The sequence below is a fragment of the Arthrobacter sp. 2762 genome (assembly GCF_040548745.1).
In the GTDB taxonomy this organism is placed as follows: domain Bacteria; phylum Actinomycetota; class Actinomycetes; order Actinomycetales; family Micrococcaceae; genus Arthrobacter.
In genome coordinates this window covers 1-56,231 of record NZ_JBEPSI010000012.1, presented here as the reverse complement: position 1 = coordinate 56,231, position 56,231 = coordinate 1, and the positions used below count along the sequence as shown (strand labels likewise).

At 61.9% G+C, this 56,231-nt stretch carries 57 protein-coding genes, 8 tRNA genes, 1 pseudogene and 1 riboswitch (1 of these 67 running past the window's edge); of the genes and pseudogenes, 39 read left to right on the top strand and 27 right to left on the bottom strand.

The window, feature by feature from the left end:
• The 7 genes from ABIE18_RS19575 to ABIE18_RS19545 form a co-directional block, all read right to left on the bottom strand.
• Positions 1-142: the 5' end (the start) of an HRDC domain-containing protein gene (locus tag ABIE18_RS19575; RefSeq protein ID WP_499724225.1), read on the bottom strand. The gene continues 1,202 nt to the left of window position 1, outside the view; 142 of the gene's 1,344 nt are visible here — the first part of the coding sequence; it begins with the start codon at positions 140-142; its stop codon lies off the left edge, out of view.
• A gap of 59 nt (positions 143-201) precedes the next feature.
• Positions 202-861, bottom strand: a complete 660-nt coding sequence (locus tag ABIE18_RS19570; protein ID WP_431119776.1) for a DUF3000 domain-containing protein — start codon at positions 859-861, stop codon at positions 202-204.
• A gap of 69 nt (positions 862-930) precedes the next feature.
• Positions 931-2,043, bottom strand: a complete 1,113-nt coding sequence (locus ABIE18_RS19565) for a threonine aldolase family protein (RefSeq protein ID WP_499724268.1) — start codon at positions 2,041-2,043, stop codon at positions 931-933.
• A gap of 22 nt (positions 2,044-2,065) precedes the next feature.
• Positions 2,066-2,794 carry an SDR family NAD(P)-dependent oxidoreductase gene (locus ABIE18_RS19560; protein WP_499724224.1) on the bottom strand — a complete coding sequence of 243 codons (729 nt, stop codon included), beginning with the start codon at positions 2,792-2,794 and terminating at the stop codon, positions 2,066-2,068.
• Complete coding sequence (locus ABIE18_RS19555) at positions 2,794-4,161, bottom strand: DUF6421 family protein (RefSeq protein WP_499724223.1); 1,368 nt, start codon at positions 4,159-4,161, stop codon at positions 2,794-2,796. Before ABIE18_RS19555 ends, ABIE18_RS19560 begins: the two co-directional genes overlap by 1 nt.
• 185 nt (positions 4,162-4,346) lie before the next feature.
• Positions 4,347-4,841, bottom strand: coding sequence for a peptide-methionine (R)-S-oxide reductase MsrB (msrB, locus tag ABIE18_RS19550; RefSeq protein ID WP_499724222.1), 495 nt, complete (start codon positions 4,839-4,841; stop codon positions 4,347-4,349).
• A 14-nt stretch (positions 4,842-4,855) separates the two neighbouring features.
• Entirely contained in the window at positions 4,856-5,347 is a 492-nt protein-coding gene (locus ABIE18_RS19545; protein ID WP_477516264.1) for a hypothetical protein, read from the bottom strand.
• Positions 5,348-5,484: 137 nt separating this feature from the next.
• Here ABIE18_RS19545 and ABIE18_RS19540 point away from each other — a divergent pair, with 137 nt between their 5' ends.
• A complete protein-coding gene (locus tag ABIE18_RS19540; RefSeq protein ID WP_499724221.1) occupies positions 5,485-6,786 on the top strand; it encodes an alpha/beta hydrolase family protein in 1,302 nt (433 codons plus the stop codon).
• A gap of 2 nt (positions 6,787-6,788) precedes the next feature.
• On the opposite strand, the gene ybaK is transcribed toward ABIE18_RS19540, so the two are convergent.
• The 3 genes from ybaK to ABIE18_RS19525 all read right to left on the bottom strand — a co-directional run bounded on the left by ybaK (position 6,789) and on the right by ABIE18_RS19525 (position 8,796).
• Positions 6,789-7,283, bottom strand: a complete 495-nt coding sequence (ybaK, locus tag ABIE18_RS19535; protein ID WP_499724220.1) for a Cys-tRNA(Pro) deacylase — start codon at positions 7,281-7,283, stop codon at positions 6,789-6,791.
• 81 nt (positions 7,284-7,364) lie between these two features.
• Complete coding sequence (locus ABIE18_RS19530) at positions 7,365-7,832, bottom strand: SufE family protein (protein WP_442006526.1); 468 nt, start codon at positions 7,830-7,832, stop codon at positions 7,365-7,367.
• Positions 7,833-7,869: 37 nt separating this feature from the next.
• The gene (locus tag ABIE18_RS19525; protein WP_477516268.1) at positions 7,870-8,796 is read right to left on the bottom strand and encodes a sulfurtransferase; all 927 of its coding nucleotides are present in this window, start codon (positions 8,794-8,796) and stop codon (positions 7,870-7,872) included.
• A 211-nt stretch (positions 8,797-9,007) separates the two neighbouring features.
• On the opposite strand from ABIE18_RS19525, the gene zapE reads away from it, so the two are divergent.
• Positions 9,008-10,048 (top strand): cell division protein ZapE, encoded by a 1,041-nt coding sequence (gene zapE / locus ABIE18_RS19520; RefSeq protein WP_499724219.1) that lies wholly within the window; start codon positions 9,008-9,010, stop codon positions 10,046-10,048.
• A 13-nt stretch (positions 10,049-10,061) separates the two neighbouring features.
• On the opposite strand, the gene ABIE18_RS19515 is transcribed toward zapE, so the two are convergent.
• From ABIE18_RS19515 to ABIE18_RS19475, 9 genes are all read right to left on the bottom strand, one after another.
• Entirely contained in the window at positions 10,062-11,282 is a 1,221-nt protein-coding gene (locus tag ABIE18_RS19515; protein ID WP_499724218.1) for a benzoate/H(+) symporter BenE family transporter, read from the bottom strand.
• A 116-nt stretch (positions 11,283-11,398) separates the two neighbouring features.
• Positions 11,399-11,632: an antitoxin gene (locus ABIE18_RS19510; RefSeq protein ID WP_499724217.1), complete on the bottom strand. Its 234-nt coding sequence runs from the start codon at positions 11,630-11,632 to the stop codon at positions 11,399-11,401.
• An 83-nt stretch (positions 11,633-11,715) separates the two neighbouring features.
• Positions 11,716-13,170 carry an amino acid permease gene (locus ABIE18_RS19505; protein WP_499724216.1) on the bottom strand — a complete coding sequence of 485 codons (1,455 nt, stop codon included), beginning with the start codon at positions 13,168-13,170 and terminating at the stop codon, positions 11,716-11,718.
• 177 nt (positions 13,171-13,347) lie between these two features.
• A tRNA-Gly gene (locus ABIE18_RS19500) sits at positions 13,348-13,423 on the bottom strand.
• A 57-nt stretch (positions 13,424-13,480) separates the two neighbouring features.
• A tRNA-Val gene (locus ABIE18_RS19495) sits at positions 13,481-13,555 on the bottom strand.
• A gap of 24 nt (positions 13,556-13,579) precedes the next feature.
• Positions 13,580-13,652, bottom strand: a tRNA-Gly gene (locus ABIE18_RS19490).
• A gap of 57 nt (positions 13,653-13,709) precedes the next feature.
• A tRNA-Val gene (locus ABIE18_RS19485) sits at positions 13,710-13,784 on the bottom strand.
• A 38-nt stretch (positions 13,785-13,822) separates the two neighbouring features.
• Positions 13,823-13,893: transfer RNA gene (locus ABIE18_RS19480), tRNA-Cys, on the bottom strand.
• A 45-nt stretch (positions 13,894-13,938) separates the two neighbouring features.
• A tRNA-Gly gene (locus ABIE18_RS19475) sits at positions 13,939-14,011 on the bottom strand.
• 272 nt (positions 14,012-14,283) lie between these two features.
• Here ABIE18_RS19475 and ABIE18_RS19470 point away from each other — a divergent pair.
• Positions 14,284-14,358 (top strand) — tRNA-Val (locus ABIE18_RS19470).
• Positions 14,359-14,542: 184 nt separating this feature from the next.
• Positions 14,543-15,028, top strand: a complete 486-nt coding sequence (locus tag ABIE18_RS19465) for a hypothetical protein (protein WP_499724215.1) — start codon at positions 14,543-14,545, stop codon at positions 15,026-15,028.
• Positions 15,029-15,335: 307 nt separating this feature from the next.
• On the opposite strand, the gene ABIE18_RS19460 is transcribed toward ABIE18_RS19465, so the two are convergent.
• Entirely contained in the window at positions 15,336-15,731 is a 396-nt protein-coding gene (locus tag ABIE18_RS19460; RefSeq protein WP_499724214.1) for a response regulator transcription factor, read from the bottom strand.
• A gap of 337 nt (positions 15,732-16,068) precedes the next feature.
• Here ABIE18_RS19460 and ABIE18_RS19455 point away from each other — a divergent pair, with 337 nt between their 5' ends.
• Positions 16,069-16,302, top strand: a complete 234-nt coding sequence (locus tag ABIE18_RS19455) for a hypothetical protein (protein WP_499724213.1) — start codon at positions 16,069-16,071, stop codon at positions 16,300-16,302.
• A gap of 135 nt (positions 16,303-16,437) precedes the next feature.
• Positions 16,438-16,572 carry a hypothetical protein gene (locus tag ABIE18_RS19450; RefSeq protein WP_499724212.1) on the top strand — a complete coding sequence of 45 codons (135 nt, stop codon included), beginning with the start codon at positions 16,438-16,440 and terminating at the stop codon, positions 16,570-16,572.
• A 44-nt stretch (positions 16,573-16,616) separates the two neighbouring features.
• Here the strand turns inward: ABIE18_RS19450 and ABIE18_RS19445 are convergent, their stop codons facing one another.
• Entirely contained in the window at positions 16,617-17,009 is a 393-nt protein-coding gene (locus ABIE18_RS19445; protein WP_499724211.1) for a nuclear transport factor 2 family protein, read from the bottom strand.
• Between the two features lie 369 nt (positions 17,010-17,378).
• On the opposite strand from ABIE18_RS19445, the gene ABIE18_RS19440 reads away from it, so the two are divergent.
• Entirely contained in the window at positions 17,379-17,759 is a 381-nt protein-coding gene (locus tag ABIE18_RS19440) for a DUF7793 family protein (RefSeq protein ID WP_431119850.1), read from the top strand.
• 160 nt (positions 17,760-17,919) lie between these two features.
• Positions 17,920-18,300, top strand: a complete 381-nt coding sequence (locus tag ABIE18_RS19435; RefSeq protein ID WP_499724210.1) for a DUF7793 family protein — start codon at positions 17,920-17,922, stop codon at positions 18,298-18,300.
• A gap of 319 nt (positions 18,301-18,619) precedes the next feature.
• Here ABIE18_RS19435 and ABIE18_RS19430 read toward each other — a convergent pair whose 3' ends face one another.
• The 4 genes from ABIE18_RS19430 to ABIE18_RS19415 all read right to left on the bottom strand — a co-directional run bounded on the left by ABIE18_RS19430 (position 18,620) and on the right by ABIE18_RS19415 (position 20,677).
• The gene (locus ABIE18_RS19430) at positions 18,620-19,495 is read right to left on the bottom strand and encodes an NmrA/HSCARG family protein (RefSeq protein ID WP_499724209.1); all 876 of its coding nucleotides are present in this window, start codon (positions 19,493-19,495) and stop codon (positions 18,620-18,622) included.
• Positions 19,496-19,579: 84 nt separating this feature from the next.
• Complete coding sequence (locus ABIE18_RS19425) at positions 19,580-19,777, bottom strand: FAD-dependent oxidoreductase (RefSeq protein WP_499724267.1); 198 nt, start codon at positions 19,775-19,777, stop codon at positions 19,580-19,582.
• Entirely contained in the window at positions 19,764-20,084 is a 321-nt protein-coding gene (locus tag ABIE18_RS19420) for a hypothetical protein (protein WP_431119853.1), read from the bottom strand. Before ABIE18_RS19420 ends, ABIE18_RS19425 begins: the two co-directional genes overlap by 14 nt.
• Positions 20,081-20,677, bottom strand: coding sequence for a hypothetical protein (locus tag ABIE18_RS19415; protein ID WP_499724208.1), 597 nt, complete (start codon positions 20,675-20,677; stop codon positions 20,081-20,083). The genes ABIE18_RS19420 and ABIE18_RS19415 overlap by 4 nt, the downstream gene beginning before the upstream one ends.
• 314 nt (positions 20,678-20,991) lie before the next feature.
• On the opposite strand from ABIE18_RS19415, the gene ABIE18_RS19410 reads away from it, so the two are divergent.
• The 18 genes from ABIE18_RS19410 (at position 20,992) to hisF (ending at position 38,187) form a co-directional block, all read left to right on the top strand.
• Complete coding sequence (locus ABIE18_RS19410; protein ID WP_499724207.1) at positions 20,992-21,348, top strand: DUF4259 domain-containing protein; 357 nt, start codon at positions 20,992-20,994, stop codon at positions 21,346-21,348.
• Between the two features lie 858 nt (positions 21,349-22,206).
• Positions 22,207-24,447, top strand: coding sequence for a CLIPPER-2 domain-containing protein (locus tag ABIE18_RS19405; protein WP_499724206.1), 2,241 nt, complete (start codon positions 22,207-22,209; stop codon positions 24,445-24,447).
• A gap of 106 nt (positions 24,448-24,553) precedes the next feature.
• The gene (locus ABIE18_RS19400; protein WP_499724205.1) at positions 24,554-26,035 is read left to right on the top strand and encodes a SpaH/EbpB family LPXTG-anchored major pilin; all 1,482 of its coding nucleotides are present in this window, start codon (positions 24,554-24,556) and stop codon (positions 26,033-26,035) included.
• A gap of 285 nt (positions 26,036-26,320) precedes the next feature.
• On the top strand, positions 26,321-26,491 hold the full coding sequence (locus tag ABIE18_RS19395; RefSeq protein ID WP_499724204.1) for a hypothetical protein: 171 nt from the start codon (positions 26,321-26,323) through the stop codon (positions 26,489-26,491).
• A 37-nt stretch (positions 26,492-26,528) separates the two neighbouring features.
• On the top strand, positions 26,529-27,440 hold the full coding sequence (locus ABIE18_RS19390; RefSeq protein ID WP_499724203.1) for a cytochrome: 912 nt from the start codon (positions 26,529-26,531) through the stop codon (positions 27,438-27,440).
• Positions 27,441-27,490: 50 nt separating this feature from the next.
• Positions 27,491-28,063 (top strand): peptide deformylase, encoded by a 573-nt coding sequence (def, locus tag ABIE18_RS19385; RefSeq protein WP_499724202.1) that lies wholly within the window; start codon positions 27,491-27,493, stop codon positions 28,061-28,063.
• Positions 28,060-28,980 carry a methionyl-tRNA formyltransferase gene (gene fmt / locus ABIE18_RS19380; protein WP_499724201.1) on the top strand — a complete coding sequence of 307 codons (921 nt, stop codon included), beginning with the start codon at positions 28,060-28,062 and terminating at the stop codon, positions 28,978-28,980. The genes def and fmt overlap by 4 nt, the downstream gene beginning before the upstream one ends.
• On the top strand, positions 28,977-30,545 hold the full coding sequence (locus ABIE18_RS19375) for an RsmB/NOP family class I SAM-dependent RNA methyltransferase (protein WP_499724200.1): 1,569 nt from the start codon (positions 28,977-28,979) through the stop codon (positions 30,543-30,545). The genes fmt and ABIE18_RS19375 overlap by 4 nt, the downstream gene beginning before the upstream one ends.
• A 58-nt stretch (positions 30,546-30,603) precedes the next feature.
• Entirely contained in the window at positions 30,604-31,290 is a 687-nt protein-coding gene (gene rpe / locus ABIE18_RS19370; RefSeq protein ID WP_477516459.1) for a ribulose-phosphate 3-epimerase, read from the top strand.
• Between the two features lie 77 nt (positions 31,291-31,367).
• Positions 31,368-31,521, top strand: a riboswitch (FMN riboswitch).
• A gap of 87 nt (positions 31,522-31,608) precedes the next feature.
• Positions 31,609-32,301: a nicotinamide riboside transporter PnuC gene (pnuC, locus tag ABIE18_RS19365; RefSeq protein ID WP_499724199.1), complete on the top strand. Its 693-nt coding sequence runs from the start codon at positions 31,609-31,611 to the stop codon at positions 32,299-32,301.
• Between the two features lie 41 nt (positions 32,302-32,342).
• Positions 32,343-33,434 (top strand): bifunctional diaminohydroxyphosphoribosylaminopyrimidine deaminase/5-amino-6-(5-phosphoribosylamino)uracil reductase RibD, encoded by a 1,092-nt coding sequence (gene ribD, locus ABIE18_RS19360; RefSeq protein ID WP_499724198.1) that lies wholly within the window; start codon positions 32,343-32,345, stop codon positions 33,432-33,434.
• Positions 33,434-34,132, top strand: coding sequence for a riboflavin synthase (locus ABIE18_RS19355; protein WP_499724197.1), 699 nt, complete (start codon positions 33,434-33,436; stop codon positions 34,130-34,132). Before ribD ends, ABIE18_RS19355 begins: the two co-directional genes overlap by 1 nt.
• Positions 34,129-34,824 carry a 3,4-dihydroxy-2-butanone-4-phosphate synthase gene (gene ribB / locus ABIE18_RS19350; RefSeq protein ID WP_499724196.1) on the top strand — a complete coding sequence of 232 codons (696 nt, stop codon included), beginning with the start codon at positions 34,129-34,131 and terminating at the stop codon, positions 34,822-34,824. The genes ABIE18_RS19355 and ribB overlap by 4 nt, the downstream gene beginning before the upstream one ends.
• Positions 34,821-35,525 (top strand): GTP cyclohydrolase II, encoded by a 705-nt coding sequence (gene ribA, locus ABIE18_RS19345; protein WP_499724195.1) that lies wholly within the window; start codon positions 34,821-34,823, stop codon positions 35,523-35,525. The genes ribB and ribA overlap by 4 nt, the downstream gene beginning before the upstream one ends.
• A gap of 17 nt (positions 35,526-35,542) precedes the next feature.
• Positions 35,543-36,028: a 6,7-dimethyl-8-ribityllumazine synthase gene (ribH, locus tag ABIE18_RS19340; protein ID WP_223948696.1), complete on the top strand. Its 486-nt coding sequence runs from the start codon at positions 35,543-35,545 to the stop codon at positions 36,026-36,028.
• 132 nt (positions 36,029-36,160) lie between these two features.
• Positions 36,161-36,424 (top strand): phosphoribosyl-ATP diphosphatase, encoded by a 264-nt coding sequence (locus ABIE18_RS19335; RefSeq protein ID WP_018778638.1) that lies wholly within the window; start codon positions 36,161-36,163, stop codon positions 36,422-36,424.
• Positions 36,425-36,507: 83 nt separating this feature from the next.
• Positions 36,508-37,368 carry an ATP phosphoribosyltransferase gene (hisG, locus tag ABIE18_RS19330; RefSeq protein ID WP_224089667.1) on the top strand — a complete coding sequence of 287 codons (861 nt, stop codon included), beginning with the start codon at positions 36,508-36,510 and terminating at the stop codon, positions 37,366-37,368.
• Between the two features lie 42 nt (positions 37,369-37,410).
• Positions 37,411-38,187, top strand: coding sequence for an imidazole glycerol phosphate synthase subunit HisF (gene hisF / locus ABIE18_RS19325; RefSeq protein ID WP_216923206.1), 777 nt, complete (start codon positions 37,411-37,413; stop codon positions 38,185-38,187).
• Positions 38,188-38,272: 85 nt separating this feature from the next.
• Here hisF and ABIE18_RS19320 read toward each other — a convergent pair whose 3' ends face one another.
• Complete coding sequence (locus ABIE18_RS19320) at positions 38,273-38,917, bottom strand: TIGR03085 family metal-binding protein (RefSeq protein WP_216923805.1); 645 nt, start codon at positions 38,915-38,917, stop codon at positions 38,273-38,275.
• A gap of 89 nt (positions 38,918-39,006) precedes the next feature.
• Here ABIE18_RS19320 and hisI point away from each other — a divergent pair, with 89 nt between their 5' ends.
• The 11 genes from hisI (at position 39,007) to pyk (ending at position 54,238) form a co-directional block, all read left to right on the top strand.
• Positions 39,007-39,423 (top strand): phosphoribosyl-AMP cyclohydrolase, encoded by a 417-nt coding sequence (hisI, locus tag ABIE18_RS19315; RefSeq protein WP_224089670.1) that lies wholly within the window; start codon positions 39,007-39,009, stop codon positions 39,421-39,423.
• A gap of 57 nt (positions 39,424-39,480) precedes the next feature.
• Positions 39,481-41,064 (top strand): anthranilate synthase component I, encoded by a 1,584-nt coding sequence (locus tag ABIE18_RS19310; RefSeq protein ID WP_499724194.1) that lies wholly within the window; start codon positions 39,481-39,483, stop codon positions 41,062-41,064.
• Entirely contained in the window at positions 41,061-41,663 is a 603-nt protein-coding gene (locus ABIE18_RS19305; protein WP_499724193.1) for a Trp biosynthesis-associated membrane protein, read from the top strand. The genes ABIE18_RS19310 and ABIE18_RS19305 overlap by 4 nt, the downstream gene beginning before the upstream one ends.
• A gap of 131 nt (positions 41,664-41,794) precedes the next feature.
• A complete protein-coding gene (locus ABIE18_RS19300; protein WP_216923214.1) occupies positions 41,795-42,067 on the top strand; it encodes an HGxxPAAW family protein in 273 nt (90 codons plus the stop codon).
• 2 nt (positions 42,068-42,069) lie between these two features.
• A complete protein-coding gene (trpC, locus tag ABIE18_RS19295) occupies positions 42,070-42,888 on the top strand; it encodes an indole-3-glycerol phosphate synthase TrpC (protein WP_499724192.1) in 819 nt (272 codons plus the stop codon).
• A 113-nt stretch (positions 42,889-43,001) separates the two neighbouring features.
• Positions 43,002-44,378: a tryptophan synthase subunit beta gene (trpB, locus tag ABIE18_RS19290; RefSeq protein WP_499724191.1), complete on the top strand. Its 1,377-nt coding sequence runs from the start codon at positions 43,002-43,004 to the stop codon at positions 44,376-44,378.
• Positions 44,378-45,190, top strand: a complete 813-nt coding sequence (gene trpA, locus ABIE18_RS19285; protein WP_499724190.1) for a tryptophan synthase subunit alpha — start codon at positions 44,378-44,380, stop codon at positions 45,188-45,190. The genes trpB and trpA overlap by 1 nt, the downstream gene beginning before the upstream one ends.
• Before the next feature lie 23 nt (positions 45,191-45,213).
• Positions 45,214-46,368: a prolipoprotein diacylglyceryl transferase gene (gene lgt / locus ABIE18_RS19280; protein WP_499724189.1), complete on the top strand. Its 1,155-nt coding sequence runs from the start codon at positions 45,214-45,216 to the stop codon at positions 46,366-46,368.
• A 260-nt stretch (positions 46,369-46,628) separates the two neighbouring features.
• Complete coding sequence (gltB, locus tag ABIE18_RS19275; protein ID WP_499724188.1) at positions 46,629-51,242, top strand: glutamate synthase large subunit; 4,614 nt, start codon at positions 46,629-46,631, stop codon at positions 51,240-51,242.
• Positions 51,235-52,692, top strand: a complete 1,458-nt coding sequence (locus ABIE18_RS19270; protein WP_499724187.1) for a glutamate synthase subunit beta — start codon at positions 51,235-51,237, stop codon at positions 52,690-52,692. Before gltB ends, ABIE18_RS19270 begins: the two co-directional genes overlap by 8 nt.
• 55 nt (positions 52,693-52,747) lie before the next feature.
• Positions 52,748-54,238, top strand: coding sequence for a pyruvate kinase (gene pyk / locus ABIE18_RS19265; RefSeq protein WP_499724186.1), 1,491 nt, complete (start codon positions 52,748-52,750; stop codon positions 54,236-54,238).
• A 168-nt stretch (positions 54,239-54,406) separates the two neighbouring features.
• Here the strand turns inward: pyk and ABIE18_RS19260 are convergent, their stop codons facing one another.
• Complete coding sequence (locus tag ABIE18_RS19260) at positions 54,407-55,012, bottom strand: ANTAR domain-containing response regulator (protein ID WP_431119893.1); 606 nt, start codon at positions 55,010-55,012, stop codon at positions 54,407-54,409.
• 198 nt (positions 55,013-55,210) lie between these two features.
• Here ABIE18_RS19260 and ABIE18_RS19255 point away from each other — a divergent pair.
• A tRNA-Leu gene (locus tag ABIE18_RS19255) sits at positions 55,211-55,292 on the top strand.
• Between the two features lie 785 nt (positions 55,293-56,077).
• Positions 56,078-56,209 (top strand): annotated as a pseudogene (locus tag ABIE18_RS19250) (recombinase family protein); the annotation flags it as partial.
• Between the last annotated feature and the right edge of the window lie 22 nt (positions 56,210-56,231).

Sequence of the window (56,231 nt, the reverse complement as noted above, 5' to 3'; positions counted from 1 at the left end):
TGACCAGGGGCACACCTTCGCGCGGGGTATCGAGATCGATGACTTCAGGGACGTGGCTGTCGAAGCCTTCAACTTTGATGTGGGTCGTGGGATCAGCAACCGGATCGCCGGCTGTGGTTTTATCCAGGTTTTCAGGGGTCATGGTGGCTTAAGCTTACCGATTCCTGCTGCTGCAGGCCCTTGCGGACGAATTCAGGGCAATCAATTGAGCCTCCTGTTGGGTAGTCCAGTGACGCCTGGCGGAAGGGGCGGCAGTCCGGCGAACGTACAAACCATGTCAGACCAGGCCTCCAGGTGCGCTTGGACATTGGCCGTGGCAGGTGTCCAGGACGCGCGCAGTTCGATGTCTATGGTGTCGGGGCGATCGGACAGGGTGCCGAAGCTCTCCGAGAGAATCCTCGTTGCAGTCCCTCCGGCGGCGCGGTACTGGGCAGCATGGTTTTCAAGGGCTTCCACCAGCCAGGTCCAGGCGACGGAACCCAGCATGGTGTCGTTTCCCATTTCGGCATCCATCTGGGCACGGATGTAGGTGACAATCCTGAATTCGCCTTCCCATACGGCTGATCCATCGGGATCGTACAGCAGGATGAAACGGCCCGTGGCCAGTTCCTCATCCTCTTCATCCGGAGGGCCGGCTTTCTGCTTTTCGGCGAAGGCTTTGGCTGCAGGACCGTGGACCGGTACTTGCCGGGTAGCTGCCGTGGGGCTGAAGACTTCCGCTCCAAGGGCCACGGCATATGGTGCCAGACGGGCGGGCGCGGGGATTTCGTCCAACCGCAATTCGCTGCGGCATTGTGCTTTTCGTAGCGTTCCCAAGGCGAAAAGAAATTCCGAGGGAACCTGGGCGAGGGCGTTCACCATCGCAGATTATGCGTCCGGGGTGGCGAATCCCTGTAGGCTCGCCGCCCCGGACAATTCCTTGTTCACTTGTTAGCTGGCCGCCAAATCGGTGGCCAGCTCCCGCTTAATGGCGGCGACGAAGGCGTCGATATCTTCCTCCGTGGTATCGAAGGAACACATCCACCTGACTTCACCGCGGGCAGCGTCCCAATCGTAAAAGGCGAAGGATGAGCGCAGGCGATCGGCGACACCGGCGGGCAGAATCGCAAAGACGCCGTTCGACTGTGTGGCCTGGGTGGGCTCCACGCCGTCGATACCCTCGATGGCCGAGCGCAGGCGTGCCGCCATGGCGTTGGCGTGGGCAGCTGACCGCAGCCACAGGCCGTCCTCCAGCAAAGCTATGAACTGCGCCGAAATGAAGCGCATCTTCGAAGCCAGCTGCATGTTCATTTTGCGAAGGAATTTCAGGCCGTCGGCGGCTTCAGGGTTGAGGGCAACCACGACTTCACCAAAAAGCAGTCCATTCTTGGTACCGCCGAACGACAGGATGTCCACACCGGCGTCGCGCGTGAACGTACGCAGGGGGACGTCAAGGTGTGCTGCAGCGTTTGCCAGCCGCGCTCCGTCCATGTGCAATTTCATGCCCTTGGCATGGGCGTGGTCGGCGATGGCGCGCACTTCTTCAGGCGTGTAGCACGTGCCCAACTCCGTGGTCTGGGTGATGGAGACAACCAGGGGCTGTGCGCGGTGCTCATCCCCCCAGCCCCACGCTTCGCGGTCGATCAACGCAGGCGTGAGCTTTCCGTCTTCGGTGGGAACCTGCAGGAGCTTGATTCCGCCAACCCGCTCGGGCGCACCATTCTCGTCCATGTTGATGTGCGCGGTTGAAGCGCAAATGACGGCACCCCAGCGGGGGAGGAGCGATTGCAGGGACAGGACGTTGGCGCCTGTGCCATTGAAGACCGGGAAGGTTTCGATGCCGCTGCCGAACTGCTGTTCCAGGACCTCCTGGAGCCGGGCGGTGTAAACGTCCTCACCGTAGGAGACCTGGTGGCCTCCGTTGGCGGTAGCCAGAGCAGCGAGGACCTCAGGGTGGACTCCGGAATAATTGTCCGATGCAAAGCCTCGAACCGAGGGGTCGTGGAGTTGGCCGTGGCCGGCTGTGGCGGGGGCGCTATGGAGCGCCTCTGTTGTGCTCGTCACTTGTTCATTCACGCTTTCAAGTCTATTTGGCCAGCAGGATGCGTTGGCCGTTGAGGGTGTCCGCCGGTTCGCTAAAGAGTTCGACGACGGCAGCGGCCAGTTCTTCGACGTCCGTGTAGCCGGGGAACTGCCGCTCCGGGTGCTCGCGCCGCATGGCGGCGTCGACGAGAGATTTGACGATGAAAATCACGGCGGCGCTGTGTTGCGGTACGTGGGCTTGCTTGTTTGCCGACTGACTTTCCCGGAAGCCGTCTGCGACCGCGAGTGTCCAGGCTTCCGCAGCGGCCTTGGCTGCGGCGTAGCTGGCTGTCGCGGCGGTCGGAGCAGAGGCGGTAGTGGATGAGACCATGGCAAAGCGGCCATGGGGTGATTCTTCCAACTGGCGATAAAAAACGCGCGAGACGTTGCGCAAGGTGGTAATCGCGCCCTCTTCAAGGGAGGCCCAGTCGTCATCGGACTGGTCCTCGATGCCGGACGCGCTGCGCCAGCCGCCCACAAGATGGACGACGCCGTCTACCCGCTCGCTGCCGAGCTGACGAATCGTCTCTGCAAGTTCGCGGACAGCTTCAAGGCTTGCGAGGTCGCAAACCAGCGGAGTCACGCCATCGCCCGCCTCCAAGGCTGCGGTCTTGATGCGGACATCGTCTGAACCGATGGTGAAAACCCTGTGACCGGCGGCCGCCAAAGCGCGCGCTGCGGCGACGCCGGACGCGCTGCTGCCGCCGGTCACGAGGACTGTCAGTGGGCTCATCAGGCCGCCGTCGCGCCAGTGATGCCGGTGGTGGATTCGATAACAGGGCGCATTTTCTTCTCCAATGCTTCGTAGAACATGGACAGCGGGAACTCATCGTCAAGGACTTGATCGGTAAGGCCGCGGGGGGCACCGTTCAAAGGCAGGGCTTCACGGCCCTTGGCCCAGATCGACGCCGGGTGTGGAGTTACTGTACCGGAAATGAGCTCATAGGCAGCAAGCCAGTGGGCGGCCTTCGGGCGGTCGATGGAACGCCAGTACAGCTCTTCGATCCTGGCACCAAGCTCCACAACTACCTCTGCTGCTTCATCCCAGTCGATGCTGAGCTTGCTGTCCGTCCAGTGCAGCACGTGGTGTTGGTGCATCCACGCGAACAGGAGCTGGCCACCAAGGCCGTCGTAATTGCGGATGCGGCTGCCTGTGATGGCGAACCGGAAGATCCGGTCAAAAATCACCGCGTACTGCACGAGCTTGGCGTGCTTGCGGGCATCAGGATCGGCGTTCTCGTCCTTTTCGATGCGCACGGACTCGCGGAAGGCCGTCAGATCGCATCGGAGCTCTTCCAGGGAGTAGAGGAAGAAGGGCATGCGCTGCTTGATCATGAACGGATCAAAGGGAAGGTCGCCACGCATGTGTGTGCGGTCGTGGATCAAATCCCACATGACGAAGGTGCGCTGGGTGAGTTCCTGGTCTTCAAGGAGCTCCGCGGCGTCCGCAGGGAGCTCAAGTGACGTGGTGGCAGCCGCAGCTTTGAGTACGCGGCGGAAGCGGGCCGCTTCGCGGTCTGCAAAGATGGCGCCCCACGTGAACGTCGGCGTCTCGCGGACAGCCACTGTCTCCGGGAAGAGGACTGCCGAGTTGGTGTCGTAGCCCGGTGTGAAATCCACAAAACGGATCGGAACAAACAGCTTGTTGGAGTACTCGCCGGCTTCAAGTCCGCCAATGAACTCCGGCCAAATGACCTCGATCAAGACAGCTTCGACCAGCCGGTTGGTGCTGCCGTTCTGGGTGTACATCGGGAAGACCACCAGATGCTGGAGTCCATCCACCCGCTGTTCCTGCGGCTGGAAGGCCTGGAGGGAGTCCAGGAAATCCGGAACTCCAAAGCCGCCCTGGACCCAGCGGCTGAAGTCTTCCACCAACAGTTCAAGGTATCGGGCGTCATGCGGGAAGTGGGGGGCCAGCGTGTTGATGGCGTCCGAAATCGTTGCTACCAGGTGGGCGGCTTCACCGTGGGCAGCCGGATCCGTAATGGAACCGTCCTGCTCCTGGTATGCCTGGAGTGCGGTGGCAGCGGCCTTGAGCGCAGTCCACTCCGGGTTGTTGGCAGTGACACGCGGGAGGGCGGCGGTGGCGGTGATGGTCATTGATGCTCGTCCTTTCAGAAGTCGTTCATGCTTCTGATGTGAGCGTAGCAACCGAAAAGTTTAGCTAATCCAAAAAAGGGTTGAGCATAAGAAACTCTGGTGCAAAGCGTTGTTTCGTAGTGTCCGAGATGCAGCAGCTGCGCTTTCCGGGACAGGCACCGCATGCGCGCCCGCCCCGGAAGGGCCTACTTCCTTTCGGATTCAGCGGGCTCCTGGAACCCGGCTGGTTCCTTGGACCCAACTGGCTCTTTCGATTCCATAAGCCGCAGCGAGATCGAGTTAATGCAGAACCGCTGGTCCGTGGGAGTGCCGTAGCCCTCGCCTTCAAACACGTGGCCCAAATGCGAGTCGCAGTTCGCACACCGGACTTCCACCCGGTCCATCCCCATCGTGCGGTCATGGAGATAACGCACAGTGCCCTCAGCCAACGGAGCCCAGAAGGTCGGCCAACCGCAATGGGAATCAAACTTTTCGTGGCTGGTGAACAACTGGCTGCCACAAGCGCGGCACTGATAAACGCCTTCCGTATGAGTGTCCCAGTACTCGCCGGTGTAAGGCCGCTCAGTACCGGCCTGGCGCAGCACGCGGTACTCATCCGGAGTCAACTCTTCACGCCACTGGGCATCGGACTTCTCCACGGGCACGCCCGTGGTCTTGCTGATGTTCTCAGGAGTGTTCATGTCTTATGCAACGCTCACGAGTCGCCGATAAATCCCGAACCCGCGTACAAGTGAAGAACGGGAAGCCCCAACTGGTCCTGCGCCTTATTGGCCCAATCCGTGTGGAAAGTATCCGCGATTGCGTGCGGACGCGTTACCACCACAGCTTGCGCGGCATCCAAGGCCCGGACCTTCGCTACCAAGCCGGCCACGGCACCGCCGTCGACGATCTCGCCTGTGACACCGCCGCCCAAACCTTCCAGCGCTGCCAACGACGTGGCCAGGGTTTCCGACGCCTCCGCCCGCTCAACATCCGGGTTGGGGGACTGGCCACCAAGTTCCCGGAACGCTTTGGCAATATCGAGCATGGAAAGGTTCTCCAGGAAATCAACCAGGAGATGTCGCTCGGTATTGGCCGGGACCAGGACAACCAAGGGTGCGTCGCCGCCGTCGACCAATTTGGCGATGTTGACGCGGTCGTCGGGACCAAGGGGCTCTTCTGTCAGGATGACGATGGGATCGCTCATGGCTACAGCGTAGTCCCGCCGAACAAGACGACGCAGATTTTCAGCACTCAATTCCTGCCAGGCCATTCCCGGCAACCAATCCGCCGCGCGCCCTCCACGTGCATGGACCACGGCCACTGAACGGCGACAATGGAGCCATGGCATTGAATACCCGGTCAGCGAGCGACGCTGCAGAGAAGAAAATGTCCCTGCGCACAAAATGGGCCATCGCCGGAATCCTCACCGGAGGGACACTCGCAGGACTCGTCGGTGCCGGATCTTCCGCGCTCGCAGTGTATTTTGCCCGCCGCGTCATTACACCCGCTGCCCGTCATGAGGACCAGGAGGTCCTCGCCGTCATCCGCAGCGACAAGGGACTGCAGGTCATCCTTGCGGCCACCCCTGACACCACCATCGACGGCGTGTTCAGCCTCTTCTTCGAGGGCGGTAAAGGCCATGCCAGGATTGGCAGGATCGTGTCCTACTCACCAGCTGAACAAACGGTGCTGCGCGAGGTCGAAGAGGTTTACAGCGGCAATCTGGCTGAAGCCCGCCGGGGATGGTGGAGCGGCGCAACGTACCCGGATCCCGCGGCCATCGGCCTGGCCGCTGAGGATGTGGAGATTGACCTCGACGTCGGAAAGGCGCCAGCGTGGCTTGTCCGGGCCGATCCAGCTACCCACGCACCCATCTGGGCGATCATGGTGCACGGACGCGGTGCCACCAGGCTTGAAGGCCTCAGGGCTGTTCGGACCGCGCGGGAATTGGGACTGGACAGCCTGTTGATTTCGTACCGCAATGACGGGCTTGCGCCCTCGGCACTTGATGGGCGGTACGGCCTGGGCTCCACGGAGTGGCGGGACGTGGAAGCCGCGATCGAATACGCGATGGCACATGGTGCCCGGGAAGTAGTCCTGTTTGGCTGGTCCATGGGTGGCGCGATCAGCCTCCAAACAGCCGATCTGTCCAAGCACAGGCACCTGATCCGTGCTTTGGTGCTGGACGCGCCAGTGATCAATTGGGTTAACGTGATGGCCCACCATGCAGAGATGAACAGGATCCCCTACAACGTAGGCCGATATGGACAGCTGATGCTCGGACATCCACTGGGCCGCAGGCTCACCGGACTTTCAGCTCCCGTGGATTTCAAAGCGATGGACTGGGAAGCACGAGCCGTTGAGTTACGAACCCCAACCCTGCTGATCCACAGTGTCGACGACGACTACGTCCCCTTTGAGCCTTCTGCGAGCCTTGCGGAGAAGAACCCGGACATGGTGACGTTCGAACCGTTCCACGGTGCGCGGCACACGAAGGAATGGAACGTTGATCCGTTGAAATGGGAACGGCTGGTTCGCTCATGGCTGCAGCGTCAGTTGGCTCCCCGGAACAATCCCGGACAATCAGAGGGTGCTGGGCAATTAGAGGTAACGCGCAGGCTGGGTGACGTTACCCCGGGGTGACGCTAGCCCTTGGTGCCGATTGGCGCCGTCACGGCCTTGGTCAGCCGGACCAGGTCTTCCGGGGCAATTTCAATGTCGAGCCCGCGGCGGCCACCGGACACCAGGATGGTGTCAAAGGACAAAGCGGACTCGTCCAGGACGGTAGGAGAGGGTTGGCGCTGGCCCAAGGGGGAGATTCCGCCCAAGACGTAGCCTGTCCTGCGCTCGGCCGCCTTGGGGTCGGCCATGGCTGCCTTCTTCGAACCGAGGGCTGCCGCCACGGACTTGAGGTCCAGGTTTCCTGAAACGGGGACGATGCCCACGGCGAGTTTGCCTTCGACTTCCACCATTAATGTCTTGAAAACCCGCTGCGGATCGACGCCCAGGACTTCGGCAGCTTCCAACCCATAACTTGCGGCCGACGGATCGTGGGAATACGGGTGCAGCACGAAGGGAACGCCGGCCGCAGCGAGTGCTGCAGTGGCCGGCGTTCCCTGTGATGCCATCTTCTTGGCCATGTGCCAGGACGCCTCTCAGCTTTGCCGTGCAGAAAGTGGCTTTTCCTTGCGGAAAAGTGCGCTTTGCCTTGCCGAAACGGCTTAGCGTTCCAAGCGGCTTGCGGCCGCCACTTTCCGCTTAATACGGCCCAGCATGGCGGTCATGCCGCGCATACGCAGGGGAGTGATGGCCCTGGTCAATCCCAGCAACTCCGGCATGTCATCCGGAACGTCCAGAATTTCCTGGGCCGTCAACCCATCGAGTCCTTCGTGCAGTACCCCGGCGAATCCACGTGTGGTGGGAGCCTCCGGAGGAGCTTTGAAGAACAACCGGTAGGCGCGGGGGCCTTCGGCGTCGTCCTTGTTTTTCTCGGATTCGATCGTGAGGAACAAAGGTGACTGGCACTCCACAACCTGCTCCAGCAGCTCCGGGTGGTCCTTGAGGCGCTCCGGAAGTTCCGGCAGCCCCCGGGAGAATTCGAGCAGCAGTTGCAGGCGGTCAGGCTCCGTCAGTGCCTGGAAGTCATCGACGATCTCCGCCAGTGCGGCGGGCAAAGTGTTGGTACTCATCACTTCCAGCTTACGCACAACGGCGCTGATTGCATTGCTAGTTACGGACCAAGGCTGCCGGCACGGAACCGCGCTCAGCGCCCTTGACGATGGGTACGCGGACCGCGTTGCCCCACTCGGTCCAGGAACCGTCGTAGTTGCGGACGGTCTCAAAGCCCAGCAGGTACTTCAGCGCGAACCAGGTGTGGCTGGACCGCTCGCCAATGCGGCAGTAGGCCACGACGTCGTCGCCCGCCGTCAGGCCGGCTTCGCCCAGGTAGAGGGCTTCCAGTTCCTCACGGGAACGGTAGGTGCCATCCTCAGCAGCAGCGCGGGCCCACGGAATCGAAGCGGCCGTGGGGATGTGACCGCCACGCAGTGCGCCTTCTTCCGGGTAGGCGGGCATGTGAGTGCGCTGGCCCGTGTACTCCTCGGGGGAGCGGACATCGATCAGGGGGTTGCCCAGGTGAGCAAGGACGTCCTCCTTGAAGGCCCGGATGGGGGCGTCGTTGCGCTCTACTTCGGGGTAGGTGCCCGGGGCCGGCGTCGGTACGTCGGTGGTCAATTCGCGGCCTTCAGCGATCCACTTGTCGCGGCCACCGTCCAGCAGGCGGACATCTTCGTGTCCGAACAGGGTGAACACCCAGAGGGCGTAGGCAGCCCACCAGTTGGACTTGTCGCCGTAGATCACCACGGTGGTGTCGCGGGAGATTCCCTTGGACGCTGCAAGGGCGGCGAATGCGGCGCCGTCCACGTAGTCGCGGGTCACTTCATCGTTCAGGTCCGTGTGCCAGTCGATCTTTACGGCACCCGGAATGTGGCCGGTTTCGTACAGGAGGACGTCCTCATCGGACTCCACAACCACCAGCTTGCCGTCGGCGATGGCGCCTTCGGCAAGTGCTGCGGCAAGCCACTGCGTGGATACGAGTCGTTCAGGGTTCGCGTAGGACGCGAACTTTTCGTTTTGTTCAACGGGGTAGGACATGATGATGGCCTTTCACTGACAACGGGCGGAGCCAGGCCCTGGAAGCTGCATCAGTTGCCGGCCCGGCGTGCTCCAACACTAACCACGGGCCGCGAGGAATGCTTCCCCGCTGGTCATATGGTGAAACATGGCCTTGGTCACGTCGCCGTTTTCGGGACGCCGGATGCCGGTATTCTTGCTGGGGACCCAAATACTCTAAGAACGGACCACCGTGGTACAGATCGAACAACTGGCTGCCCGCACACCGGCAGTCTCCGTGGAGGAACTCCTCAAGGGTTTCTACCCGTCTCCGCGATTCGGAGAGGTATCGTTCGATAGCTACCGCCCGGACCCTGCCCAGCCCAGCCAGGCCAATGCGGTCAAGCTGCTGTCGGCTTTCGCTGACGGTGTTGGAGCCGATGACGGCGGTGGCCTGTTCAAGAAGTTGTTCGCCAAGAAGGCTCCCGCCACCCGGGCCGGCATTTACCTTGACGGTGGCTTCGGCGTCGGAAAGACCCACCTTCTGGCGTCCCTTTGGCACCGGTCTCCGGGTCCCAAGGCCTTCGGTACGTTCGTTGAATACACCAACCTCGTAGGCGCGCTCTCGTTCCGCAAGACCGTGGAAGCCCTCAGCAACTACAAGCTTGTCTGCATTGACGAATTCGAACTCGACGATCCCGGCGATACCGTGTTGATGTCCCGCCTGATGCGCGAACTGGCTGACGCCGGCGTAAAGCTGGCTGCAACTTCGAACACGTTGCCGGGTTCCTTGGGCGAAGGACGCTTCGCAGCGGTGGACTTCCAACGGGAAATCCAGGTCCTTGCCGACCAGTTTGATGTGGTCAGGATTGACGGCGAAGACTTCCGCCACCGTGGCCTGCCCGCAGCTCCGTCGCCGTTGAAGACCGAAGATCTCAAGCACCGCATGCACGCCGAGTTCGACGGACAAACAGTTGCCGTGGATGACTTCGGCACTCTCGTGCACCACCTCGCCGGCGTTCACCCCAGCCGCTACCGCCAGCTGATCTCAGGCATCGAAGCCGTGGTGTGGCGCGACGTCGAGACGATTACGGAGCAGGCAGTAGCGCTGCGCTTCGTGGTCCTCGCCGACCGTCTCTATGACAAAGATGTGCCGATTCTTGCCAGCGGCGTCCCCTTCGACAAAATCTTCACTGAAGAGATGATGACGGGCGGGTACATGAAGAAGTACTTCCGTGCCGTATCCAGGCTTACGGCTCTTGCCCGTGAGGGACAGAACCACGAACCTGCCTGAACCGGGGCCGGCGCTACTTGGGTGAAGGCGTCAGCGGTTCCCGGTCTTTCAGTAACCAGCGGACCAGGATGCCTCCCGCCAAAGCCCAGAAGGCGGCACCCACTCCTGCGAAGCTGATCCCTGAGGCGGCCAGCAGGAAAGTGATGCACGCCGGTACGCGCTCTTCGGCGACTGCCAATGCGGAGGAGATGGCTGAGGCCAAGGTGCCTAGCAAGGCCAGACCTGCCACCGCTTCAAGCAAACCCGCCGGTGCAGCAGCGACGACCGTGACAAGGGCCGCGGAGAACGCTGCCAGTATCAGGTAGGCCAAGCCAGCTACGAATGCCGCGATCCAGCGCCTGCCGTGGTCTTTCCCGGCTTCCTCGCCCGCGGCCAACGCCGCACTCAAAGCAGCAAGGTTGATGGCGTGGCCTCCGAACGGAGCGCCCGCGATGGTTCCGGCTCCCGTGACCACCATCGATGCCCGCCAGGGCGCTGTGTAGCCAAAGGATTTGAGCACGGCGACGCCGGGAATGTTCTGCGATGCCATCGTGACAATGAACAGGGGCAGGGCAAGCCCCACCGCTGCCTCCACAGTAAATGTTGGAGTAGTCCATTCGAGCCGGGGCAACAGGTCGTCGCCGGGAATCTGAACGCCGTTAGTCACGATATGGATGCCGATGACGGCGAGGGCGACCACGAGTGACGCCGGGACCGCCCAGCGGGCCGCGAACTTCATCATCACCAACCAGCAAAGGGCCACCGGGCCAAGCAGCAAGGGCACTTCTCCCAGGGATTGGAAAGGTGCCAGACACAGGGGGAGCAGCACCCCCGCCAGCATCGCCTGCGCAAGCGCTGTGGGTATCTTCGCCATGAGCCTGCCAAGGCTGGGCAGTAACCCCGTCAGGACGATCAGCACCCCGACGACGACGAACGCACCCACCGCTGCCGGCCAGCCGCCGTCGACCATTCCTGCCGAGGCGAGGAGAGCCGCACCCGGGGTGGACCAGGCCAAGGTGACGGGCATTTTCGACTTCCACGCCAGCCACAAGATGCCCAGTCCGAACGTCAGTGTGAGGGCCAGGAGACCGCTGGAGGCTTGCGCCTGGTTGGCTCCCACAGCCCGCAGTCCGGCGAGGACAACAGCGAAGGAGGACGTGAAACCGACGAGGGCAGTGACGATGCCTGCCGTGATGGGTGGCCCCAACGTGTCCTGGCGGGAGGGGCGCTGGACTGTGGAAGAGGCTGATGGCATAAGGACCAAAATACCGGACGGGAAGCCGGTTACAGGTTAAACGCCAAAGGCACCGGTGGCGCCTCTCGGCGGGACCGGTGCCCCCTTGACGTATCTGGTACGGCGGGCTCAGGCAGCTACAGCTGCTTAGGCTCATCCGCGACGTGAGCCTGTGCGGCGTCCCCGTCTGTTGTAGCCACGAAGTCGGAAGCGGCATTCTGAACCGCGTCAACCTGACCTGCGAACTTGCCGCCTGTCTTCTGGTCGACGAAGTCTCCGGCCTTTTCGATGCCATTCTGGATGGCTTCTTCGTTGCCCTGAATGAGACCCTGAGCCTTACCCTTCAGGTCGTCAATTAAACCCACGGGCACCTCCCTTCCTTCGCGGAGCCAGTTCGCTCCTCCGCGTCCGACCCTAACACCAGATTCAGGGTGTGCCAAGGATTCCAGATGCGCTACGCCAAGGGCTTACTGAGCTCAAGGTGACGCGGGCTGTCCGGATTCATGAGCGAGTGCTTACGGCCGTAGGAGAAGTAGATGATCAAGCCAACAATGAGCCAGACGACAAATCGCAGCCAGGTTTCCCAATGCAGCTGGGACATCAGGAACCCCGAAGCCAGCACGCCGAAGGCGGGAACTACGGGCATCCACGGCAAACGGAAGGTGCGGGGAGCGTCAGGCCTCTTGTAGCGGAAGACGATGACGGAAATGCAGACCACAACGAATGCTGCCAGGATGCCGATGTTGGTGAGGTCTGCCACTTCCTTGATCGGGAAAACGCCGGCCAGGAACGCAGAGGCGATGCCCGCGATCCACGTCACCCGCTGCGGTGTGCCGTGACGGTCGGTACGGGCGAACCAGCCCGGCAGCAGGCCGTCGCGGCTCATGGAGAACCATACGCGGGTAACGCCCAGAAGGAACGTGAGCATAACCGTCAGGATGGACAGGACAGCGAAAACCGAAATGATGGTGGCGATGACAGGCAGGCCCACCCCGGTGAACGCCGATGCGAAGCCAGCCTTGGGATCGATGTCCTTGTAGTTCTGCATGCCGGTCAGGACGAGAGTAGCTGCCACATACAGCAGCATGGCGATGATCAGGGACAGGACGATCGCCTTGGGCATGTGCTTCTTGCCGTCCTTGGCTTCTTCCGCTGCTGTACTCATGGCGTCGTAGCCAAAGACAGCGAAGAACACCGTGGCTGCACCGGCGAAGACCGGGCCGAAGCCGCTGGGCATGAACGGATTGAAGTTCTCGGTGTTGACGTAGAAAATGCCCAACCCGATGATGAACAGGATCAGCACCACCTTGATGGCGACAGCCACCAACTCGAAGCGGCCGAAAGCTTTGGTTCCCCTGCTCAGGATCCAGGTCACCAGGAGGCACACCAGGATCGCCGGAAGGTTGATGATGCCGCCCTTTCCTTCATCCGCTGTGGACGTCATCCAGGTGGGCATGTGGATTCCGATGCCGGACAAGAAGGCATCGAAGTAGCCGGAAATGCCGATTGCCACAACAGCAACAATGGCGATGTATTCAAGCAGGAGATCCCAGCCAATAAACCAGCCGATGATCTCGCCCAAAGCCACATAGCCATAGGTGTAGGCCGAGCCTGCCCTGGGGATCATGCCGGCAAATTCGGCATAGGACAGAGCAGCGGCGCCGGAAGCAAGTCCGGCAATAAGGAACGAGACGAGCACTGCAGGGCCTACGCCCGGATTGTTTGCGTCGCCATGCGCTACAAGGCCGGCCAGCGAGAAAATGCCGACGCCGATAATGCCGCCGACGCCGATGGCCGTCAGTTGCCAGAGGCCAAGACTCTTGAAGAGTCCACTGTGCTTGCTTTCTTCCTCTATGTCGTCGATGGGCTTGCGCCTCATGACGGATTGGGAAGCCGTCTGTTGATTCATGGGGTACTCCTGCCAGTTGGCGTGGAACGGTGATGAGCTCGCATTACATTGTGCGAGACGAATCACATTAGATAAAGCGACTTTTTCTTAGGTGTATCAGTTACTGCAAATAATGAATGGCATTTGGCTCCGCGTGTGGGCATAAAAAAAGCAGCTCCGAGGAGCTGCCTTTTTCATTGGAGCGGACGACGAGATTCGAACTCGCGACATCCACCTTGGCAAGGTGGTGCTCTACCAGCTGAGCTACGTCCGCACATGTTGTCTGCCCGGCGGATGCCTGGCCTTCAACAACAAACAAGTTGCCTTGTTCTGGTGGGCGATACTGGGATCGAACCAGTGACCTCTTCCGTGTCAGGGAAGCGCGCTACCGCTGCGCCAATCGCCCGTTTCCGGGTCCTTATGAAAGGAGAGCGGACGACGAGATTCGAACTCGCGACATCCACCTTGGCAAGGTGGTGCTCTACCAGCTGAGCTACGTCCGCACATGTTGTTTGCCCGGCGGATGCCTGGCCTTCAACAACAAACAAGTTGCCTTGTTCTGGTGGGCGATACTGGGATCGAACCAGTGACCTCTTCCGTGTCAGGGAAGCGCGCTACCGCTGCGCCAATCGCCCATGCATCCAGCCGTGACTGGAAGACATGGTTTTCACCGAGGTGGGTACGGGATTCGAACCCGTGTATACGGCTTTGCAGGCCGCTGCCTCGCCTCTCGGCCAACCCACCGTGTAAGCAGATTCCGAGGAATTCTTGCCTTGACAGTGCCTTGCGAGCGGACGACGAGATTCGAACTCGCGACATCCACCTTGGCAAGGTGGTGCTCTACCAGCTGAGCTACGTCCGCAGTGCCGTTGCGCCGGCCTGCCCAGTAGGCATTCCGTCGCTTTCCGACGAGTAAAAACTCTATAGGAGGTTGCTTCAAACTCCAAATCGGTTGGTTGCTTTGGCTTCTCAAGGGGCTTGGATCCTTGAATTTACGCGGCTCTTCGGGAGTTTCATGGCTGTAATTCCAGGCTTGTCATTCAGCGGTGGAAAGGTGGGCTGAGCGCGTTTTGCAATCCAGCCACGGTGGGCTAGTCTTCTGTATGCATCAGCGAGTTGATGCAGGTTGCACCCGGGCGATTGGCGCAGTGGTAGCGCGCTTCGTTCACACCGAAGAGGTCACTGGTTCGAACCCAGTATCGCCCACCAAAAGAAACCCCCGGATTTTCCGGGGGTTTCTTCGTTTTGCGCCCAGAGCGTCGCATCGATCGCTATCGCACGTGGATCATGAACCCGGAGTGGGCGAGAAGCTCCCTATGTGACTGCGCTCACTGCTACATTGTTTCCGATGGGGGTGCAAAGGGTGCTTCCTGCACGCCCGAGGAGTTCCCGTATGAGCCTTCAGATTCCGCGCCCTGGCGAGCTACCCACAGCGACGGCTGACGAGGACCCGAAGAAAAACCGCAAAGCCCGTACTTCCATTGGCATCGGCCTCATCGCTGTCGCCGTGATCAGCGCGGCGGCAATGATTTGGCTGTATTCGTTGTATGGGGCTGGGCTAGCCAACCTCACCGAGAGCGACAGGTCTGAACAAGCAGTCTTCGTGACCCTCAACATCTTCTACTTCATGGCGTTGGCTGCGGTTGGTATTTGGAACATCGCTGCCAGGCGCAGCACAGACAAGCTGCCGCTCATTGCTGCGCTTGTCTTGTCGTGCCTCGCGCTGACGTTCACTGTTATCAACATCCTTGACTTCGCGGCGACCAGCGGCAGGATTCCGAGTCTGTTTATGTTGTTCCTGAATGTGGGTATCTGCGTTCAGACAATCAGGCTCTTGCTCGTGAAGCCGCAGCGGGACAGGTCCTCCGTTCCCCATTAAATGCCGCATCAAGTAAGCAAATAGACAGCGCGCCGCGGAGGGCGGTACCCATTTGGGCACCGCCGGCGCTCTACGTCGGACGGACGCCTGGTGAAAATCAACCAGCACCGTTTGCTGACTGTCGAACAGGTCCCTGAGGAATCAATGTCTTGTTCCAGCAGCACGGTTTCCATGGCATCAGCCTATGGAGCGAACAGTTGCATCGCTGCTACGTCGTCGAAGTACTGCGCGACGTCGTAAATACGTGCAGTCTGCCATCCGGGAACGGTGACGGAGGGCGACTCGCAGGTCTGCCACAGGCGTCCCTTCAGGTGCTGCAGGGATCCGGGGATGTGAGTTCCTGGGGGCTCAGTTTCAGCGCGAGCTCACGCAGTTGGCGGGGCCGGAACGGTTTGATCAGGTACGCAGTGGCGCCGGAGGCAATGCCATGGAGTTCATCGTCCCGTTCAGCGAAGGCTGTGATCATCAATATCGGGGCCTGGGAAACGGCGGTAATCAGGCGGGCGGCTTCGCGACCGTCCATGTCGGGCAGGCCCAGATCAAGGGTGATCAGTACCGGGTTCAGCCGTTCGGCTGCGGTCACGCCTTCATTTGCTGTTTCGCAGGCATGGACTTCGAAGCCGGCACCGCTGAGGATCAGTGCGATGAGGTCGCGGATGTCAGCATCGTCTTCGATGACGACGCAGATTCTCTGTGAATTCACGTGAGCCCCTTTCGGGACAAGCTTACGGGCGGGATCGGTGGTCTCACTCGGGATCTGTAGGACTTCTTTTGTGCCGCGGCGCGGCATCCTCGCAGGGGACTTCGCTTCCAGGATGGCTTCTCGGGCCGGTTTCGGGCGCCAGTACTGAGGAACCTGAAGTCGAGATCCCGGCGGGGGATTTCTGCCCGGGGTTCGCCGTTTTGGGCCTTGTCACTGTAAAAGGTTCGGAAAAACCCTCCCGGGTGACCGATTCTGGAGCCACAATGTCGCGAACGGCGTATGGACAAATGCAGAGTCCGGGCAGACGTATACGCAACGCTCCCGATACGCTGCCGTTGTGAGCTACGACGAAGCAAACAACGACTTCCTCGTCACCATCATTGGTCGCTACATGAAAGGGTTCGCCGCTGGCGACGTCGGCCTCTCGGGACCGGTTACAGAGACCCAGACCTACAGCGTCGCTGGCCACCGGACGTTTACGTTCGACGTTGACACCAACAAGTTCTCCACGTATTCCCTCGATGGTGTGGTCTTGGCGGACGTGTGCGCCGTTCTGGCCGGTGGGAGCTAGGGGTTCTCCGCTAAGGGTGCGGGCAAAGCGCCGCGTCTGGCGTTCTGACAGAAACCCGACACCCTCACCTGCGAAGATGCCGGCCTATCCAATCCCAATTTCAGGCGAATCATGCACAAGATAGGGTGTGGGGCTGTGACTGTCGGGGTCGTTACCCGCTGGAGTGTCATCGAAGAAGTTGTAGTCGACGTCAATCTCTCCAAGCTCGCCCATGAACTGAAACTAGGAGGAGCGGCCGACGTCGCGTCAGAGAAGTCTCTGCTGACTTAATCAATAGTTTCTTCTCAACTCTCCGGTCTGGACAATCCCGGAACTCAGGTCCAGAATTCGTCCGCCCTGGCGGTGTCCTCGAAGAACTCCCGGCCCTCGACAACCTTTCCGTCGCGGAGCACGAACACGATGGCCGACGCCACGTCCAAAGTCTTCCCATTGTTTTCCGCGTGGCTTTGCTGGATCCCCACAGTGTGGTTTTCCCCGCCGACGATGTCCTGGACATTCGCCTGGAACGACCCCTGGGAGCGTGCGCCCAGCTCACCAAAGTAAGCCAGGATGGCTTCGCGTCCTTCTTTCTTGCCTGACAGCACGCCGCTTCCAGCCGCGTACCAGACTGCGTCCTCCGCGAACAGGTCGCCAAGGGTCGCCAAATCCCCGGTGTTGAAGGCCTCGTACCCGCGCCGAACGAGTTCAGCGTTTTCTGCAGCTCCCATATCGAACACCCCGTCATCCTTGTCGGTCTTTTTGCAACGGCCTAAGCCCGCTGACCCAACCAGTATCCGCTTCGACATCCGGACGCTCAAGAGGAGGCGCTCGGCGAGGTCACGTCATAGGAGCTTCCCGGCGCCCTACTCGTTGACACGCGAGAATGACATGAATTTGCACGTGTCCAAAAGAGGTCACCGGAGCGTGGACTACGCGTGCGGCTGGCTGGTATAGACACCCCGCATCGGCGAGGAGTGTCCCACGGATGTCCGGGTTCCAAGGAAATGGGACGCCCGCCAACTTTGACTGGTCGTTTGGGTGCGCATGTTTAAACAGGCAGTTAGTCTTGGCTCTACAAGACTCTGGGGGAGCAAGAGATGAAACCAATCACCGTCGACGGCGGCAAGGGCACAGTGGAACTCGACGCCCAAGGAATTCTCTACCTGGTGTGGCAACCGGGGACTGTTCTGGAGGCCGATGACGTACATGCAGCGATGGCAAAGGTCAATGAGGTTGCCGACGGTGCCGAGTACCCGATGCTGATCGACATAGCCAACACTCAAGCGGTGACCCTTCAGGCCAAGTCCGTTTTCAGCGTCAAGTGCGCCGCTTCACGAATTGCCCTGCTTGGCTCAAGCCCACTCAATCGGGTCATTGCCAACTTCGCCATGGCACGGCGGAAACTCCCGTGTCCCACTCGGTATTTCACCTCCCGCGATGAGGCGATGTCCTGGCTTCTCCAGGCACCCGTTTCCTGACACCACCGTGCCCATATCCAACGAAATCGGACAAGACTGACCGTCTGGGTCCGTTCAGAAGCAGCATTTGCGACGAATTGCACGCCTTTGTCTGTTCATTCCGGTGCGCATATTCAAGCAGGCAGTTAGTCTTAGCTCCACAAGACTCTTGGGGGAGAAAATGAAGCCAATCACCGTTGATGGCGGCAAGGGCACAGTGGAACTCGATGCCGAAGAGGTTATCCACCTGGTGTGGCAACCGGGGACTGTTCTGGAGGCCGATGACGTACATGCGGCGATGGCAACGGTCAATGAGCTTGCCGCCGGTGCCGAGTACCCGATGTTGATCGACATAGCGAACACCCAAGCCGTGACCCGCCAAGCCAGATCCGTTTTCAGCGTCAAGTGCGCCGCTTCACGAATTGCCCTGCTTGGCTCAAACCCAGTCAGTCGTGTGATTGCCAACTTTGCCATGGCACGGCGGACACTCCCTTGTCCCACTCGGTTCTTCACCTCCCGCGATGAGGCCATGTCCTGGCTACTCCAGACGACCGTTCCGTAACGCCGGCCACGGCCTCTTCAGGGCCGGGGGTCGCGAGATCGACCATCCCTAGCTGGTGCGGATGGCGATGGCTTGCAGCCCTCAGGGATCAGCGCTTCGGCGGCTTGGCTATCTTGTACGTCTCACCTTCGGCGTCGACGTGGCGTGCGATCTTCATGAAAGACAGTTGCCGGCATGTGGCGCAAATGGACCGCGGCACGCAAGCAATATACGGACTGCGAGCTGACGCTCTGGCAAGAGCAGTTCGAGTCCCGACCTCCAGCAGGTAGGGCAAGCGGCAGCCCCGCAGTCTCCGCGGTCCGGCGCTGCTCAACACCGCTCACTTTGGCCGTTGTCTCAGCCATTCCTTAATGGTCCGGGCCTCCGGCAGGACCTCGCGGGTTGCCTGCGTACTCATGTCGAACTGCCCGGTCCGCAGCCATCGCCACATGGTGGTGAGGTCCTTCCCCACGAACCGTTCAAACAGCTTTTCCGGCATCGGCAATCCACGGGGCTTTCGTCCGGTCCGTTCCTGCCATAAGGTGCGGCACTCGTCTATCGACCGCACGTCGGATGCCAGTCCCAGCACCGCGCCGCTCCACCGTTCGGGGTCGGCGAACATCCGGGCGGCGATGGCACCCAGATCGTCAACGCACAGCCAGCCCACCGGCCGGGTCGGGCCCATCAGCTTTGGCATCAGGTGCCAGGTGGAAAACTGCGGGTAGTAACCTTTGTCCGTCATCAGTTCCATGAACGCCATGGGCCGGAGCACGGTGAGCGGCAGTCCGAGTACGCGAAAGCGCCGGGCGATGACCAGCTTCGAGTCCCAGGAGCCGACGCCTGTCGGCTGGTCGCTGACTCCTGCCGCCCCGTACACCACGTGGCGTATGCCCGCTTCAGCTGCGGCCTCCGCCACGTTGCTGCCTTGTCGGACTTCGGCGTCGATTCCACTGGTCATGGGATTCTGGACGTTGAAAAGCCCATAGGCCCCTTGGAACGGCGTCCGAAGAGAGCCGGGATCCTCGGTGTTCGCCTGCTGAACCTCGGCGCCGAGCGCGCGCAGGACCTGTGAAGCGTCGCTGGACGGATTTCGGGTCAGGGCGCGCACCTGCCACCCGTCTTTGAGGAGGTGACGGACCACGGCCGATCCCTGCCGGCCGGTCGCACCGACCACTGCCACCACCCCCGGAGTGTCCCTGCCCGAGGAAAAAGCCATAGCTTAGTATCCCATTTGGGCCGAGGATTTGACTTGGGACGGAAGGACCAGCCCACGCCCCGTCCGGACGGCTAAGAGCGCCGGCTACGAGAGTTTCTCGAGGATTTCATCGGCGGCTCGGCGGCCGGAGCGGATGGCGCCGTCCATGTAACCGTTCCAGACCGTGGAGGTTTTTGCGCCGCCTGCCCAGTGCCATCGGCCGGGCTGTTCGCTGCTCCCGTGGAAGAGTAGGTGGGTAGCGGCAAGTGTGGAAGCTGGGTAATTTCTCCTACCGGCCTTTATTGGCCGACTCTTGGGTATGTTTTCCAGCGGGCGGTGTCCCGATGACTGGTATAGGCGCCGTGTCGAAGAATCGGTATTCGGTGTCAGGAATGCGGATGGTGCCGGCGGCCTCCGCTTTGTCCCGGAGGAAATCGTGATCATCGCGGGTAAGTACAACCTGCCCGTGCACGTCGTACTCGACGTCCTTGTATTCTTCGTTGCTGATCCTGCTCGATAGGGCTTGGGGCAGAACGAGGCTTGCCGGATTCTCCAAGAGCCATGTCCGGATCTCGGAGTCGAGCCGATTCCATTCGTGCTTAATGCTCATTGCCGTGGACGTCCCCTTCTGCTGGTTTTTGCCGGGTGGTAGTGAATTCCACTCAGATTACGCCTGCCGTTTAGCCGACGATAGAGCTGTGGGCCACCCGCTTCAGGGGTCTCCAGCCCAATTCTCATGCCGAACCCGCCCTTGGGGCGGCGGCCTCGCGGCGCAGCAACGAACGCCAGCACGCCCACAAGCGCACCCACCAGGGATACGGTCGTGGAGATGGCGAAGGCATCTGCTGAGAACTGTTGAAGCCCTAATGAGAAGGGCAACCAAATGACAACCCACTGGAACACGTGAACAATGCCGCCCCAGCGCCTTCCGCGGCTTAATCCGATAAGGGTCACGACGGAGAGTCCTGCTATTCCAAGGCCGCCAGCCATGCCGACGAAGAACCCGCGTGTTACGTCATTGTCAGGCTCGACAGGGTATGTTGCGATCACCTCCCGGGACCACACGTACATCCAGATGGCCAGACCGAGGCCGCCAATGATCATGAGAGAAGTAACGACCCTGGCTATATAGAGGATCGCAACCGACGCCGACCGTGCCTCGCCCCGCTGCCCATCGGCCGGGCCGCGCTTCCTTTCCCCCATCGGACCAGCCTGCGCGCAATTGATGAAGTTGTCACGTCCAGTCAGCGGATTTCGTCGCAAGCATACGCAGTACTGGTTCCAACGCAGTATCGCCCACTAAAAGAAACCCCCGGATTTCTTGGGGGTTTTTCCTTTTGTCGGCGGGGGCATCTCAGCCATCCGATCGCTTCCAACGAATGCGCCACGCTGGTTTCCGGCTTGCAGCAAGGCCCGGTCCAGACCAGTGCCTGACGGTGAGTCGGCCAAGGCTGGAATGTTATGAACATGATCGTATGAGCTGCCTATGAGCGGCACTAAAAACAGGGGAGTTCGCTATGGGAACTTGGTCGACCGGTAGCTTCGGAAATGACGAGGCCCTCGATTGGTTTGGGGATCTGCGGGAAGCCCCTGAAGCAATGCCGTTCATTGAAGAGACTGTGGCTAACGGCTCGACCGAGAGCATTATTGCCGCCGGAGCGGTGTTGGCCGTGCTGAGCGGACACCTACATACAGACGTTCACCCGGATGTTATCGAATGGTGTGCTGGCGGACCGGCCCCGTCATCCGCCTTGAAACTGGCGGCAGCGGATGCGATCCAGGCCGTCATCGATGACCCGGAAGTTGACGGTCACGACACATGGGCCGAGCTCGGAGAAGATGACGATGACTACGTTGGAGGATCGCAAACTTAGAGAGCATTCAGGCTCTCCTGCGCGAATCAGACTGATCAGCCTCCTTGCCCGCGAGCTCCAGCTCCATACCGATCCTGGACGATCGGCCAGTGACCTCATAGTCAGGGAGGTCTGGCCGTCATCGTGTGAACGCTTTCGGCTTTGAAGGACAACTGCTCAAGCCTCATTTCCGTCTTATCCCGCGACGTGATCCCTCATGGGGCCCGTCAGTACTATTTTCCCCACGATGCTGTGAGGCTCTGCTGGTTTCGCTCAGCAGCCTCCATCCACGGTCCGAGCTCTGGCCGCAGCCTTCCCGGCAGGAGCCTCGGGGCCTTTCTCTCAAAGAGTTTTCGCTTTTTGCGACATGAACTTTTCCAATCACGCACTCCTTTGACTGGAGACCGACCTTGCCGGACGCAATCGGTCGGTCTCCGCAACATATGTTTGGCCGTCGGCTGTGGGGTCTGTCGGTCACTGTTCATTGGAGAGAATCCCTTGAAGTATCTGCTTGGGAAAATAACTGCCTTCGTTACCGTTTTAATGGTCGTTTTTGGCGCACTTTTATTGGGGGTGCTCCACCTGACTGCACCGGCTCACGCCTACGAAGTAGCAACCAACCAGGCAAACGTCACCGGTGGGGCGGCTATTTTGACGATGCCGGGATCCGGTCTAACCACCACCTATGACCAGTCGGGTTATACCGACCTTGTGGGCCAGTCAACGATGGGCAGCCGTGGATATGTGGCCTCTGATTTCTCACAAAACATTGCAACCGGGGCCCCCGCTGTTGAATTCGCAACCAACGCAATCAATAACTGCCCAGCGGTAGGCACCTGTACAGGCTTGGGGACCATCATTATCACTTTCAGTCAGCCGGTGAGGAATCCTGTGCTCAACATCGCTGGCCTCGGTGGAAACGTGAACTGGTACGAAAATCGGAAAGGACCTGTCGACAAGCAGTCGCAGCTCCACGCCGTGTTGAATCTCGCAACCACGGGGTTGACGATGACCAAGCTTTCCGGTGGAAACCTTAGCGTGTCGGGAAATGCCATTACGGCTACTAACGACAACGCGGGTACTCGGTGCGAGACGACCACCCAAACGAACGATCCTCAGCCTGTCAACGCCCAGGCGACCGCTGGCTGCGGGTCTGTCCGCATCAATGGCATTGTGACCTCGTTGACGTTCGATATCAGCGCGGTCTTCGTCCAGACCACCAGCGTGCTTCCGCCGTACACCATCAACGACGTCCAGAATCCAAACCATAACGCGGACAATTTCGTCATGGCGATGACCGTCCCGCAGGATTTCGGTGACGCGCCGGCCTCGTACGATCAGGGCAATGCGGCCCGGGCTGTCCTCTCGGATGTGACGCTTGGGGCGAACGTGACTGAGGATAACGCGACGGTTGCCAACGGGACTGCCTCGCCGAATGCGGGTGTGACGGCGGCCCAGGATCTGATGGACGACGGCGTGGTGCTGGCTCCGATGACACAGGGCGCTACCAGCTACTCGACGACGGTGGCGATCAGTGGGGCCAGCAAAGCAGGAACGACCTGTGGGTGGATTGACTTTAACAAGAACGGGACCTTCGACAACACTGCCGAGAGGGCGTGTGCCACCTTCTTGGCGGGTGCCACGACCGCCACTCTGGCCTGGGTTGTCCCTGCGGGGGTGAGTGCGGGGACGACGTATGCGCGGTTCCGGATCGGTTACACCGCCGCCCAGGTCCAGGTCCCGATCGGTGCCTCCGATTCCGGTGAGGTGGAGGATTACATCTTCACTGTTGCGCCTTCGGCTGCTCCGGCGATCACGCTGGTGAAGACGGTGAACAAGACCACCCTGGTGGCCGGTGAGAGCGCCACGTACACGTTCGTGGCGAAGAACACGGGCAACGTGACGCTCAGCTCGGTGGTCATCACCGAGACCCAGTTCTCCGGAACGGGCACCATGTCCGCCCTGTCCTATGCGTGGCCTGGTCTTCCGGGCATCCTTTTGCCGGGGCAGTCGGTGACCGCGACCGCGACGTATGTGGTCACGGCGTCGGATGTCACCACGGGGTTGCTGACGAACACGGCGAAGGTCACCGGGAACCCGCCGCTGGGGTTGCCCGTCTCGGCGGTCGATGATGCGCAGGTCACCGCACCCCCGGCGTGGAAGATCAAGAAGAGCGCCACGGTCAACGGGACGGTTCCCGCGAGCGGGTCCGTGACCCCGGGCCAGACCATCGTGTATACGGTGACGGCGAGCAGCATCAGCGACACCATCACCGGAGTCGTGCTGAAGGACAACCTGGCGGAGGTCCTGGATGACGCGACGTTCGTGCCTGGTTCCGCGTCCCTGGTGATCGGCACGGGTTCACCGGTGGCTGTGGCCGATCCCGTGCCGCCGTCCACGGTGTTGAGCACTGCAGCGTTCACGCTGCCCGCCGGGCAGACGGCCACGTTGAAGTACAGCGTGCTGGTCAAGGCAGGTGCCTGGAATGAACAGCTCGTGAACGTGGTGACGGGCACGGCGACCACCACCGCGCCGCAGACGTGTGCACCAGGCTCGGGCGCGCCGGGTCCTGACTGCACCACGACGCATCACACCCCGGGCAAGGTGCTGATCGAGAAGATCGGTGAGTCCTCGAGCGGTACGTGGGTGCCGATGGCGGGCTCCACGTGGGTGGTGCACGTCGATAACGCCGGCACCCCCGGTGCCGTGCTGGCCAGCCCGGCCGTGACTGCCGTGGCCGGGCAAACGGGCCGGTTCCAGCTCGAGGGAATCCAGCCCGGAACGTACTGGCTTGAAGAAACCACGGCCCCGGACGGGTTCAGCCTGCTGGCCGAACCGGTGCAGTTCACCATCGCCGCCACCGGCGCCGTGACCCTGGGCCAGGGTTCCCAGGGGCAGGGTTCCCAGGGTCAGGGCGCCGGCGCCGGGGTAGTGACCAGCACCGACGCGGACGGTGACGGGATTTTCCTCCTCACTGTCCGGGACGTGCCGGCACTGGAGTTGCCCGAGTCCGGCGGCATCGGCTGGTGGCCCTTCACCACCACCGGATCCGTCCTGCTCGCCGGCGCCCTCGCCCTGACCATGGCCGCCAACCGCCGCCGGCAGTCCACCACTACCTAGAAGAAGAGTTCCCCCCGGCCCCGCGTGTGTGTTGCGGGGCGGGGCGGTGCATGTCCATGTCCGAGTACCAGCACGAGAAATCATCACGATGAAAGAGGAAAACACAGTGAGTAATCACCACACCGGGCGGCTTTGGAAGACCGCCGCCGCCACGATCGCCGGGGCGGTGTTGGCGATGTCCTTCTCCGTGGCCCCGGCTTCGGCCGCACCGTTGGTTGATGCGGACCAGACCGGTTCCATCACGGTCCACAAGTTCGAACGTCCCGCCACTGCGACGGGCCTGCCGAACAACGGCACGTCGGTGGATACCACCGGCCTGACACCGTTGGCCGGTATCGAGTTCACCATCCAGCAGGTCAACACCATTGACCTGTCCACCAACGCCGGCTGGGACGCGGCGCACAACCTTTCCAGCGTGTTCGCCCCGGCCAACCCGGCGGCCTCGATCACCGGTGCCGGTTACACCCTGGGCGCTGCGCAGGCGAAGACCACCGACGCTGCCGGGACCGCAGGTTTCACCGGTTTGCCGGTGGGCCTGTACCTGGTGACGGAAACGAACTACCCGGCCGGTGTGACGCCCTCGGCCCCGTTCCTGGTTTCCGTGCCGTTGACGGACCCGGATAACAAGGACAACTGGATCTACGACGTTCACGTCTACCCGAAGAACTCCGTTGCCGGGGCTGAAAAGACCGTCACGGATGCCCCCGACGTGAAGCTCGGGGACCAGATCGACTTCACCATCACCGGTGACATCCCGAACGAAGCCGTCATCGATGGCTACAAGATCGTGGACGTCCTGGACCCGAAACTGACCTACGTCGGCGCGTCCGCGACCCTCGTTGATGGCACCCCGCTGACGGCCGGCACGGATTACACCGTGACCTTCGACGCCGCGACCAACACCGTCTCGGTCATCTTCACCGCCGCCGGCCGGGCCAAACTGGCTGCACACACCGATACCCGGGTGCAGGTCATGGTCAACACCAAGGTCAACACCATCGGTGAGATCGAAAACGAAGCCCTCGTGTACCCGAACGCTTCCAGCTTCACCGTTGCACCGGGCCAGCCCGGCGGCCCGGTCGTTACGCCCCCGGTCGTGACCAAGTGGGGCGAAATGACGCTGCAGAAGGTCAACGAGAACGGTGCAGCCCTTGCCGGTGCCGCATTCTCCGTCTACACCAACGAAGCCGACGCCAAGGCCGGAACGAACCCGGTTGACCTCAACGGCCAGACGGTCTTCACCGTCGCCGCTGACGGCACCCTGACGATCTCGGGCCTGCGCTACTCCGACTGGGCCAACGGCGCAGCCGTCGCACCCGGAACCCCGGACTACCGCACGTACTACCTGGTAGAGACCACCGCCCCGGCAGGCTATGAACTGCTCGCCGAGCCGGTGTCCTTCCTGATCAACGGCACCACCACCACGGTCGGCATCGACCTGCAAGTGAAGAATATCCCCTCCAACAGCGGCTTCCAGCTGCCCCTGACCGGTGGCGTCGGAACCGGCATTCTCTACGCAGCCGGTGCCCTCCTCGTCGTCGGTGCAGCCCTGATGTTCGTCCGCAACCGCCGCACCAGCAACAACTAACACCAACACCAGCAACAGCACCACAGCTGGTAAACAACACTGCAGGGGCCGCTACCCGCGGCCCCCGCAGTGACCCCAAGTGGGGAAGAACGCCAACCACGCGCTCTTCCCCACTCGCATTCCCCCTCTGCACTCTTCACTCCGCCGCCTCCTCGTTGATGGTCAACTGCTGCTCTACCTTTGCCCGGCCAGCGCCCGTACCAGGGCTTTTTGTCATTGAGCCACCCTTCGGTGAATACAGAGCATTCGGCGTCACAAAAATGCCCGCCAGTGCACACCATCAACATGAATGGATCAACAGAAGCTGAAGACCCTAAGGCATTCCTGGAAGACCTGGCCGCAACGTCGCCCATTCTTGCGGCAAAACTCGCCCGCCTGCCGGCCGAACAGGCAGCCATGATTTTTGAGGAACGGCCCGCTGAAGGCGGTATAAGCGCAGGCACGCCTGGCAGCTGAGGGGAATTCTGTCGGTGCTCTGTGTCAGAGTCTTTATATGACGGCTCCACTTCTTGCCCACGCTACCGACTACGGACGCATGTACGCCCGCTCCACAACAGAGCAATTCTCTGTCCCCTCCATCACCACGGTGATAGGGCAGCAGGCGCACTCCCTGGACGGTTGGTTCAGTTATATGGGAGCAAGCAGCTTGGCCGCAGATCCCGAACTTCCCGCCTTGCTTGGCAGCCCGGCAAGGATCCGGCAGGCGGTCAACAAGGCTTCCAAGGCTGCTGAGACCTACAGGGACCAAGCTGCGGCAAGAGGCGATCGCGTCCACAATTACTGTGAGCAGGTAGCCCTACGCGCACTGGGTCGTCCGCATCGGATGCAGGAATGCCGCGATGAGCTTGCCTCCCATGGTGAGCAGGCCTTTGCAGCCCGCTTCGACGAATGGTGGGAACTTTACAGGGTGGAGCCGCTGGCTCCGGAAATCACTGTCTGGAACAAGACCGTTGGATATGCGGGCACTCTGGACCTCGTTGCGCGGATTAACGGGCGCATCTGCCTGATCGATTACAAGACCAAGGGCACTACCCGCGATGGCACTGTTAAGGCCCTGGACGACAAAGTCGTGATGCAACTGGTGGCGGGGATGAAGGCGGAAGAGAGCCTCGTGGACCCGGTAGTGGGGGAGTGGGAGCCATGGAAGTTTGGTGAGAATCCCATGTTGTTGGCGGTCGCCATCGGAGAAACGGAAGTAAGGCCTCAACGAGCCAACCCGGACGTCCTTAAGCACCATTGGTGGAAGTTCTGTGCCCTGAGGCGCGTCTGGGAGATGTCAGCCGATGTTACTGCGGCTGGGCAGGCACTCATGCCCGTCCCACCGCCGTCGTTCGCGTCGCTGGTGCCTGCGGGCGTTGGGGCTGGGGACAACGGCAGCAGCCTGCACTCAACTAAACTGGCTTAGGCTCCGCAACAGCCGGACCAGAGTGTGACGATCGTGAGGACTGACAGCAGATGGCAATTTTGAGTATCCGAATCATTGGGGATCCGGTGTTGCGCACCGTAGCCGATCCCGTCACTGAATTCGGTCCGGAGCTCGCCAAGCTGGTAGCAGACATGATGGAAACCATGGAGGACGTGGAAGGCGCAGGGCTCGCCGCACCCCAGGTGGGCGTCAGTAAGCGGGTCTTCACCTATCGCATTGGCGGTGTAGAGGGACACATCATCAACCCGGTCCTGGAAAACAGCGAAGACTTCCAACCGGACGAAGTTGAGGGCTGCCTCTCCATCCCCGGCCTTGGTTTCCCCGTGCGCCGTCACCGGGCAACGCGCGCCACCGGTGTGGATCTCAATGGCAATCCCGTAGAGGTTGAGGCCGAAGGTATGTTGGCACGTTGCTTCCAGCACGAGAATGATCACCTGGACGGCGTCCTTTATACGGACAGGCTTGAGGGCGAAGACCGAAAAGCCGCGCTGCGTGCTATCCGAAACGCCAACTACCACGCTGTGACCGAGCAGACTACGTCCAAGCGGGCAAGCTCTGTTGGCTCCAGCTTCGGTGGCGGCAGTTTCGGGGCTCCCGAGTGAGGCTCCTCTTTGCAGGAACCCCGGCTGTTGCCGTCCCATCCTTGGACGCCTTGGTGAAGGCCGGGTTCGACGTCGTTGCAGTCCTGACCCGCCCGGATGCACCGTTGGGACGCAAACGAGTCCTGACACCCTCACCGGTTGCCGCCCGAGCAGAGGAACTTGGTATCGAGGTCATTCGCGCTGCCAAGGTGGATGCTGACACCACGGCTCGAATTGCTGAAATTGCTCCAGATGTAGCCGCCATCGTGGCTTATGGGGGGATCGTGCCTCGCGCTGCCCTGAGCGTTCCGCGGCATGGCTGGGTCAATCTGCACTTCTCGCTTCTGCCCGCGTGGCGTGGCGCTGCTCCCGTGCAGCGCTCCATCATCGCAGGTGACGACGTCACGGGGGCGGCTACCTTCCAACTGGAAGAAGGGCTGGATACCGGCCCGGTTTTTGGCACGCTAACGGAAACCGTGCGGCCGGATGACACCGCTGGCGATCTTCTTGAGCGTCTTTCCCTAAGTGGCGCCGTCCTCCTCAGCCAGACGCTGTCCGCCATCGACGCCGGTCAGGCGGCATCACAGCCGCAGACCGGCGAGGTTTCCCTTGCCCCCAAACTGTCGCTCGAGGACGGACGGTTGGACTGGCAGCAGCCGGCCCTTGCCCTGAATCGCAGGGCTCGCGGCGTTACGCCCGAGCCCGGCGCGTGGACAACGCGCGAAGGTCAAAGGATCAAGCTTGAACCCGTAGGACTCCGGCCCGACGTCAAGGACATCGCTCCCGGAGCCGTCCGCGTCGATGGAAAGTCAGTGCTGGTAGGCACTGGTTCCCATGCGGTGGAATTGGGGCGGATTCAACCCGCCGGCAAAAAGATGATGTCGCCGGCCGACTGGGCCCGCGGCTTGGCTGCACCTGAGAAAGTGGTATTCGAATGAGCGAGTCCGGCCGGCGAGGCCCCAACAACAGCGGGAGCCGGGACGGTGGCGGACACGCCAATCGTGGAGGCCGCAGCGACAGCAAGCGCAATGCCCAGGGCAGGGAACGAAACAGGGGGCCCCAGAGGGGCTACTCCAATAACGCCCCATCCCAGCGCACGCGCCGCGCTGATCCTGCGCGCTTGGTAGCTTACGAAGTCCTCCGCGCCGTCGCGTCGGAAGACGCGTACGCCAATCTTGTCCTTCCCGCCAGAATCCGGGAACACCGGCTGGACCGCCGCGACGCTGGTTTTGCCACCGAGCTGAGCTACGGTGCCTTGCGAGGGCAGGGAACGTATGATGCCATCTTGGCCCGCTGCGTGGACCGGCCCCTCGAACAACTCGATCCGGCGATCCTTGATGCCTTGCGCATCGGCGCACATCAGCTGCTCTCCATGCGTGTCCCTGCACATGCTGCGCTGGACCAAACCGTGGGCCTGGCCCGCGCGGTCATCGGCGCCGGGCCGTCGGCGCTCATCAATGCCGTCCTGCGCAAAGTCACCGCGCACACCATGGCTGAGTGGCTGGACATCCTGCTGGAGCAGGAGACTGACGAGACCAAGATTGCTGCCCTGCGCCACGCTCACCCGGAATGGATCGTCCGCGCACTTCGCCAGTCGTTGGTGAACCATGGGAGATCTAAAACCGAGATTGACGCCCTGCTGGAGGCCGACAACGCGGCACCTGTCGTGAATCTGGTTGCCCTGCCAGGGTTGGGGAACCTTGATGAAGCTTTCGAGAACGGGGCTACAGCCGGAGAGCTGGTAGAGGACTCCGCGCTCTCGGCCGGAGGCGACCTTGGCCGGCTCGAGTCCGTCCGAAAGGGCACTACCCGCGTTCAGGATGTTGGCTCACAACTCGTAGCCCGCGCAGTTGCAAGCGTCGATCTCGGCGCACCTGCCCGGGAAGGAGAGCGCTGGCTGGACTTGTGCGCAGGTCCGGGAGGCAAAGCTGCGTTGCTTGCCGCCTTGGCTCACCGCGATGGCGCCACCTTGCTGGCCAACGAGCCAGCCCCGCACCGCGCCAAGTTGGTCCAGCAGGCGCTGTCTGCGGTGCCTGCGGAATCCTGGGCGGTGCGGACCGGTGATGGACGGGAGGTTGGGGGCGAACAGCCCGACTCCTTTGACCGGGTGTTGGTGGACGTTCCCTGCAGTGGTCTTGGTGCCTTGCGGAGGCGTCCCGAATCGCGGTGGCGTCGTGCACCCAAGGACATCGCGGACCTTGGTCCACTGCAGCGCGAACTGCTGACGTCGGCGATCGACGCCGTCAAGCCCGGTGGCGTGGTGGCTTACGTGACGTGTTCACCCCACCCGGCGGAAACCACGGCCGTTGTAGGTGACGTCGTGGGAAAGCGTGATGACCTTGAGATGCTCGACGCCGGTCAAGCGCTGGACGCTGTCAGTCTCACCGGAGGCCTTGGGGCCGGGCACGAGCTTACGGCCCAGCTTTGGCCGCACGTTCACCACACGGATGCCATGTTCATGGCGCTCATCCGCAAAAAGTCCCAGCTCCGCAAAAAGTCCTAGCCCGCCTCCACCCTCGCTTGAACTCAATCGATAAAACAACTGACCCAAAGGGGCTGCCTTGTCTCAGTGCTGTATCAACCCGAGCATCCTGTCCGCAGACTTCGTCAACCTTGAGGCAGAGCTGCAGCGGATCGGCAATGCCGATGCCGTGCACGTGGATGTCATGGACAACCACTTCGTTCCCAACCTGACGCTTGGCCTGCCCGTGGTACAGCGGATCCAAGCCGTCAGCCCGGTTCCCTTGGACGCACACCTGATGATTTCAGACGCCGATCGGTGGGCACCTGCCTACGCGGACGCCGGCGTCGCCTCGGTGACATTTCATGCCGAGGCTGCCATGGCGCCGGTCAAGCTTGCCCGTGAACTGCGGGCCCGAGGCTCAAAAGCCGGTATGGCATTGCGGCCCGCCACTCCGGTTGAGCCGTATTTGGACATGCTCAGCGAACTGGACATGCTCCTGATCATGACTGTTGAGCCGGGCTTTGGTGGCCAGTCCTTCCTGGACATCACCTTGCCCAAGATCCGCCGCGCCCGCGCAGCCATCGACGGATCCGGCATCGGTGTGGCCATCCAGGTGGATGGCGGGATCACTGAGGAAACCATCCTCCGCGCAGCTGAAGCAGGCGCGAACGTCTTCGTGGCAGGCTCGGCTGTGTACGGGGATGAAGACCCCGCCGCAGCAATCGATCGGCTCCGTGCGGCTGGGTCCAAGGCCGCAATGGCGGGCGGCTCGGCGAAACCGTGACGACCGTCATCAGATGTTACGAAGATTGCGGGGAATAGCTCAGGCATCTCCACAGTTGTGGCAGAATAGCAACACACATACGTGCTCCGGGGTCGGTGTAAGTCCGAACCGGCGGTTATAGTCCGCGACCCGCGCGCCTTGGGATCCAAGTAATTGGAAACCGCTGGCAAACGGTTGAACCGGTGGAATTCCGGTACCGACAGTTAAAGTCTGGATGGGAGAAGCACGTACAGTCATGCTGTGTGCGTCCTAAGGGACGCCGCGCAGTGTGCTGTCGTACACCCCCGGAGCCATCGCGGCTTACTGGGAAGGAACGGCATGGACTTTCTGCGATGGCTCTTCGAAGCACAGATTCCCGTTGGAGGATCTGCGCTTGTCTTACGCGAAGTGCTTGGCAACATCTTTGGGCTCGCCAGCGCCCTCGGCGGAATGCGCCGCAAAGTCTGGGCGTGGCCTATAGGCATCGTGGGGAATATCCTCCTGCTGACGGTCTTCCTCGGCAACGTTTTCGGCGCAGCCGCTCCCGCAACCCTGTGGGGACAGGCTGCACGGCAGGTCATGTTCATAACCGTCGCCGTCTACGGTTGGTACCGCTGGCAGCAAGGCCGGCAGGCCAGCACCGAGGGACGCGCCATCGTTCCGGGCTGGGCCAGTACCAAGGTCCGCATCGCCCTCATTGGGGCAATGGTGGCTGGAACGGCCGCGTTGACTCCGCTCTTCGACGCGCTGGGCTCCTACCCGCCCGTGTGGGCTGATCCCTGGACATTCACAGGTTCCCTGCTGGCCACATACGGTATGGCCCGCGGATGGACGGAGTTCTGGCTCATCTGGGTAGCCGTTGACATAGTTGGCGTCCCACTCCTCTTTAGTGCCGGATACTACGCCAGTGCCGTCATGTACCTCTTCTATGGCTTCTTTACGTTGACCGGCTTCTTCGTGTGGCGGCGGGCAGAGAAGCGCGAACGCGCCTTGGCTGGCCCCGTCCCGGCTGTTGTGGGTGTCGCTCCGTGATTCTGAACCCCAAATTTTTCGATACCGCCGAGACTGCAGCTATGGACGTAGCCCTTGCGGCGGCTTTGGGCGGGCCGCGTGGAGCCAACCCGTTGGTGGGCGCCGTTGTGCTCAGTCCCGGGGGCGAACAGCTCGCCGTTGGCTACCATCGGGGAGCCGGCACAGCCCATGCTGAGGCAGATGCCATTATCGAGGCACGTCGTCAGGGCGTGGACCTTGCAGGAACCACCATGGTGGTCACCCTGGAGCCCTGCAACCACGTGGGCCGTACCGGACCCTGCGCACAGGCCATCATTGAGGCCGGGATCTCAAGGGTGATTTACGCCGTCGATGATCCCCACGATCCCGCCGCGGGCGGCGCCCGTACCCTGCAAGCAGCGGGAGTCGACGTCGAATCCGGTCTCGCAGCCGACAAGGCGTTTGACCTGAATCGCGAATGGTTCGACGCCGTCGCAACCAAACGTCCGTTCGTCACCTTGCACATTGCCCAGACGCTGGACAGCCGCATCGCCGCAGTGGACGGTACCAGCCAATGGATTTCCAGTCCTGCGTCCCTCGCCGACAACCACGGATTGCGGGGCCTCATCGATGCCATCCTGGTGGGCACTGGCACGGTACTCATCGACAACCCCCGTCTGACGGCCCGGGCATCCGACGGAAGCCTGGCGCAGCGCCAGCCGCTCCGCGCCGTCATGGGTTTGAGGGAAGTTCCCGAAGATGCAGCAGTACGCGGAACCGATGGCCTTTTTGTGCACCTGCAAACCAGGGACCCGGCGGAAGCGCTCAGCCAACTGTTCCACCAAGGCGTCAGGCACGTCATGGTGGAAGGCGGCTCCAGCATCCTCAGTACGTTCCTTGCTGCTGGGTTGGTGGACGAACTGATCGTCTATCTGGCTCCAACCCTTTTGGGGTCCGGCACGCCTGCGCTGAACGACCTCGGCATTACCACGTTGGCCGATGCCCAACACTGGGCCTGGGACGATGCCGGTGGCGGGGCTGTACAGACCCTCGGCAACGACCTTCGGCTGCATTTGCGGTCAATGAGATCAGCGGTCGCTTCAGCAGCGGCCGGCACAACCAAGAATTCCATTCCGCGCAGTGAAGCTGCGGAATACGTCACAGGAGGACACTGATGTTTACCGGAATCGTTGCCGAACAGGGCACCGTCCTGGGTATTGACCGCGACGGCGATGCCAGCGCGACGCTGCGGCTGAAAGCCCCGACCAGCACCGAGGGCCTGGCCTTGGGAGGCTCCATCGCAGTCAATGGAGTCTGCCTCACCGCAACTCAGATTGACGGGCAGGATTTCAGCGTCGACGTCATGGGGGAGACCCTGGTCCGCACCACCATCGGCGAGTTGGCCGCGGGCGATACCGTGAACCTTGAGCGCTGCGTCCCTGCTGGCGGGCGCCTGGACGGCCATGTGGTCCAAGGACATGTTGACGGCGTGGGTGATCTGCTTGAACGGGAGCCGCTGGGCAACTGGGATCGTTTGCGGTTTGGCGTCCCTGCGCCGCTGGCACGGTACATTGCCGAGAAGGGTTCGATCGCCGTCGACGGTGTTTCGCTGACCGTGACGGCCGTGAGCGCCGCAGCTGAAGCGTCTCCATGGTTCGAAGTAGGCCTCATCCCTACGACTCTTGAGGAGACAGGACTGGGAGCTAAACCGGTTGGTGCACGGGTGAACCTGGAAGTGGATGTGCTTGCCAAGTACACCGAGAGGCTCCTTTCCTTCGCTCCGCAGGGCTCCCCGGCGCACCGCGCCAGCGTGGAAACGTCCAGCGTGGAAACGTCCAGCGAGTCAGCCGGGAACCAGGAGGCTGCGCGATGAGCACCCCGACCAAGACGGTCTCGACGGCGATGGGTCGGACAGGCCTGGATCCCGTGGAAGCTGCGATTGCGGCGATGGCTGCTGGCCAAGCAGTCATCGTGGTGGACAACGAAGACCGCGAGAACGAAGGCGACATCATTTTCGCTGCCGAACACGCCACGCCCGCCCTCATGGGGTGGACCATCCGGTATTCATCGGGCGTCATTTGCGTTCCGCTTGAAGCGGAACGTGCGGATGCCCTGGCGCTTCCGCCCATGGTGGCAGTCAATGAGGACGCCAAAGGCACTGCCTACACTGTTTCCTGCGATGCGGCCATCGGAGTGAGCACCGGCATTTCGGCCACGGACCGCGCATTGACGGCCCGGATCCTCGCCGACCCGCAGAGCACTCCGGCGGCGATTACGCGCCCGGGGCATATTTTCCCGCTTCGGGCGGTTAACGGGGGAGTGCGTGAACGTCCGGGACACACGGAAGCAGCGGTGGACCTGTGTCGGCTTGCCGGACTTGCTCCGGTGGGCGTGATCGCTGAGTTGGTACATGACGATGGTGAAATGATGCGCCTGGACAGCCTGCGCGATTTCGCCGCCGAACACGGATGCCCCCTCATCTCCATTGAGGATCTGGTGGCGTACGTTGACGCGGTAGAGTCCCAGGCGGCACACGTTTCAGTGGCAGACGAGGAGAAGCGATGACCGCACCGACAACGCGCAGCAGCGACGACACCGAGCCCACACCCCACCCGGTGAGCGGCGGCCCGATTGTCCAGCTGCCCACCGCCTTTGGGGACTTTGTAGCCCAGGCCTGGACGGACCACGTTACGGGCGTGGAACATCTTGCCGTGAGTTCCCCCAACCAGCCCAAGGATGGCCAGGCACCACTGGTGCGCCTGCATTCCGAATGCCTCACTGGCGACGTCTTCGGATCTTATCGTTGCGATTGCGGCGAGCAATTGGCTTTCGCCCTGGAGCTCATCCACGCTGAGGGTGGAACACTCCTGTACTTGCGGGGCCAGGAAGGGCGCGGCATTGGCCTGGCCAACAAGATCAAGGCCTACGCTCTGCAGGAAGCCGGTTTCGATACCGTCGAGGCCAACGAACAGCTGGGCCTGCCGGTAGACGCACGCTCCTACAGTGCCGCGGGTCAGATCCTGGCCGAGATGGGCCTGCATGAAGTCCGGTTGCTCAGCAACAATCCGGACAAGCAGAATCGCCTGGCCCAGGCTGGCGTCGCGGTGGTGGAAATGGTTCCCACCGAGGTTCCTTCGCGTGAACAGAACGTTCGCTATTTGCAGACCAAGAAAGACCGGATGGATCACCGTCTGACGCTCGAAACCGAGCCCGTCGGCAACGGAAAGACCCCGTCCCGAAGCCCCTTTGACAACGAACAAGACTGAACGGAATTCCAGCAAACATGAGCGGACACGGCGCACCCACGATCGACCTCACCACCCTCAAGCCCGAGGAAACCTCGCAGCTCAAGCTCGCCATTGTGGCAGCAAGCTGGCATACCCAGATCATGGATGGACTGGTAGATGGTGCACTCCGCGCGGCCAAGGAAGCCGGCATCGCCGAGCCCACCCTGCTGCGCGTCCCCGGCAGCTTCGAACTCCCGGTTGCCGCGGCCCGGCTCGCACCGCACTTTGACGCCGTCGTGGCCCTCGGTGTGGTTATTCGCGGCGGAACGCCGCACTTTGAGTACGTATGCCAGGCCGCGACGTCGGGACTTACCGATGTCAGCGTCCGCACCGGCGTTCCGGTCGGGTTCGGCGTCCTGACCTGCGATACGGAACAGCAGGGCTTGGACCGCGCAGGCCTCCCGGGCTCCAACGAAGACAAGGGACACGAGGCAGTCACCGCGGCCCTTGCCACGGCAGTGACGCTGAAGCAGTACAGCTGACACTGAAGCCGTCGAGCTGACGCTGGGACAGCAAGTGTTGAAGGGGATGTGGGTGTGTCTTCACTCACATCCCCTTCGTCATGCAACGCCCCAACAAGCGGTGCCAGCCCCTAAGCAAGTAGTCTGTAGGGCGTGAAGAATTTCGAGACGCTGTTCGCAGAACTGAGTGAGAAAGCAGCGACCCGCCCGGCAGGCTCGCGTACGGTTGCCGAACTGGACTCCGGAATCCACGGCATCGGTAAGAAAGTGGTCGAAGAGGCCGCCGAAGTCTGGATGGCCGCCGAGTACGAATCCGATGAAGCCGCTGCCGAGGAAATCTCCCAGTTGCTGTACCACCTGCAGGTCCTCATGCTCGCCAAGGGCCTCAGCCTGGAAGACGTTTACAAGCATCTCTAGCCACGCCACTCCGCCTCAATGAGCGGAGCCAGCTGCGTGGCCGAAGTGCCTGAAAACCTCCATTCCAAACAGAAAGTCTCCCCATGCTCCGTGTAGCAGTCCCCAACAAGGGATCCCTGTCAGAAGCCGCCTCTGCAATGTTGTCCGAGGCTGGGTACCGCCAGCGCCGCGACACCCGCGAACTGGTCATGGTTGATCCCGACAATGACATTGAGTTCTTCTTCCTGCGCCCCCGCGACATCGCGGTGTATGTGGGCCAGGGAACCCTGGACGTCGGAATCACCGGACGCGACCTCCTGCTGGACGCAAAGGTGGAAGCCGAGGAACTCCTTCCCTTGGGCTTTGCCCCTTCTACCTTCCGTTTCGCCGGCCCCGTAGGTGACTTCACCGGCGTCGAGCAGCTCGAAGGCAAGCGCCTGGCCACCAGTTACGACGGGCTCCTGCGCGACTATCTGGCGGATCGGGGTGTGAACGCCAAGGTGGTCCGACTGGACGGTGCCGTCGAGTCATCGGTGCGGCTCGGCGTTGCCGACGCCATTGCCGACGTCGTCGAGACCGGCAACACCCTCAAGGCAGCCGGGATGGAAATCTTCGGCGATCCCATTCTTAAGTCCGAGGCCGTGCTGATCAGGCGCACAGGTCCCGGTGGGGCCGCGAACGGCACTGCCAAGGAAATCGACGTCCTCATCCGGCGCCTGCAGGGCGTCCTTGTGGCGCGGCAGTACGTGCTGATGGACTACGACATCCGCAAGGACCTGGTGGAGGACGCTGCTGCGCTCACCCCCGGCCTTGAATCACCCACCGTTTCCCCGCTGCGTGACTCGGAATGGGTGGCCGTGCGTTCCATGGTCCCCAAGAAGGAAACCAACCGCATCATGGATGAGCTGTACGATCTTGGCGCCCGCGCCATCCTGGTCAGCAGCATCCACGCCTGCCGTATCTGACCGGATCCCCTGAGCAGCGCACAGCAGAATTAGGAGCAGCACATGGCTGTAGCCGTACGCGTCATTCCCTGCCTGGACGTCGACGCCGGCCGCGTGGTCAAAGGCGTCAACTTCGAAGGCCTGAGGGACGCCGGAGACCCGGTGGAACTGGCCCATCGCTACGACAATGGCGGTGCAGATGAACTCACGTTCCTGGACGTCACCGCGTCATCGGGCAACCGCGAAACCACGTTCGATGTTGTGCGCCGCACCGCCGAGGAAGTCTTCATTCCGCTGACTGTGGGCGGCGGCGTCCGCGGCGTGGCAGAGGTGGACAAACTTCTGCGCTTCGGTGCGGACAAGGCATCGATCAACACCGCCGCTGTGGCCCGGCCCGAGGTCATCGATGAAATCACGCGCCACTTCGGGTCCCAGGTCCTGGTGCTCTCCGTGGATGCGCGCCGAACCCGGGAAGGCGACGCCCCGACGTCGTCCGGTTTTGAAGTCACCACCCACGGTGGCAGGACCGGGACGGGAATCGACGCCATCGCCTGGGCCAAGGAAGCCGCGGACCGGGGTGTGGGAGAGATCCTTTTGAACTCGATCGACGCTGACGGCACCAAGGACGGATTCGACCTCGAACTGATCCGCCTTGTCCGTGGTGCGGTCAACATCCCGATCATCGCCTCCGGTGGTGCCGGTAAGCCTGCGCATTTCCCTCCAGCCGTGGAAGCCGGAGCCGATGCGGTGCTGGCAGCTTCGGTGTTCCACTTCGGTCCGGATGACATGATCGCCCAAGTCAAAGCGGCTATTCGCGAGGCTGGCTTCGAAGTCAGGTAGCTCCGTCTGCCAAAAGCAACGCGGGGTCACTTTTGGCCCATCTCCGCAAGGAGGATGGGCCAAAAGTGACCCCGCGTTGTCTGTCTTAAAGGCCGATGTCTGCGGTTTGCAGAAGCGCGACGGCGTCCGGCTGGCCTTCGAAAGTGACGAGGGCCTGGCTGGTGCGGCCATGGGCATGCATCAGCAATTCGCCGGGTTCGCCCACAATCGCTACCGACACTGGAGCGCGTTTGGCCACGTGCCGGGGGCCGGAGGGCCGCACCAGAACGATGCCGAGGTCCACGCCACGGTATAGGAAAGCCGCCCGCTTGATCAGTTCATCCCACAATGCATCCGAGTACGCTTCGTCGAGGGCCCGGGGCGCCCAACGGTCACCCGCGCGGCGAATGTCCTCTGTGTGGACGAAATATTCGATGAGATTCGACGTTTCGTCCAGCGCCTTGATCTTCAAAGGGGAAAGGGCTGGGGGACCTGCGCGGAACGTTTTGACGAGCTCCGCGTAGTCGTCAGTGGTCTTGAGCTTGGCGGCGAGTTTGGCCGTCGCTTTGTCCGAAGCCTTGCCGAGGCTGGGGATCAGGAGGCCAATGCCCACGGCCGCTTTACGTTCGCGCAGGTAAAGGTGCGCCGCAAGATCCCGGGTGAGCCACCCTTGGCAGAGCGTGGGGGAGTCAGGTCCGGCCGCCAGCAGGGTTTCGGCCAGTACTTCTCGGGAAGGATCGACGAAATGCATCACTTGTGAAACTAGCACGATCAGGGCAAGGTTGCGCAGTGGAACCGCCGCAGAATACGGCTCCCATCAAAGGCACTAGACTTGATCTGATGTCAGAGCAGTCCGCCCCCAGTCCAACTCCTGCCGTGGAGCTCTCCAGCGACCCCGCGGACACCCTGCCGCAGGAGATCGCCAGCGCCCTTAAACGCGACTCCGCAGGCCTTGTAGCCGCCATCATCCAGCAGCACGATACCCATGAGGTCCTCATGCTTGGCTGGATGGATGACGAGGCACTCCGCCGCACCATGACCACGGGACGCGTGACCTTCTACTCGCGCTCCCGCCAGGAATACTGGCGCAAGGGCGACACTTCCGGGCACGTACAGTTCGTGAAGTCAGTCGCCCTTGACTGCGACGGCGATGCCCTCCTGGTCCGCGTGGACCAGATCGGCGCAGCCTGCCACACCGGTACCCGGACCTGCTTCGACGGGCGCGACTTTTCGGTCGTAACGGGCCACCGCGATTAAGGCATCCCCTAGTTTCCCTGACGCACCACCTAAGACCAAAGGCGGAGAACAATAGCCATGCAGGACCTTGGAATCATCAGCCCGGGCCTGGAAGAGTTCCGCGAACTCGCCGTCCACAGCCGTGTCATCCCTGTCCGACTCAAAGTCCTGGCCGACGCCGAGACTCCCATCGGCCTGTACCGTAAGCTCGCCAAGGGCCAGCCCGGAACATTCCTCCTTGAGTCGGCAGCCGTTGGCGGTGCCTGGTCGCGCTATTCCTTCATTGGCGCCAAGTCCCGCGCCACGCTGACCACCAAGGATGGCCAGGCACACTGGATCGGTGAGCCGCCAGTCGGCGTTCCCGTGGCTGGCAACCCGGTGGAAGCAGTCCGCGACACCATCGCCGCGCTGCAAACAGATCGTTTTGAAGGCCTGCCGCCCTTTACTTCCGGCCTCGTTGGGTTCCTGGGTTGGGAAGCCGTGCGCCATTGGGAGAAACTGACGGCACCACCGGAAGACGACCTCCAGCTGCCTGAAATGGCCCTGAACCTGGTCACCGACATGGCAGTTCATGACAACGTGGACGGCACTGTCCTCCTGATCGCCAACGCGATCAACTTCGACAACAGTTCCGAGCGTGTGGATGACGCCTGGCACGACGCCGTGGCGCGGGTTAAAGCGCTGCTGGACCAGGTCAGTACGCCTGTTGCCCAGCCGGTCTCGGTGCTGGAGCCGGCCGCACTGGATTTCGCGTCGAGCGTGCAGGAACGATGGGACGAGGCCAAGTACCTGGAAGCCATCGATCGCGGCAAGGAGGCGATCGTCGATGGCGAGGTTTTCCAGGTAGTCATTTCGCGTCGCTTCGAGATAGAGTGCAAGGCCGACCCCCTGGATGTTTACCGTGTACTGCGCAACACCAACCCGAGCCCGTACATGTACATCTTCAGCCTCGAAGATGCTGACGGCCGCGAGTACTCGATCGTGGGTTCCTCGCCGGAGGCGTTGGTGACGGTAACCGGTGGCGAAGTCATTACGCACCCCATCGCCGGCTCGCGTCCCCGTGGCAAGACTGTTGAAGCTGACAAAGCCCTGGCCACGGAACTGCTGGCGGACCAGAAGGAGCGTGCCGAGCACCTCATGCTGGTGGACCTGTCCCGTAACGACCTCTCCAAGGTGTGCGTGGCCGGCACGGTTGACGTCACCCAGTTCATGGAGGTGGAGCGGTTCAGCCACATCATGCACTTGGTGTCCACCGTGGTAGGCGAGTTGGCTCCGCATGCCAAGGCCTACGACGTCCTCAAGGCAACGTTCCCGGCAGGTACCCTTTCCGGTGCCCCGAAACCACGGGCGTTGCGCCTCCTGGACGAACTCGAACCCCACCGTCGCGGTATTTATGGTGGCGTTGTGGGTTACCTGGACTTTGCCGGTGATATGGACATGGCGATTGCCATCCGTTCTGCGTTGCTGCGGGAAGGCCGTGCCTACGTGCAGGCCGGCGGCGGGATTGTTGCTGACTCACACAAGCCGTCGGAAGCACTTGAAACTGTGAACAAGGCCGCTGCCCCGCTTCGGGCAGTGCACACGGCCGGTTCGCTGCAGAATATTTCCGCCGACACAGTGCGGGACGCAGGAACCGTCGACGGCGGGACGCCCACCTCATGACCGTTGAAGCACCGGGACCGAGGGCGACCACATCGCCGCGTTGGGCACGGAAGTCAACTCTTGTTCTTGCAACGGCACTTCTGGCACTCGCTGTCTTTGGAACCACTACGCAGACCTGGATCGAGGTCCGTCTTGATCCCACAGCTGCCTCCAACAGCGACCTCCACGTTCAGGGCAGCAAGGCAGCCACGGCCGTTACCGCACTGGCACTTGTAGCACTTGCCGGTGGGTTGGCGGCTTCCATCGCGGGGCGGATCGCCCGCTGGGTCATCGCAGCCCTCCTTGCCCTGTCCGCTGCCGGGATTATCCTCGCAGCCGCCACGGTCCTGTCCAATCCTCTCGGCGCAGCCCAGGGTTCCATCGCTGCGGCAACCGGCGTCTCGGGAGGTCAGGCGAGCGTGGCCACAACGGTCTTCCCCGTGCTGGCAATCGTGGCCGGTGCCCTGCTTGCAGTCTGTGCAGTGGTCTTGCCGCTGGCCGGTCGGTATTGGAAAACCCGCACCAAGTACGACGCCGCCGCCGTTAAGGAACGCGGTAGCGGACCAGTGGACGAGATCGACAGTTGGGACAGTCTTTCGCGCGGCGAAGACCCAACCTAGGCCGCCCAGCAGTCTTTCGGGCCGGTATGGCGCAACATAAGCGCCGGCGCCGGTCCTGACGTCGGACGATGTCCCGGCCGCCGTCAATAAATGGCAGAATGTAAGCAGTATTCATCCTGAGGAGATTCCACATGAGCAAAACCACAGTGTCCGCAAACCAAGCTACCTCCACCATGGCCAGCCACGCTGACGCCATCGGCCACGGTAACAGCCCGGCTGCCTGGACCTGCGTGATTGTGATGCTGGTCGGCGCCCTGATTTCCTCCATTGCTTTCGTCATCGCCAGCACCCCCATCTTCATCGGTGGTGTTGTGGTCATGGTGGCCGGCCTCATCGTCGGTTGGGCCATGCGCAAGGCCGGCTACGGAGTGGGTGGCAGCAAGCTGCAGAACAACGGCCACTAATCGTGACCGTTCTTGACGACATCATCGTCGGCGTCAAGGAGGACATGGAGGCCCGCCGCCGGCTTGTGTCCCTCGTTGAGCTGAAGGACCGTGTTGCAGGCGCGGCACCCCCGCGTGACGCTTGGGCTGCCCTGGGTGGTCCTTCCTCGAACCGCGACGATCTCAAGGTCATCGCTGAAATCAAGCGTCGAAGCCCCTCCAAAGGCGATCTCGCACCCATTGATGACCCCGCCTCGCTCGCAGTGCAGTATGAGCATGGCGGAGCTTCGGTCATCAGCGTCCTTACCGAAAAGCGACGTTTCGGCGGATCGCTGGCAGATCTCGATGCCGTTCGTGCTGCCGTCGATATTCCCTTGCTGCGCAAGGACTTCACGGTGGACGAGTACCAGATCTGGGAAGCCCGTGCCCATGGTGCGGACCTCATTTTGCTGATCGTTGCGGCCTTGTCTGATTCGGAGCTGGCTGACTTCAGCGCCCTCAGCCATGAGCTTGGCATGAACGTGCTGGTGGAAACGCACACTGAAGAGGAAATTGAGCGCGCCGTCGCTGCGCAGGCCAAAATCATCGGCGTTAACGTCCGCAACCTGAAGACGCTCGACGTCGACCGCTCAGTTTTCGGTTCACTGGCCGGTTTGATTCCGGCCGAGGCAGTGATTGTCGCGGAGTCCGGCGTGCGGACGGCCGAGGACGTCACGCACTATGCCGCAAGCGGCGCCAACGCCATTTTGGTGGGGGAGGCGCTGGTTAGCGACTCAACCCCGCGCGAACGCATCACCGAATTCAAGGCAGCTGGAGCTGCCGCCATCGCCGTCAGGAACTGAGGCAGTACCTGAAGCAAGGCGACAGCCATGAGGCAGCCCGGGCATGTGCCTGCGGCTGCCTTGTGGCACGTGGAACTACCCGATGAACTAACTGGAACAGGACGGTGAGACTGATGGTGGACGCGCCAACAGCCAGCTCGGAAGAGAATGCGGCCGACGCATTCCTGCAAGGTGGCCATTCGCTGCGCAACGCGAGCGGGCCGTACTTCGGTAACTACGGTGGCCGTTGGATGCCCGAGTCACTTATCGCCGCACTCGACGAAGTCCAGGACACGTTCGAGAAAGCCAAGGCCGATCCCGAGTTCCTCGCGGAGTTGAAGGACCTCAACAAGAACTATTCCGGGCGTCCGTCGCTGCTGACAGAGGCCAAGCGATTCTCCAAGCACGCTGGTGGTGCGAGGATTTTCCTCAAGCGTGAAGACCTCAACCACACCGGTTCCCACAAGATCAACAACGTCCTGGGGCAAGCCCTCCTGGCCAAGCGCATGGGTAAGACCCGCGTTATTGCTGAAACCGGTGCAGGCCAGCACGGCGTTGCCAGTGCCACGGTCGCAGCCCTCCTGGGCCTGGAGTGCGTTGTCTACATGGGCGCGGAGGACTGCCGCCGCCAGGCTTTGAACGTTGCCCGCATGCAACTGCTCGGCGCCACAGTTGTTCCCGTGACCAACGGTTCGCAGACCCTCAAGGACGCCATCAACGACGCCCTGCGGGATTGGGTTTCCAATGTGGAGACCACCCACTACCTGCTGGGTACCGCTGCCGGAGCCCACCCGTTCCCTGCCATGGTCCGCTTCTTCCACGAAGTGATCGGCGAGGAAGCCCGCGCCCAGATCCTGGATCAGACCGGCAAGCTGCCCGACGCCATCTGTGCCTGCATTGGTGGTGGATCCAATGCCATCGGCCTGTTCCACAGCTTCCTGGACGACGCTTCCGTGAAGATCTATGGCTTTGAAGCCGGCGGCGAAGGCGTTGAGACCGGGCGTCACGCTGCAGCAATCTCCCTGGGACGTCCCGGCGTGCTGCATGGCGCCCGTTCTTACCTGATGCAGGACGAAGACGGCCAGACCATCGAATCCCACTCGATCTCTGCCGGACTGGACTACCCCAGCGTGGGACCCGAGCACTCCTACCTGGCGGACATCGGACGCGTGACATACGAGCCCATCACGGACATCGAAGCAATGGACGCCTTCAGCCTCCTGTGCCGGACCGAGGGCATCATCCCCGCCATCGAGTCTGCGCACGCGCTTGCCGGTGCCATCAAAGTGGGCCAGCGCCTCACCGAGGGCAAAGAGGACCCCTCCGAGATCTCCGTGATCGTGAACCTGTCCGGTCGCGGGGACAAAGACGTGGAAACCGCAGCCGCATGGTTCAACATGTTGGACGAAGAAGGTCACGTCAAGGGCACCACCCTGTCTACCCGCAAGCCCAAAGGTCCTGCAGAACGCACCTCCGAAGCAGCCGTGGACGTAAACGAGGACCAGAACTGATGACTGAACAATTCGCCAGCAAATCCGCTGCAGCTATCGACCGCGCCAAGGCCGAGGGCCGGGCAGCCCTTGTCGGATACCTTCCGGCGGGCTACCCCACAGTCCAGGACAGCATCGACGCCGGCATTGCCCTGGCACGGAACGGTGCGGACCTCATCGAGATCGGTATTCCCTACTCCGACCCCGTGATGGACGGACCTGTCATCCAGGCTGCCACCACGGAAGCGATCAACAACGGTTTCCGGGTCGCCAATGTCTTCGACGTCGTTGCAGGGATCACTGCTGCTACTGACGCCGCCGTGTTGGTCATGACCTACTGGAACCCCGTCATGCGCATGGGCGTGGATGAGTTCTCCCGCCGCCTGGCTGAATCCGGGGGAGCAGGCCTTATTACTCCGGACCTTATTCCGGATGAGGCCAGTGAGTGGTTCGAGGCTTCGGACAAGTACGGACTGGACAGGGTCTTCCTGGTGGCTCCTTCATCCACGCCCGAACGCCTGGATATGACTGTCAAGGCCAGCCGCGGCTTTGTGTATGCCGTCTCCATCATGGGTGTGACCGGTACACGCCAGTCCGTCAGCAGCACAGCCGAAGACGTCGTGGCACGTGCCCACGCTGCAGGTGCTGAACGGGTTTGCGTTGGCCTCGGTGTTTCCAACCCGGATCACGTCCGCGAGATAGCTGCCTACGCGGACGGCGTGATCGTCGGCACCGCGCTCGTGGCGGCCCTCCGCGACGGCGGCGTTGACGCCGTCGGCCAACTCACCAAGAACCTCAGCGCCGGCTTGGGCCGCGCAGCTGCAGACGCCTAGGAAAAAGGAAACAGCGAAGCCCAATGCAGACCGTCCTCCACGCAGCGGCAATGGTTCCACTGAGCATCCCGAGCCCATCGTGGTCCGGTTTCGACATTCCGCTGCCGTGGGGGACGCTGCGTATCCACGCTTACGCCCTCTGCATCCTGGCGGGCATCATCATCGGCCTGTGGCTGACGTCTGCCCGATGGAAGCGCCGTGGAGCCCCCGACGGGAGCCTGTGGGATATCGCCATTTGGGCGATTCCTTTCGGCATCATCGGTGGCCGGCTTTACCATGTGTTTTCGTCCCCGGATGCGTACTTTGGCCCCGGGTTCGATGGCACAGGTGACCTCTCCCTGATTCCGCAGATACAGCGGGGCGGCCTGGGGATTTGGGGCGCCGTGCTGCTTGGTGCCGTGGGTGCCTGGATCGGTTGCCGTCGGGCAGGTGTCAAGCTCACCGCGTTCCTGGATGCCGCGGCTCCCGGATTGCTGCTTGCCCAGGCGATCGGCCGTTGGGGCAACTGGTTCAACCAGGAACTCTTCGGCGCCCCCACCACGTTGCCGTGGGGCCTCCAGATTGACCCTGCCAACGCCAACTTCCCAACGGGTATGCCCGCAGACACGCTCTTTCACCCGACGTTCCTCTACGAATTCCTGTGGAACATCCTGGGCGTCGCGATTCTGCTTCTGCTGGACCGGAAGTTCCACTTCCGCCGAGGACGCCTGTTCTGGCTCTACGCGATGTATTACACGCTTGGCCGCGTGTGGATCGAAGCCCTCAGGATTGACGATGCCGAGCAAATCAGCCTCTTCGGGATCACCACCAGGCTGAATGTATGGACGAGCATCTTCGTCTTCGTAGCGGCCCTGGCTATCTTCGTTGTTCTCGGCAGGGCAGGCCGGCCGCAGCCGGATACCCCTTATTTACCGGGCCGGGAACCCGAAGCCACGCCGGCCAAAGATGAGGCATCCGTGACGAGCGTCACCAGTCATGATGTGGACCCATCTGTCTCGGATAGTGGTTCCCGTGGTAATCTCCCAGATAACCAAAGCGATCCGGGCCACGTTGACGAGCCGCAGGATGCAGCAGGAGATTCCGCAAAGGACACAACGTCCAAGGCGGAATCGGAATCTGCTGCGACTGCCGCAAGGAAGGCCCCCGGATCCTCGCTGGAAGCTGACGACACCAAGTAGTCGCTTCCGGCAAAGGGGCAACAGAGTCACCGCTCGTAGGGCCCAGTCCACAGCGTCGTGGCACCCCGGAAACCGGATCGCAGCATACCGATGTTCACTGGTCAAGCCGGGGCCAGTGGTCTGCGTAACTGTTAGTTGCGCTTGATTGGCTGGCCTACAATTCCAATAACTAGCGCTTTGTTGTGCCCATCACAAGGGCATGCAAGGTGGGGCCAACGTTGTCCCTTCCATACGCACGATCACGAGGAAGGACGTCTCCCATGACCCATCTTCATAACCCCGGTTGGTCCGAAAATATCGAACCGCAGGGTGCCATGTCTCCATTCAAGCGCTTTGCCGCGCTTCCGGAGGCCCGGGGTCTTTACAACCCGGACAAGGAGAAGGACGCCTGCGGCCTGGCAATCATTGCCACGCTCCGCGGGGAACCGGGATACGACATCGTGGAAGCGGCTCTGACTGCCCTCCGCAATCTCGAACACCGCGGCGCCGTGGGCGCCGATGAAGGTACTGGCGACGGTGCGGGCCTGCTGATGCAGGTTCCGGACGAGTTCTTCAGGGCCGTCACCGAATTCGAACTGCCTGCTCCGGGCCAGTACGTGGTGGGTACTGCCTTCCTTCCTGCTGAATCGCGCGAAGCAGCTACGGCCAAGGCCGGTATCGAAGCTCTTGCAGCGGATGAGGGCCTTACGGTCCTTGGCTGGCGTGAAGTTCCCGTGGTCGCAGACCTCGTGGGTGCCATGGCACGGGCATGTATGCCGTACTTCTCGCAGCCCTTCTTTGCATCCGCTTCCGGCGAGCAGCTTGAGCGCAACGAACTTGACTCCCGTGCCTGGCGAATCCGCAAGCGCGCCCAGAACAAGTACGGCGTGTACTTCCCCTCGCTGTCCTCGCGCACCATTGTGTACAAGGGCATGCTGACGACGGCCCAGTTGGAGCCGTTCTACCCCGACCTTTCGGATCAGCGTTTCAAGACGAAGCTGGCCATTGTCCACTCACGCTTCTCTACGAACACTTTCCCGTCGTGGCCTCTGGCGCAGCCGTTCCGCACCATCGCCCACAACGGCGAAATCAACACGGTCAAGGGCAACCGCAACTGGATGCGCGCACGCCAGTCGCAGTTGGCCAGCCCGCTGCTGGGTGACACCCCCGAAGAGCTGTACCCGATCTGCACCCCGGGTGCCTCGGACTCTGCTTCGTTCGATGAAGTAGCCGAGCTCCTTTGGCTCTCCGGCCGCCCGATTACGCACTCGATCATGATGATGATTCCGGAGGCGTGGGAGAACCACGCCACCATGGATCCGGCACGCCGTGCGTTCTACGAATACCACTCACTGCTCATGGAGCCGTGGGATGGTCCTGCCGCCGTCTCCTTCACTGACGGCAACCTCGTCGGCGCAACGCTGGACCGTAATGGCCTGCGCCCCGGACGCTACTGGATCACTGAAGACGGCCTGATCGTTTTTGCCTCGGAAGTGGGCGTTATCGAGGTCGAGCCCTCCAACGTCGTCAAGAAGGGTCGCGTTGCCCCGGGCAAGATGTTCCTGGTGGACACCGAAGCCGGCCGCATCATCGACGACGCCGAGGTCAAGGCCGAGGTCGCCGCAGCCAACCCGTGGGCCGAATGGCTCAAGGACAACCTGATCGACATCAACGAGCTCCCCGAGCGCGAGCACGTACGCCACACCGCTGCATCGGTGAACATCCGCCAGCGGACCTTCGGTTACACCACTGAAGAACTGAAGATCCTGCTCGGCCCCATGTCCCGCACGGGCGCCGAGCCCCTGGGTGCCATGGGTTCCGATACCCCGGTTGCCGTACTGTCCAAGCGTCCGCGCTTGCTGTTCGACTACTTCGTGCAGTCCTTCGCCCAGGTCACCAACCCGCCGCTGGACGCCATCCGCGAAGAGCTGGTGACGTCACTGAAGTGCGCCATCGGACCCAACGGCAACCTTTTGGATGGCAAGCAGGTCCGCCAACCGCAGATCTCCCTGCCGTTCCCCGTGATCAACAACGATCAACTCGCCAAGATTTCGAACATCGAAAACGCTGACGGCGACCGCATCGCCATGAAGGTACGCGGCCTTTACCGCCCGGAGGGTGGGGAAGCGGCGCTGCGTGCCCGCCTGACAGAGATCTGCGAGCAGGTTTCCGGCGCGATCAACCGTGGCGTGCAGTACGTTGTGCTGTCCGACCGCGACTCGAACGCGCAGTGGGCACCCATTCCGTCGCTCCTGCTGGTCAGCGCTGTCCACCACCACTTGCTCCGCAGTGCCAACCGCACCAAGACGGCACTCGTGGTTGAGGCTGGCGACGTCCGCGAGACGCACCACGTTGCCGTGCTCATTGGCTATGGCGCATCGGCAGTCAACCCTTACCTCGCCATGGAATCGGTTGAACAGCTGATCTCCAACGGCGACGTTGAGGGCGTGACTCCGGAAGACGGCGTTTACAACCTCATCAAGGGCCTCGGCAAGGGTGTCCTGAAGATCATGTCCAAGATGGGGATCTCCACCGTTGCTTCCTACACCGGCGCCCAGACCTTTGAGGCACTGGGCCTGTCGCAGGAACTCGTTGACGAATTCTTCTCGGGTACGCACTCCCAACTGGGTGGCGTGGGCCTGGACGTTATTGCAGCGGAAGTTTCCGCACGGCACCAGATGGCGTACCCCGAGGGCGGCATCGAGCACCCGCACCGTCCGCTCCTGGGCGGCGGCGAGTACCAGTGGCGCCGTGACGGTGAACCGCACCTCTTCAACCCGGAGACTGTGTTCCGCCTGCAGCACGCCACCCGTGAGCGTCGCTACGACATCTTCAAGGCCTACACCAAGGGCGTTGACGATCAGTCCGAGAACCTGATGACCCTGCGTGGGTTGCTCAAGTTCAAGAGCGACGTGCGTCCGGCAGTGCCGCTTGAGGAAGTGGAGCCCGTCTCCAGCATCGTCAAGCGTTTTTCTACCGGCGCCATGAGCTACGGCTCGATCTCCAAGGAAGCCCACGAGACACTCGCTATCGCCATGAACCGTTTGGGCGCCAAATCCAATACCGGTGAAGGTGGCGAAGACGTTGACCGCCTGCTGGATCCGGAGCGCCGCTCTGCCATCAAGCAGATCGCTTCCGGCCGCTTCGGTGTCACCAGCTTGTACCTGACCAACGCTGACGACATCCAAATCAAGATGGCCCAGGGCGCCAAGCCCGGCGAGGGTGGCCAGTTGATGGCCCAGAAGGTCTACCCATGGGTAGCCCGGACGCGCCACTCCACGCCCGGCGTCGGACTCATTTCCCCGCCCCCGCACCACGACATCTACTCGATCGAAGACCTCGCCCAGCTCATCTACGATGCCAAGCGCGCCAACCCTTCGGCCCGTGTGCACGTGAAGCTGGTTTCGGAAGTCGGGATCGGCACTGTGGCCTCCGGCGTGACCAAGGCGAAGGCCGACGTCGTGCTTGTTTCAGGTCACGACGGCGGTACAGGCGCCTCGCCGCTGAACTCGCTGAAGCATGCAGGTGTGCCATGGGAACTTGGCCTCGCCGAGACCCAGCAAACCCTGATGCTCAACGGTCTCCGCGACCGCGTGGTGGTTCAGGTGGACGGCCAGCTCAAGACCGGCCGTGACGTGGTCATTGCCGCCCTGCTCGGTGGTGAAGAGTTCGGTTTCGCAACGGCTCCGCTGGTTGTCTCCGGCTGCATCATGATGCGCGTCTGCCACTTGGACACCTGCCCCGTGGGTGTTGCTACCCAGAACCCGGAACTGCGTTCACGGTTCAACGGCAAGCCCGAGTTCGTGGTCAACTTCTTCGAGTTCCTCGCAGAAGAAGTCCGCGAAATCCTGGCAGAGCTCGGTTTCCGCAGCCTCGAAGAGGCGATCGGCCACGCTGAAGTCCTGGACACCCGCGAAGCGATCAACCACTGGAAGGCCGAAGGCCTGGACCTGGATCCGATCCTGCACGGTCTTGAGTTTGACGACGACGTGCCGCTGCGGAACATGACCACCCAGAACCACGAGCTGGACAAGCACTTCGACCAGCGGCTCATCACGATGGCCGCCGAAGCACTCAGCGACCGCATGCCTGTCAAGATCACCCTGGACGTCATCAACACGGACCGCTCCGTGGGCACGATGCTCGGCCATGTAGTGACCAAGACGTTCGGTACCGATGTGCTGGCGACGGACACCATCGACATCACGCTCAATGGCACCGCTGGCCAGTCGCTGGGCGCCTTCCTGCCTGCAGGCATCACGCTGCGCATGTACGGAGACTCCAACGACTACGTGGGCAAGGGCCTCTCCGGCGGCCGCATCATCGTCCGCCCGGACCGCACCAACGTGTTCCAGGCAGAGCGCAACGTCATTGCCGGCAACGTCATCGGTTACGGTGCAACGAGTGGCGAGATGTTCCTGCGTGGCCAGGTTGGTGAACGCTTCCTGGTGCGTAACTCCGGTGCGACCGCCGTCGTCGAAGGTATTGGCGATCACGGTTGCGAGTACATGACCGGTGGCCAAACACTGATCATTGGCCGTACCGGACGCAACTTCGGTGCCGGCATGTCCGGTGGTACTGCTTACGTGCTTGACCTGCAGCATGAGCGCGTCAACAAGGATGCGCTGGACTCCGGCGAGCTTCAGCTCCTTGAGCTGGACGCCGAGGACCGCGACATCGTCCACGGCCTGCTCACCAAGCACGCCGAAGAAACCGAATCCGTCCTGGCCGGCCGTCTGCTCGAGAACTTCGACGACACCGCCGCCCGCATCACCAAAGTACTGCCGCGCGACTACGCCGCAGTCCTGCAAACCCGTCTCGACGCCATCGAAGAGGGCCTTGACCCTGACGGCGAAGAAGTATGGTCTCGAATCCTGGAGGTAACCGGTGGCTGATCCACGCGGATTTCTGAAAGTCCGGCAGCGCGAGACGCAGCCACGCCGTCCCGTTCCGGTCCGAATCATGGACTGGAAGGAAGTGTACGAAGCCCAGGAAAAGGGCGTCCTAAAGAGCCAGGCCGGACGCTGCATGGACTGTGGTGTACCGTTCTGCCACCAGGGCTGCCCGCTGGGCAACCTCATTCCTGAGTGGAACGACCTCGTGTGGCGGGACAAGGGTGAGGAAGCGATTGAACGCCTCCACGCCACGAACAACTTCCCGGAGTTCACCGGCCGTCTGTGCCCGGCACCCTGCGAAGCGTCCTGCGTGCTGGGTATCAACCAGCCTGCCGTGACCATCAAGCAGGTTGAGGTTTCCATCATCGATGAAGCCTTCGATAACGACTGGGTCCACCCCCTTCCGCCGACGCGCCTCACTGGCAAGACGGTTGCCGTGGTGGGGTCCGGTCCTGCAGGCCTCGCAGTTGCACAGCAGCTGACGCGTGTTGGACACACGGTTGCCGTGTACGAGCGTGACGACAAGATCGGCGGCCTGCTCCGCTACGGCATCCCCGACTTCAAAATGGAGAAGGAACAGGTTGACCGTCGTCTGGAGCAGATGAAGGCCGAAGGCACCCGCTTCCGCACCGGCGTCGCAGTCGGTACGGACGTGACTTGGGAGCAGCTGCGACGCCGTTACGATGCCGTCGTGATTGCTACCGGTGCAACCGTCCCGCGCGATCTGCCCATTCCGGGCCGTGACCTTGACGGCGTTCACTTTGCCATGGACTATCTGGTTCCTTCCAACCGCGTTGTAGCGGGGGAGAGCCCGGAAAATCACATCGACGCCCGTGGCAAGCATGTGGTCATCCTTGGTGGCGGCGATACCGGCGCGGACTGCATCGGTACAGCGCACCGTCACCAGGCGGCTTCCGTTACCACGCTCGCGATCGGCAAGCAGCCGCCTCTTGAGCGTGCAGGTCACCAGCCGTGGCCGACGTTCCCCACGCTCTTCGAGGTCGCCAGCGCCCACGAAGAAGGTGGCGAACGTACGTACCTGGCATCCACCGTGGAGTTTGTTGGCGAGAATGGCAAGCTCACCGGGGTCAAGGTTGCCGAGACGGAGTTCGTGGATGGCAAGCGCCTCCCGAAGGCCGGGACCGAGCGGATCATTCCCGCTGACCTCGTCTTCCTGAGCCTCGGCTTCACCGGTGCTGAACCGTCCGGTATCACCGAGCAGGTCAGTGCAGAATTCGACGGTCGGGGCAACGTAGCCCGCGACGGCTACTACATGACGAACACCGAGGGTGTGTTTGTTGCCGGTGACGCCGGACGTGGCCAGTCCCTGATTGTGTGGGCCATTGCCGAAGGCCGTGCATGCGCGGCAGCAGTGGACAAGTTCCTCATGGGAAGCACAATCCTTCCGGCACCGGTCGCCCCCACCGACCGGGCAATCGCGGTCTTATAGCGCCGGCAGGAATGATCTTTAACTCAATCAGCAGCACACTACTTAGGGTAGGTATATGAGACGCGCGAAAATTGTGGCAACTTTCGGCCCGGCAATCTCCAGCTACGACAACACTCTCGCAGTGCTGGAAGCCGGCGTTGACGTTGCCCGCATGAACATGAGCCACGGCGACTACTCCGTGCACGACAACACCTACGAGAATGTCCGCAAGGCTGCGGCGCAACTGCACAAGCCCGTGGCTATCATGGCTGACCTCCAGGGTCCCAAGATCCGCCTTGGCCGTTTTGTCGACGGCCCGCACGAGCTGGCTGTTGGCGACACGTTCACCATCACCACCGAAGACGTCCCCGGTACCAAGGACATCTGCTCCACCACGCTGAAGAGCCTCACCGAAGACGTCAACGTGGGCGACGCCCTGTTGATCGACGACGGCAAGGTTGCCCTTCGCGCCATCGAAGTTGACGACGTCAAGGTTGTCGCCACCGTTACGGTCGGTGGCAAGGTGTCCAACAACAAGGGCATCAACCTGCCCGGTGTTGCCGTCAACGTCCCCGCATTGAGCGAAAAGGACGAGGACGACCTCCGTTGGGCCCTCAAGCGTGGCGTGGACCTGGTTGCCCTGTCCTTCGTCCGGGATGCCTCCGACATCAAGCGCGTCCACGAGATCATGGACGAAGAAGGCCGCCGCGTGCCGGTGATCGCCAAGATCGAAAAGCCCCAGGCCGTGGACCAGCTCCACGAAATCATCGATGCGTTCGACGCCATCATGGTTGCCCGTGGTGACCTCGGCGTTGAGCTCCCGCTCGAAGAGGTGCCGATCGTCCAGAAGCGCGCCATTGAACTGGCACGCCGTTGGGCCAAGCCGGTCATCGTGGCAACGCAGGTCCTGGAATCCATGATTGACAACCCGCGTCCGACGCGTGCCGAGGCCTCTGACTGCGCAAACGCAGTTCTCGACGGCGCCGATGCAGTCATGCTGTCCGGCGAAACCTCGGTGGGTCAGTACCCCATCGAAACCGTCAAGGTCATGGCCCGGATCATCGAGTCCACTGAAGAACACGGCCTCGAGCGCGTCCCCCCGCTGGGCACCAAGCCCAAGACCCGCGGTGGCGCCATCACCCGCGCCGCCGTCGAAATCGCCGACCAGCTGGACGCAAAGTACATCTGTACTTTCACCCAGTCCGGTGACTCGGCACGCCGTTTGTCGCGTCTGCGTCCCGTCAAGCCGGTCTTCGCGTTCACGCCTGTTGAACACGTGTGGAACCAGCTGGCCCTCACCTGGGGTATCCAGCCGGTTCTGGTTCCCTCCGTGGGCCACACCGACGAAATGACCGCACAGGTGGACCGCAGCCTCCTGGACATGAAGATCGTCGATGAAGGCGACCTCGTTGTCATCGCTGCCGGTTCCCCTCCCGGACAGGCCGGTTCCACGAACTCGCTGAAGGTCCACAAGGTGGGCGACCTCGCCGACACGTCCGCTGTGGACTCGTCGCGCAAGGAGCCTGTTGGCCCGTGGCCTGAAAAGAAGTCCAAGACCAGGGCCTAAGTTCCTGGCTCAGGCTTGAGTGAAGCGGGTCCTGCCAACATTTTGTTGGTGGGGCCCGCTTTGTTTTGTGTCGTTTCCTGCCTTGGGCGGGATTCTGCCCTGGGGAGCGCGACGGCGGCCGGTCACCTTTTGATTAGGTGACCGGCCGCCGTCGTTGACTGCTTGGTGCTAGTTGACCTGGTTGATGATCGTTTCAGCAACTTCACGCATGCTCAGTCGACGGTCCATGGACGTCTTCTGAATCCAGCGGAAGGCCTCCGGCTCGGTGAGGCCCATCTTGGTGGTCAGGAGGCTCTTGGCGCGCTCTACGAGCTTGCGGGTGGCGAACTGCTCCTGGAGGTCGGAAACCTCGTTTTCGAGGGCCTTGATCTCCTCGTGGCGGGACAGAGCGATCTCGATGGCCGGAATGAGGTCAGCGGGGGTAAACGGCTTCACAACGTAAGCCATGGCGCCGGCGTCGCGGGCACGCTCCACGAGTTCCTTCTGGCTGAAAGCAGTCAGCAGAACTACGGGGGCGATGCGGGCCTTGACGATCTTCTCTGCCGCTGAGATGCCATCCATGACGGGCATCTTCACATCCATGAGGACGAGGTCCGGCTTCAGCTCTTCGGCCAACTGTACGGCCTTCTCGCCGTTGTCTGCCTCGCCGACGACGTCGTACCCTTCGCCCTTCAGGATCTCAATAATGTCCAAGCGGATGAGGGTCTCATCCTCGGCTACGACGACGCGTCGGGCCAGTTGGGCTGCGGGTGTGGACTCCGTCTGTTCGGTCACGGGATCTCCTTGAAAAGGTTCGGCGGGTTCATGTCCATCTTAGTGTGGACCGCTGCGGCACATGATTTTGTTGCACTCGCGCGCCCAGTTCTGAAAAACAGCCTATCTGCATGTAGAGTAGTTTCGCGTGCTGGGAAAGGATCGCGTTGCTCACAGCAATGAGAGCAGTCAGCGAGAATTAACTTCCCGGTAATCCGCGCCCGAGTGGCGGAATTGGCAGACGCGCCGCACTCAAAATGCGGTATCGAAAGGTGTGTGGGTTCGAGTCCCACCTTGGGCACGGCATACCCCCTCGTCAGAGGGGGTATTTGCTTTTAACGTGTTGACATATCTTGTGGTCAGTCCCTTTGACTGTGGTTCGCGGCCTGGCCTGGCCGCCGCGAGGGCCTATTCGGATGTGTGGGGGGCGGGGTCAGCGTCCTGGCTGACGGACGCTGCGCCGGCTTTGAGATAGGGGTGTGTGGTTCCTCGTTCCTGACGCTGTCGAGTTGGTCGTGGGTGGTCAACACCTATTCATGCTTTCGGGCCACGCTCACAACATGATGTCGGCACTTAAGGCGTGGAGCGTTTTCGGAAAGTTCCGTCTGAGGCGCGGGTGCGGCTTGGTCCCCACAAGGGCTGGGCAGCGAGGGGCCATGTTCTGTGGCGGCGTGCTCCTGACCGACTGTTCTTGGTTTAAAGGGAATGACCCTTCATCGGGTGCCCGCTGGCTGCATGACCTCTGGCTGGTCAGCGCGGAGGAGGCCTTTGACACAGTCTCATCGACGGATTCTTTGAAGGGACAGAGGTCCGTTTGCATTCACGCCACATCGCTCTTGTGGAGAGACCTCAAACAACACAACACGATCGTGTTTCGGGCGGACTTTCTTTTCGGGGGAGTTGTGCCTTCTCCGATGCATCAGCATGGGCGGTGTCGAGGAGTGAACCAGCGCTGTCTCGACAGGCTAAAGGTTATTGAGACACCGGTATGGTCCCGATCCCGGCCAATAGCTGGCTGCAGAAAAGCGCCATAGTCCGCTAACGCTCGTCACGCTGCACTGTCTCAGCAAGTCATCTCACAGTGAAATGTCTCGCGTGCGCTGTGTGGGCGGGTTCTTGAGGCAGTATCGCGGGACAAGGATGCCTGCCTACACGAGGGTGAGTACCGCAGGCCAGGACGCGCAGCTGCAGTTGGACTCGTTGGTCTCTGATGGGGTGTAAAAGCGGGATATCTTCTCCG

Bases quoted from the DNA above. Each gene is read 5' to 3' on its own strand.
- pnuC (WP_499724199.1), top strand. From the start codon at position 31,609: ATGGACTTTCTGCGATGGCTCTTCGAAGCACAGATTCCCGTTGGAGGA.
- ribH (WP_223948696.1), top strand. From the start codon at position 35,543: ATGAGCGGACACGGCGCACCCACGATCGACCTCACCACCCTCAAGCCC.
- hisF (WP_216923206.1), top strand. From the start codon at position 37,411: ATGGCTGTAGCCGTACGCGTCATTCCCTGCCTGGACGTCGACGCCGGC.
- msrB (WP_499724222.1), bottom strand. From the start codon at position 4,841: ATGAACACTCCTGAGAACATCAGCAAGACCACGGGCGTGCCCGTGGAG.
- ABIE18_RS19390 (WP_499724203.1), top strand. From the start codon at position 26,529: ATGACGGCTCCACTTCTTGCCCACGCTACCGACTACGGACGCATGTAC.
- hisG (WP_224089667.1), top strand. From the start codon at position 36,508: ATGCTCCGTGTAGCAGTCCCCAACAAGGGATCCCTGTCAGAAGCCGCC.
- ABIE18_RS19465 (WP_499724215.1), top strand. From the start codon at position 14,543: ATGAGCCTTCAGATTCCGCGCCCTGGCGAGCTACCCACAGCGACGGCT.
- ribD (WP_499724198.1), top strand. From the start codon at position 32,343: ATGGACGTAGCCCTTGCGGCGGCTTTGGGCGGGCCGCGTGGAGCCAAC.
- ABIE18_RS19515 (WP_499724218.1), bottom strand. From the start codon at position 11,282: ATGCCATCAGCCTCTTCCACAGTCCAGCGCCCCTCCCGCCAGGACACG.
- ABIE18_RS19320 (WP_216923805.1), bottom strand. From the start codon at position 38,917: ATGCATTTCGTCGATCCTTCCCGAGAAGTACTGGCCGAAACCCTGCTG.
- ribB (WP_499724196.1), top strand. From the start codon at position 34,129: ATGAGCACCCCGACCAAGACGGTCTCGACGGCGATGGGTCGGACAGGC.
- ABIE18_RS19555 (WP_499724223.1), bottom strand. From the start codon at position 4,161: ATGACCATCACCGCCACCGCCGCCCTCCCGCGTGTCACTGCCAACAAC.
- ABIE18_RS19375 (WP_499724200.1), top strand. From the start codon at position 28,977: ATGAGCGAGTCCGGCCGGCGAGGCCCCAACAACAGCGGGAGCCGGGAC.
- ABIE18_RS19505 (WP_499724216.1), bottom strand. From the start codon at position 13,170: ATGAATCAACAGACGGCTTCCCAATCCGTCATGAGGCGCAAGCCCATC.
- ABIE18_RS19530 (WP_442006526.1), bottom strand. From the start codon at position 7,832: ATGAGTACCAACACTTTGCCCGCCGCACTGGCGGAGATCGTCGATGAC.
- ABIE18_RS19355 (WP_499724197.1), top strand. From the start codon at position 33,434: ATGTTTACCGGAATCGTTGCCGAACAGGGCACCGTCCTGGGTATTGAC.
- ABIE18_RS19570 (WP_431119776.1), bottom strand. From the start codon at position 861: ATGGTGAACGCCCTCGCCCAGGTTCCCTCGGAATTTCTTTTCGCCTTG.
- ABIE18_RS19540 (WP_499724221.1), top strand. From the start codon at position 5,485: ATGGCATTGAATACCCGGTCAGCGAGCGACGCTGCAGAGAAGAAAATG.
- hisI (WP_224089670.1), top strand. From the start codon at position 39,007: ATGTCAGAGCAGTCCGCCCCCAGTCCAACTCCTGCCGTGGAGCTCTCC.
- pyk (WP_499724186.1), top strand. From the start codon at position 52,748: ATGAGACGCGCGAAAATTGTGGCAACTTTCGGCCCGGCAATCTCCAGC.
- trpA (WP_499724190.1), top strand. From the start codon at position 44,378: ATGACTGAACAATTCGCCAGCAAATCCGCTGCAGCTATCGACCGCGCC.
- ABIE18_RS19415 (WP_499724208.1), bottom strand. From the start codon at position 20,677: ATGGGGGAAAGGAAGCGCGGCCCGGCCGATGGGCAGCGGGGCGAGGCA.
- ABIE18_RS19525 (WP_477516268.1), bottom strand. From the start codon at position 8,796: ATGTCCTACCCCGTTGAACAAAACGAAAAGTTCGCGTCCTACGCGAAC.
- ABIE18_RS19430 (WP_499724209.1), bottom strand. From the start codon at position 19,495: ATGGCTTTTTCCTCGGGCAGGGACACTCCGGGGGTGGTGGCAGTGGTC.
- lgt (WP_499724189.1), top strand. From the start codon at position 45,214: ATGCAGACCGTCCTCCACGCAGCGGCAATGGTTCCACTGAGCATCCCG.
- ABIE18_RS19395 (WP_499724204.1), top strand. From the start codon at position 26,321: ATGAATGGATCAACAGAAGCTGAAGACCCTAAGGCATTCCTGGAAGAC.
- ABIE18_RS19560 (WP_499724224.1), bottom strand. From the start codon at position 2,794: ATGAGCCCACTGACAGTCCTCGTGACCGGCGGCAGCAGCGCGTCCGGC.
- trpB (WP_499724191.1), top strand. From the start codon at position 43,002: ATGGTGGACGCGCCAACAGCCAGCTCGGAAGAGAATGCGGCCGACGCA.
- def (WP_499724202.1), top strand. From the start codon at position 27,491: ATGGCAATTTTGAGTATCCGAATCATTGGGGATCCGGTGTTGCGCACC.
- gltB (WP_499724188.1), top strand. From the start codon at position 46,629: ATGACCCATCTTCATAACCCCGGTTGGTCCGAAAATATCGAACCGCAG.
- ABIE18_RS19545 (WP_477516264.1), bottom strand. From the start codon at position 5,347: ATGAGCGATCCCATCGTCATCCTGACAGAAGAGCCCCTTGGTCCCGAC.
- ABIE18_RS19305 (WP_499724193.1), top strand. From the start codon at position 41,061: ATGACCGTTGAAGCACCGGGACCGAGGGCGACCACATCGCCGCGTTGG.
- ybaK (WP_499724220.1), bottom strand. From the start codon at position 7,283: ATGGCCAAGAAGATGGCATCACAGGGAACGCCGGCCACTGCAGCACTC.
- ABIE18_RS19310 (WP_499724194.1), top strand. From the start codon at position 39,481: ATGCAGGACCTTGGAATCATCAGCCCGGGCCTGGAAGAGTTCCGCGAA.
- ABIE18_RS19300 (WP_216923214.1), top strand. From the start codon at position 41,795: ATGAGCAAAACCACAGTGTCCGCAAACCAAGCTACCTCCACCATGGCC.
- ribA (WP_499724195.1), top strand. From the start codon at position 34,821: ATGACCGCACCGACAACGCGCAGCAGCGACGACACCGAGCCCACACCC.
- ABIE18_RS19440 (WP_431119850.1), top strand. From the start codon at position 17,379: ATGAAACCAATCACCGTCGACGGCGGCAAGGGCACAGTGGAACTCGAC.
- ABIE18_RS19435 (WP_499724210.1), top strand. From the start codon at position 17,920: ATGAAGCCAATCACCGTTGATGGCGGCAAGGGCACAGTGGAACTCGAT.
- ABIE18_RS19410 (WP_499724207.1), top strand. From the start codon at position 20,992: ATGGGAACTTGGTCGACCGGTAGCTTCGGAAATGACGAGGCCCTCGAT.
- ABIE18_RS19445 (WP_499724211.1), bottom strand. From the start codon at position 17,009: ATGGGAGCTGCAGAAAACGCTGAACTCGTTCGGCGCGGGTACGAGGCC.
- ABIE18_RS19420 (WP_431119853.1), bottom strand. From the start codon at position 20,084: ATGAGCATTAAGCACGAATGGAATCGGCTCGACTCCGAGATCCGGACA.